The following is a 57,671-nucleotide window of genomic DNA, read 5'->3' on the forward strand; positions in this document are numbered from 1 at the left end:
CACCACCCTGAGTGCCACCCAGCGACGGGTCAGCTTCAGCCCCCAGTACGTGGGCACCAACGGTAGCCCCATCTCCTTCGCTGTGGTGGGCCTGATGGCGCCCACCACCACGGCGGGGCCCTACACGCTCAGCATCTACAATGACAATCCGGCCATTACCATCAACACCCAGCAGGGCAGTACCCAGAGCAGCTTCCTCTACAAGTGGCTGGAGGCCTGCAACAGCGGGGCCAGTGGACCAGCGACCACCTATGCCGCATCGGTGACCTATACCGCCCCGGCTTCCTGCTCGACCACCCCAACACCACCGACGCCCCCTGTGCTGGTCCTGAGTGTCACGCCGGGTAGTTGTGCCTCGGCCACCAACCAGTACAGCCTGGCGGGCACCATCAGCCTGACCAACGCCGTGGCCAGCTCACTCACCATCACCGATGGCAGTGCCAAGACCACCCTCAACGTGACGGCGGGACAAACATCGGCCAGCTTTAGCCTGACGGGTCTAACTTCGGGCACGGGCAGCCACACGGTCAGCGTTAGCGGAGCGGGGTATACGACCGTGTCGGTGACTTACACCGCCCCGACTTCCTGTTCGGTAAAAGCCCCTACCCTGGCCCTAAGCGTAGCATCGGGTAATTGCAATCCCAGTACTAACCAGTACAACCTGACGGGTACAATTACCCTTACCAATGCAGTATCCAGTTCACTACTCATTACGGATGGCGCGCTGAACAAAATAATACCGGTAACTGCGGGGCAAACCTCTGCCAGCTTTAGCCTGACGGGTCTATCCTCGGGGACTGGTTCTCACACGGTGATTGTCAGTGATATGGCTTATAGACCCGAATCGCCTACAAGTCCTGCCCATATTGCCATCGTCGGTGTAACAACAGTAAACTGTCTGACCCTGGCAGCAGGCCTTCGGCAGGTACTGTTTACTCCTCAATACGCGGGATTAACTAATGAGCCTGTCAGTTTCTCTGTGATAAACGAGTTACTTCCTACTATGAACCCAGGCCCATACAGTTTGAAACTCTACATTGATAACCCAATGATCACGCTTCACGCACAACAGGGTGGATCGCAGGGTTCCTTCCGATACAACTGGTTACAGGCTTGCGCAACAAACCCCGGATCTACTACGAATAGCATTGGTTACACGCCTGTATCAGCTATTTACCAGGCCCCTGCTTCCTGCAAAGCTCCTTCTTCAGATGTAGCTCCGACTTCAGTTCCTGCGGCACTGGCGCTGACAGTTAGGCCCGAGACGTGTGATCCAGCTAACAACCAGTATAAACTAACGGGGGTACTTAACCTGACGAATGCTGTGGCCGCTTCTCTCCTGGTAACGGATGGCAGTGTGAGTACTGTTCTGACGGTGACAGATGGCCAGACTTCGGCTAATTTTAGCCTGACCGGATTAGCTTCGGGAAGTGGCGACAGACGAGTTACTGTTAGTGAATCCGGTTATACCCCAACCACGTCCAACAGTGCTGGTTCCTTTGCCATTGCCGGTGTAACTACTGTTAGCTGCACAATAGTTAGTGTCAATCAGCGTCAGGTGACACTTACTCCTCAATACACGGGTGTTAATGGAAGCCCGATTAGTTTCTCTATCACCAATGAGTCTTTGCCTACAACCACAGCGGGTCCTTATGTACTGAACCTTTTCATCGATAACCCAACGGTTACCTTGAATGCTCAGCAGGATCAGGAAAAGAGTACGTTCCTTTACAGGTGGCTGGAAGCCTGCGCCAACAGTCGCCCTGCGTCTTTGGTTTATGCTCCGGTTTCCACTACGTACACAGCTCCGGTTGCCTGTTTCGCTACCCCCCGCATATCGCTGGCCGTTACTCCAGATACTTCGGTCACTAAGTCGCCCAACGGACGAGTGCCAGCAGCACCGGGTATCCCCTTAAAGCTGGTTGACAAATCGAAGGCAAAAGTAGGTGACGTATTAACGTACACGCTGGTTATAACCAACTCTGGTACTACTGACCTGGTCAACGCAGTAGTGCGTGATTCAGCCTCAATCGGGTTGACATACGTACCAAATTCAGCCATTGCTCCGGCCGGAACCGTTTTCACTCCTGGAAACGGGTTAAGCACCTGGACTGTAGCAAGGCTGGCTCCGAACGAGAGACTGTCACTCGTCTTCAAGGCTAGGATCGATTCGACGGGTATTCTTTATAATACTGCGACTGTACAGGGCGATACCGCTATCGTATGCACAACAGTACCCGTCAAAGTGTGTCCCGGTTCGGTCTATAGTTTTAGTCTGGTTGCCAAACAGGGCCGGAGTACCTACCGCTGGTTTAGGGATGGCAGGGAGATAAGAGGGGAAATAAACCACATTCTGGTTGTGACAGCCCCTGGTAGTTATAGCCTTGATCCATCGGGCGGAACTGGTCTATGCCCTGACTTTAGTTGCTGTCCTTTCGTTGTTGAGTTCGATACGTTACCTTCTTTCAAGGCCATAACTGTACCGGTTACCTGCACTACTGGTGCTCTTCAGGCCAACGGCAAACTGGTAGTCAGCGAATTTGACCCCTCCTTTACCTATCAGTATTCGCTGGGAACACAGTTTAACCCATCAGCTTCACTATCGGGCGGAGCACAAACCATACCGACTGATGGTGTGCTGGCCAATAGCCTGGCTAATCCGGGTGCCAGTCAGTCGTATACGGTTCGGATCTACAACCATTCGGGCTGTTACCGCGATGTAACAACAACGCTGGTGCCAACTACCTGCGGGTGCCCGGTAGATACGTGCGTACCGTTTGTGATTCAGAAAAATAAACGGGCCAGGTAACGTATCTGAGAAGCAAGCCCGGCTCCTGAATTATGTAGGCTGAGGAGTTAGTGATTAACCGCCAAAACCTTCCGATTGACCGTATTACTACGTCAATCGGAAGGTTTTTGTATATGGCTGGATGGTTTGCCATTACCTGAAGAAACTCATTATGGTCTGATAGCTAAAGTAGGGTGTTCACTACGCTGCGCCAGGAAAATGGGTCAGGCATTGCTCGTCAACCATTTACAGGTTTTTAAGCACTAAAAATAGCCGTTGCACAGATAGCATCAGGGAGAGGATTTGGTCTCATGGCCGAATAAGAAACGGGTAAGTCAACTTTTGAGTGACCGTTTTTGTTACGTACAAAAGCAGATACCGTTCAATCTGTTAACTTTGCGGCTTTATTTGCCCGTCACGCTAAAACGTATTATGTTATCCATCAGTAATTTACATGCCTCCATTGGCAATAAAGAAATATTGAGAGGTCTCAACCTGGAAGTCAATGCCGGTGAGATACACGCTATCATGGGTCCGAATGGCGCGGGCAAAAGTACATTGGCCTCGGTACTGGCAGGTCGTGAAGATTATGAAGTAACGGATGGCAGCGTACAGTATAATGGGAAGGATTTACTGGACATGGCTATCGAAGAGCGCGCAGCCGAAGGTATTTTTCTGGCGTTTCAGTATCCGGTAGAAATTCCGGGTGTCAGTACGACCAATTTCCTGAAGACGGCTCTCAACGAGATTCGCAAACACCGCGGTCAGGAGCCACTCGACGCGGTTCAGTTCCTGAAGTTGATGAAAGAGAAAATGAAACTCGTCAACATCGACCAGTCGTTGCTGAGTCGTTCATTGAACGAAGGATTTTCGGGCGGAGAAAAAAAGCGGAACGAAATATTTCAGATGGCTATGCTCGAACCGAAACTGGCTATTCTGGACGAAACAGATTCTGGACTGGACATTGACGCGCTTCGTATTGTGGCCGACGGTGTCAACCAACTGCGGTCTCCTGACCGGGCCACAATTGTGGTAACTCACTACCAGCGCCTTTTGGATTACATTGTTCCCGACTTTGTACACGTACTGTACAAAGGACGCATCGTAAAGTCGGGACCTAAAGAACTGGCTCTAGAACTCGAAGAAAAAGGTTACGACTGGATTAAAGCCGAAGCGGTTTAACAGTAATGATGAATGATGAATGATGAATTAGCTCATAGCAATCTTCATTGCTCCAGCCTTGTTTGTCATTCATCATTTATAATTTATCATTAAATTTTATGACCCCTTACGCATCCTATAACGATTTTAAAGAGCAGTTGCTGGCCTCCTTCCGGGATAACGAAGAACGGATGAATGGTGAGCGAAAAGCGCCGTTACACCAAATTAGACGGGCAGCCCTCAGGCAGTTTGACCAGTTAGGTTTTCCAACCATTCGGCACGAAGAGTGGAAATATTCGAACGTTAGTGGCCTGATGAAACAGGCTTTTGAGCTCGATGAAACGACAACGCTGACCCCAAACGACCTGGCCCCGCTCGAAATCCCGAATCTCGACGGCAATATTCTGTACTTCGTCAACGGTCGTTACCATCCGGAGCTTTCGCACATTGTCAGCCCGGCGGGCCAGGTGCAGATTACGAGTTTTGCCAGCGCCCTCAAAAGCGAGCCAGACCTGATAAGCGCCCACTTTGCTCAGTACGCCAACTACCAGGAAAATAGTTTCACGGCCCTAAATACGGCGTTAGCCAATGATGGCGTAGTGGTACGGGTTCCGGACAATACAACGGTAGACCAACCCATCATCCTTCGCTTCATCACCGATTCCCGAACGAAGAACATTGCTTCGCAACCGCGTAACCTCATCGTGGTAGGCAAGAATTCGGAACTGATGCTGGCGGAATCATACCGTACTCTGGGCGAAGGAGCCAGTTTCGTGAATGTCGTGACTGAAATTGTCCTGGACCGCGATGCCCGGATGCAGTATTATAAAGTACAGGATGAGACTGAGAAGGCTTATCACATTGGTACCACACAGGTTAACCAGACGGATAGCAGTCACTTTTATTCGGCTACGGTAACACTCAATGGCAGCTTCGTACGCAACAACCTGAATATCCGGCTCGACGGACAGTATGCCGAAGCATTCATGTACGGCCTGTACATGCCAAACGGTCGGCAGCACGTAGACAATCACACACTGGTTGACCACGCCATGCCTAATTCGTACAGCAATGAACTTTACAAGGGCATTCTGGACGACAACAGTACGGGCGTGTTCAACGGCAAGATTTTCGTTCGGCCCGACGCGCAGAAAACGAATGCGTACCAATCGTGCAAAAACGTGGTACTGTCGCCCGGCGCAACGATGAACACGAAGCCCCAACTGGAAATTTACGCCGATGACGTGAAATGTTCGCACGGCACCACTACGGGTCAGCTTAACGACGAAGCCCTGTTTTACATGCGCTCACGGGGAATTCCTAAAGACGAAGCCCGAACGCTGTTGCTGTACGCCTTCTCGCAGGATGTATTGAGCCAGATCAAAATCCAGCCCATCCGCGAGTATCTGGAGCGGGTGGTGCAGGAAAAGCTAGGAAAGTGATTTATTTTAATGGCTAATGAACACCGGGTAATGGCTCTAGTCTGGTCAGCACTTAGTGTTCATTATCATTAAAAGGAGCACCTTTCCGCCTTCCAGATTGTTGTTTCTTTAGATATAAACACGTCCTATTGCCCATGCAATCAGCCATAGACAACGCCCTCGATATTCAGCAAATACGCCGGAATTTCCCCATACTTCATCAGGAAATAAATGGTCGGCCTTTGGTGTACTTCGACAACGCGGCTACCACTCAGAAACCACAGTCGGTCATTGATGCCCTCACCCGGTATTATGAAGGCTACAACGCGAACATTCACCGGGGTATTCACCATCTGGCCGAACAGGCTACGGCCGCTTTTGAAGACTCGCGCCGGGCAGTTCAAACGTTTTTGAACGCTAAGCACTGGCAGGAAATTATCTTCACGTACGGCACTACCGACGGTATCAACTTAGTAGCTAACAGTTACGGTCGGCGGTTTTTGACAGCGGGCGACGAGATAATTATCTCAACTATGGAGCACCACTCCAACATTGTTCCCTGGCAGATGCTCTGCGAGGAACGGGGTTGCGTACTACGAATAATTCCGGTTGATGAAAACGGTGACCTGATTCTGGAAGAATACGAAAAGTTACTGTCCGAAAAGACTAAGCTTGTTTCGGTGGTTCACGTGTCCAATTCGCTCGGCACGATTAACCCGGTTAAAACCATCATCGACAAGGCGCACGAAGTAGGTGCTGTTGTGTTGATTGATGGCGCTCAGGCCAGTTCGCATATTGAGCTGGACGTGCAGGCGCTGGATGCTGATTTCTATGCTTTCTCGGCCCACAAATTATACGGACCAACGGGCATGGGTGTTCTTTACGGAAAGAAAGAGCTTCTGGACGCCATGCCACCCTACCGGGGTGGGGGTGAGATGATAAAAGAGGTGACGTTTGAAAAGACGACCTATAACGACATTCCGTACAAATTTGAAGCGGGCACGCCCAACATTGCCGATGTGGTGGCGGTAAAAACGGCGCTGGAGTACATAACCGATTTAGGTAAAGAGACTATTGCCGCCCATGAAAACGACTTGCTTCAGTACGCTACCGCGCAACTAAGTGAGCTGGACGGATTACGCATTATCGGACAGGCCAAGCATAAAATTGGCGTCATTTCCTTTGTCTTAGAAGGCATTCACCATCAGGATACGGGCGTTATTCTGGACCAGCAGGGCATTGCCGTTCGGACGGGTCACCATTGTACCATGCCCCTGATGCAGCGCTTTGGTATTGCCGGAACTACGCGGGCATCCTTTGCCGTTTATAACACCAGAGACGAAATTGACCGGCTCGTGCTGGGACTGAAGAGGGTTCATAAAATGATGCTGTAACCTGGTTATTTAACGCATGACAATCAACGAGAAGCAGGACGAAATCATTGAGGAATTTGACTTGTTCGACGATCAGCTCGACAAGACACAGTACATCATTGATTTGGGCAAAAAATTACCCCCTATGCCCGAAACTCAGAAAACCGACGAGAATCGGATTATGGGCTGTCAGTCGAAAGTATGGGTGGATGCTGAACTAAAAGATGACCGGCTGTATTTTTACGGAGACAGTGAACCGACCGCGCAGATTTCTAAGGGCCTGGTTGGCTTGCTGGTCAGAGTCCTATCGGGGCAGAAACCGGAAGATGTTGCCAATGCCGACTTGTACTTTATTCCTCAGGTGGGCATGGGTAATCTGATTACATCCTTGCGGGCTGGTGGGCTGGCTTCTATGATTGAACGCATGAAAGCATTCGGAAGGGCTTACTCCGTAACCGAGAACAGGTAGCAATGACACAGATCATGACAGACGAAGAATTAAAAGAACAGGTTGTACTGGCCCTCAAAGGTGTATATGATCCCGAAATTCCGGTAGATGTGTACGAACTGGGCCTGATTTACGACATCAAGATATTCCCGGTGAACAATGTTTATATCCTTATGACACTCACCTCGCCCTCCTGCCCATCGGCAGGCGAAATTCCGGCCGAGATTGAAGAGAAAGTACGGGCTATAGAGGGCGTGAGCGACGTTAGCGTGGAGCTAACATTCGATCCCCCCTACTCCACCGAATTAATGTCGGAAGTAGCCAAACTGGAACTGGGCTTTATGTAAAAAAAGTTGGTCAGTTGAACAGTCTGCCAGTCGATCAACGTTATTCGATTGTGTGACTTACACTAACCGACTACTAACTGTTTAACTGATAATTAATTATGTATCCTCCTCATTTGCTTATCCCGATGCGGGAAGACCTGACCAGCGTTGGGTTCGAAGAATTGACCACTGCCGAAGATGTGGTAAACACCATGGAAAATGCCGAAGGCACCATGCTTGTGGTGGTGAACTCAGTATGTGGCTGTGCCGCTGGTGCAGCCCGTCCGGGTGTAAAGGCGGCTCTGGCAGCCAGCCCGGTAAAACCAGACAAGATGGTATCCGTGTTTGCCGGTGGTGACCTAGAAGCAACCGCCAAAATGCGGTATTACCTGCTACCCTATCCGCCATCGTCGCCAGCCATTGGCATTTTCAAAGATGGCGATCTGGTGCATTTTATCGAGCGGCACCACATTGAAGGTCGCTCGGCGCAGATGATTGCCCAGCACCTTGAGATGGCACTGGAAGAATTCTGTACGCCAGCTAACGCGTAATAATCGCCTTGTAACGTAAAAAAGCCCGGACTCAGAGTCCGGGCTTTTTTACGTTACAGCAAATACCCTGGCGAGCAATCGGGACAGGGGCAACAGGCAGAAAACCAGGAAAGCCAGTGGAAAGGAGCCAAATGCCGCTACCCAGGCCGCGTTCATGACGATGAGGGATAATACACCCGCCTTTACCGCCAGGCCAATATTCCGACCCATTGGGTTTTTCACAGCCCGCCACAGGGGTGGGAAAATATAATAGCCAAACAGGAACAGAAAAGGCAGTGCCGTTCCCAACTGCTGTTGTCGTTGCGCCAAAGCCGCTACGCAACCAATGACCAGCGCGTATAGTAACCCCGCCACCCGGAGCGTAACCGGACTTCCACCGTGTACCTCTCCCCGGCTAATCATTGTGATAGCGGCAATGTAAGCAATGGGCACTACGCCAACCCACATCCAGGGCATCACCTGGTCGGGCAGAATGCTGACGCCCAATAGCAGATTGAGCCCCCGACATAAGCCCATGTTGACTGGCCCCAGCCAGGAATGGTGCTTCCCGAAGCGATCATATACCAGCGAAGCAACCGTAATACCAATGGCCAGAAACCCAGCGGTCGGATTAACCAGAAAGGAAGCGGCTATACCAATAATCAGCAGACAGATACCCAACAGAACAGCCGTCTGTTTCGGCACAACGCCACTGGGAATAGGTCGCTCAGGCCGTTCAATGGCGTCTAGTTCAGCATCAAAAACGTCGTTGAATACAACCCCTCCGCCGTACAGACCAACCGTGGCCAGCGCGAGCCAGCCAACCGGCGCAAACGTACCGGCAGCATCAGGCAGAAAATACCCCGCGATGGCCATACCGGCCAGCACATCGGCAACCGCCGTAACCAGATTAGCCGGTCGGGTAAGAGAAAGGAGAGCTTTTAGCATAAAGAGTGAAACCGGGCCGCCGGTTCGGAGTGAAATAGCGAAAGAGTTATGAAGCCAAAGCCATTAGGCAGTAGTCGCTCTATCACTCTTTCTCTCTTTCAGCATTATTTGATAATCGTGGATTCCTTGTCTACCCTTGGTGCCTGACCGCCACGCAATACGGAACTGCCATTAAAACGCTGGCTCTGGTCGATGCCGATGGGTTGGGTAAGTTCTTCCAGACTAAGCTGTCCACTCTGAGCAAAGGCCGTAACGGCATTCGTGAACGTTACGAGCTTGATGGCTTCGTCCGAAATACCGCGCTGCTTCATCAGGGCAGCCGTTTTGGGCACGGCCAGCGGATCGCTGATGCCCCAGTCGGCAGCGGAGTTGATCATGATACGCTCCGGTCCGTACTGCTTCACAATATCCACCATACGCTCATTACCCATTTTTGTGAACGGATAAATAGTAAAGCCCGCCCAGAAACCCCGGTCGAGCACATCCCGAACCGTCTCTTCATTATTGTGGTCAACAATCACCATACCCGGTTCCAGACCATGTTCCAGCGCAATTTCCATGCTGCGAATGGTACCCTGTTTTTTATCCCGGTGGGGCGTATGAATCTGCACCGGCAAACCCGCTTCTCTGGCCAGATCCAGTTGCGCCCGGTAGTATTTTTCTTCGGCGGCCGTTTGGTCGTCAAACCCGATTTCGCCCACGCCCACCACGCCTTCTTTATAGATGAAAAGCGGCAGAATTTCCATCACCTGCTCGGCTAGTTCTTCCTGATTGGCTTCCTTAGAATTAAGACCGATGGTACAATAATGCCGGATACCGAATTGAGACGCCCGAAATCGCTCCCACCCCACCAGACTGGCAAAATAATCGCGGAAGGAGTCGATACCAGTGCGGGGTTGCCCCAGCCAGAAAGCGGGTTCAATCAGGGCAACTACGCCCGCGTCGGCCATAGCCTGGTAATCGTCCGTGGTTCGGGAGGTCATGTGAACGTGCATATCGAAGAACGACATACCCCGAATGGAATCCATAAAATCCATAATTCGTCTGGGTTAACCGGATTGGCCTGTCCGGTAATGAGCGGGCAAAGTTCTCAAAAATCTGCCTTCTGCCCGCATGATTTTTAGGCAGATTTTAAAGCAATTATATAACCTTCATTATAGTCTATTCGTTTTATAGATAGACAACAAATAAATGTATGAACACAAGCAAACAACTCACAGTAGGGAAAGGTAGTATCTGGATGATCCTACTTTTGCTGACCACAGGTGGGGTACTAACCAGTTGCCGCGATAGTGCCCTTACTGATTTAAGCCCCGCCGACAGCCCGGTATACATTACCAACTACGACAATTCGATCAACTTCAGTCAGTACAAAACGTTTAGCCTGCCGGACTCGGTGGTTGTTCAGTCGAATGACAACTACCAAACCGTTCGGAGTAACATTGCCGATCAATTTGTCTCCAATGTAGCGGCAGCGTTGACCGCAAGAGGGTACCAGCGCGTGGCGAAAGGCCAACCCGCCGATTTGGGCGTTGCCGTTATCCGGGTTGATAATCAGTACACAGGTATTGCGTCAAATCCCAACGCCTATTACTCAAACTACTGGGGTGGTGGATATGGCGGGTTGGGTGGTTACGGCTATTCGCCCTATTATCAAAGCTATTATACCTATCAGGTATCGGAACAGTATTGGGAGATTCAAATAGTCGATCTGAAAAATGCTCCCACAACTACTGGCACTGACAAACCCCAACTGAGTGTCATTTACGACGCAACGGTGCGCGGAACCGATGTTGCCGATACGCAGGCTGTTGATATGGCTACCAACGCAATTTTTAGTCAATCGCCTTATTTGAAGGCTGCTCAATAAAAAATTATGAAACGTATTATTGCCCTCATCGCCCTGCTCAGTCTGACGACTGCAGCCTGGGCACAGTATCAGAACATCTATTCCGGCGAATCGTCTCTGTATGATCGCTATGTTACGTTCAACATTGCCGCCCGGTATGGTGTCTCTATGCCATTGGGTGGTCAGAAAGGATATATTGACAAACTATCGCCGACCAACCTGGCTATTGAAGGAGAATGGCTGTTTCCACAACGGTTTTCGATAGGTATCAAAACGGGTTACCAGTACACGAATCAGCGGCTACCCCGACAGGTGTATCAGTACGACAATCAGTCGGTTTCAGCCGTACAGACCCGCACACTTTCGATCATTCCGGCTATGGCATCCCTATCGTATTATTTTGCCGGGAATGCCGATGCCATACGGCCGTACATACAAATGGCGGGTGGTGGTGCCTATATTGATTACACGAACTACTTTGGCACATTATCCGATCAAAAAAACGGATTCAAAGGAGCGATTGCCCCCGCTATTGGCCTGAAATACTATGGCAGACGGGAGCAGGGACTGGGTGCCGAAATTCAGGCGCAATACCAGAACATCTTTTTCAATTATGACCAGTTAAAAGGCTCAGCACCCTCGTTGATGCTATCCGCTGGCATCTCGTACCGGTTTCACTAAGGTTTACGGTTTTTTGTTTATGGTTTAGGTGGCTGACACGCTATTAGCTCTCGCGTTAGCTACCGTGAACCGTAAACAAAAAACCATATACCAGATACCTACATCAACTCCTCAATATGAGGGGGTAAACTGCGCCCGGCAGCCCGGCGTTCGGCGGCATAATCCGCCAGCGTTTGAGCGAGCCGGGCATTTTTACGTTTGGTCAATCCGGTGATCTCCGTAACATCTTTATCCGTGAAGAAGGCTTTCAGCACCAGTTGATTCCAGGCAGCTTCGTCAAAATAGTCCCGTGGGTACGGATTATGGAGCATGATGGCCGACTGTACATCGGCAATATTATTCCGAATACCTTCGGTGGCCTGAAATCGCCAGGCTTCCGGATAGGCCAATACGGGCAGGGCCGAGTAAAGGGCCACTAGCTCATTGAGTTCGCCCGCCTTAAAAAGCTGACTGATGGTGTTAACATACGTAGACTGATCATCGACCGGTAGTTGCAGCAACCACCAGACCCGCGCCAGCCGGTCCAGCGTCCACCCCGTCACCGTAAATCCTGGCCGAACGCGCTCCAGAGCGAATGCCATATCGGCCGGAACCTGAATCGGTTGCTTACCCACAAAACGCGGTAGAGCCGTGAACACTCGATAAAACGTAGCGATCTTTGGGTCAGCCTGAAACGCATCCGTCTGCTGACGCAGGTAAGTAACCGCTTTTTCGCTGTTGGCCTGCTGTTCAATGAGGTAAAACAGCGTCTGGCTCATTTCAGAAATAGTCATAGAACAAAAATAGGGGCGTAATTCGTACCTGTATGCATCAAAATCACATTAGTAGTTGCCTATACTTGCCTTTCATCAAGCAGGGCATGTTCTGACTGTCTGATTACGCTTCGCGCAGCCCCTACCCTTTACGGCGACTCATGAAAAAAGTAGTATTCATTTTATTCGCATTCTTTTGTTCTGCAAAGCTAATTGTCCTTGCCCAACCGGCAACGGAGTACGTTTGGTGGAACCCGGCTCAGAGCAGCATACCCGTTATTGAAGGGCAGGGCTGGTCGGGAACCGATATCCAAAATCCGTATGACAGATTACCCGCGAAGGCGGAAAAAAGCATTCGGACAGTGGTTTGGAACTTAGCGCACAATGCCGCCGGTTTGCTAATTCGGTTTCGGGCCAGTACGGATCAGGTTGTGGTACGGTACACGGTTTCGGGCAAACAGGCACTCCCTCATATGCCCGCTACGGGGGTTAGTGGGGTCGATTTATACGGTATAAACAGCGATGGCGACGCGCTCTGGTGTGCCGGTAAATACACGTTTGGCGATACCATTCAGTACCGGTTTGCCAATCTGGAACCCAACGATACCTACCACAAAAAAGGGCGCGAATACCGACTTTACCTCCCACTGTATAACTCCGTTCAATGGCTCGAAATAGGAGTGCCAACAGGTGTTACTCTAACTCCACTGCCCGTTCGGAACGATAAGCCCATCGTTATCTACGGCACCTCCATTGCACAGGGAGCCTGTGCTTCGCGACCGGGCATGGCGTGGACCGCCATTCTGGGTAGAAAACTGGACCGGCCCGTTATCAATCTCGGCTTTTCGGGCAACGGCCGACTGGAAAAAGAAGTCGTTGAGTTATTACCGGAACTGGACGCGAAACTGTACGTGATGGATTGTCTGCCGAATCTGGTGGCCACGGTAGGCATCAAACCCGACGAGATAAAAACCCGGATTAGTGAATCGGTGAAAACCCTCCGGCACCGGAAACCCACCACGCCGATTCTGCTGGTCGAACACGCGGGGTATTCGGAGGGCGGACTCAATCCTGGTCGACGGCAGTTGTACACGGAAGTGAACGAGTTAATGCAGCAGGCGTTTGCGCAGTTGAAAAGTGAGGGTATACAGAAACTATATCTTTTACCCAAATCAGCCATTAATCTGGATAGCGATGCGATGGTCGACGGCACCCACCCGACTGATTTGGGCATGCAGCAGTACGCCGATGCCTATGAGCGTAGTATTCGCACTATCCTGAACGAACCCGTTGGCGAAACTGCCACCACAAAACCCCGGACGCAATACCGCGACGCCAATGTGTACGACTGGGAAACCCGGCATAACGACATACTGGCCCGGCTCAAAAGCAAACCACCCCGCATTCTTTTCTTCGGCAACTCCATCACCCATTTCTGGGGTGGGGACCCGAAGGGAGGCCGGGAAACGGGGGCAGATAGCTGGAACGCGGTCATGGAACCACTGCGTGTTCAGAATATGGGCTATGGCTGGGATCGCATTGAAAACGTGCTGTGGCGGGTTTATCACGGTGAACTTGATGGATACGCACCGGCTCAGATTGTGCTGATGATTGGTACGAATAACCTGCAACTCAACACGGATGCCGAAATCAGCGATGGTCTCGCGTTTCTGGTACGGGCTATACAGGCCCGACAACCCAATGCCGATATTTTGTTGATTAGTATCCTGCCGCGCCGACAACTGGAAGGGCGTGTAGCAGCTCTGAACCAGCGTATCGCTCAGGTAGCTGGGGAATTGAATGCGACGTTCATTCAGCCGGGCACCATGTTCTTACAGCCCGACGGGAAAATCAACGAGGCTCTTTTCGGTGATGGTCTGCATCCCAACGCTGAGGGCTACCGGCAATTGGCGACTAAATTAGTCCCTTATCTAAAAGCGGCCGAACCGGTAGCTAAAGGGAAGAAATAAGCGGGCATCTCGCAAGCGTAATGAATTTTCCGGTCAACAGAGAAGCATGAACCTGGATTTGCCGTTCCCGGAGACTACACCATCTCTTGTACCTTCTGATTGGCGCAGTATCAGCAATCTTTCCAATCGCCAGCCAACCCCCGTTACCACCATCTGACACGCACGGTGAGTGAACCGTACACACAGCTTTTATTGTTAAAAGACCAATGGCTCTTTGACCCAGCCATCTATAACCGACAGGTTTTCCGGCTCCTGTCATTTCCGTATCTTTGCCGCTTATTTTTACCCGCACGCCCATTGTCAATTCGTACGCAGGGCGCGTGTTTTTCGCTTATGACCGTCGTGAAGTACCAACAATATGAATCCCTCGATTACGCCCAGCTAGCCGCCGAGGTGCTGACTTACTGGAATAACAATCAGGTGTTTGAGCAGTCTGTCGCTATTCGCGACGGGCAACCCGGCTATACGTTTTACGAAGGCCCACCGTCGGCCAACGGAACGCCCGGCATTCACCATGTGATGGCCCGGACGATAAAAGATATTTTTTGCCGCTACAAAACCTTGCATGGCTTTCAGGTAGAGCGAAAGGGAGGCTGGGATACGCACGGTCTGCCCATCGAATTGCAGGTTGAGAAAGAACTGGGCATCACCAAAGATGATATTGGCAAAACCATCAGCGTAGCCGACTACAACCAGAAATGCCGCGAAACGGTGATGCGGTTCACGGATCAGTGGAACGACCTGACCCAGAAAATGGGCTACTGGGTAGACCTGGACAACCCGTACGTCACCTACAAAAATGAGTATATTGAATCCGTTTGGTGGCTACTCAAGCAATTATATGAAACGAAGGTTGACGGGCAGCGGATGTTGTACAAGGGCTACACCATCCAGCCATATTCGCCGAAGGCCGGAACGGGCCTGAGTTCTCACGAACTGAACATGCCGGGCACGTACAAAGACGTACGCGACACCACCGTTGTGGCCCAGTTTAAGGTGAAACCCACCGGCAAATCGGGCTTCCTCTTTTTCGATTCGGCGGATGCCGATATATTCATCCTCGCCTGGACCACTACACCCTGGACGTTGCCCGCCAACTCAGCCCTGACGGTTGGTGCTAACATCGACTACGTGATGGTGAAGACATTTAACCCCTACACCCACCTGCCGGTACATGTGGTGATGGCCAAAAACCTGGTCAGTCGCTGGCTGAATGAGAAAGGACAGGTGGATTCGCCCAATGATCCGGCTTTCGGGGCGTATTTACCGACCAACAACCGGGATGCCGGACCGTTGACCCCCTGGGCTATTGTTTCTGACTTTAAGGGCAAGTTTCTCGAAGGCATTGAGTACGAGCAGTTGATGCCGTATGTTACGCCGGAGGTGCCCGCTTTTCGCGTTATTCTGGGCGATTTTGTTACGACCGAAGACGGTACCGGTATCGTACATACCTCGCCCACCTTCGGGGCCGACGACTTTCGGGTGGCGCAGGCGGCTGGTATTCCGCCCATCATGGTAAAGGATGAAACGGCCGGGCCGACGTTCGGAAGGATGGTGCCCATTGTGGACAAGCACGGTCAGTTCGTAGCGGAAATCACGGATTACGCGGGTCGGTACGTGAAAGAAGAATATTACTCCGACGAAGAGCGGGCCGACCCCGATTTCAAACCGACGGATGTGCTGATTGCTATCCAACTGAAAGAAGAAAATAAAGCTTTCCGGGTAGAGAAATATGAACACCCCTACCCACACTGCTGGCGTACGGATAAACCGATATTGTATTACCCGCTCGATAGCTGGTTTATCCGGACAACGGCCAAAAAAGACCGCTTGGTTGAATTGAATAAAACCATCAACTGGCAACCTGAAAGCACCGGAACGGGCCGCTTTGGCAACTGGCTCGAAAACCTCGTGGACTGGAACCTGAGCCGCAGCCGCTTCTGGGGAACTCCCTTGCCTATTTGGCGGAGCGAGTCTGGCCAGGAAGAGGTTTGCATCGGTTCGGTCGCCGAATTAGTATCTATGAGTGAATTAGCGAATAAGCAAATGAATGAATGGGTATCGGGAGGCAAAACCGAATACCAGGCTTACATTGATAAGAACAATTCATTCATCCAGGCATTTACCAATTCAACACTGGATTTACACCGACCTTATTCGGACGAAATTTATTTTGTGTCGGAAAGTGGTCAACTTATGCAGCGCGAACCCGACCTGATTGACGTCTGGTTCGATTCGGGAGCGATGCCGTATGCACAGTGGCATTATCCGTTCGAGAACAAGGACGTGTTCGCCAAAGCGTTTCCGGCCGATTTTATTTCGGAAGGCGTTGACCAGACACGGGGCTGGTTCTTTACCCTTCATGCCATTGCGGGTATGCTCTTCGATTCGGTGGCCTTCAAAAACGTGGTGTCGACCGGACTGGTGCTGGACAAGAACGGCAATAAAATGTCGAAGCGGCTGGGTAACGCTGTGGACCCGTTCGAGACACTGGCAAAGTATGGTCCCGATGCCACGCGCTGGTACATGATTACCAACGCCGAGCCGTGGGACAACCTCAAATTCAATGGCGAAGGCATCGGCGAAGTACAGCGAAAACTGTTCGGTACGTTGTCGAACACCTATAATTTCTTCGCGCTCTACGCCAACCTGGATTCGTTCTCGGTTAACGGACGCACCGTGCCGGTAGCCGAACGCCCGGAGCTTGACCGCTGGATTATCTCCAAACTGCAATCATTGGTGCTATCCGTAGAAGAGCAGTTTGAAACCTATAACCCTACTAAGGCAGGCCGGGCGGTTCAGGAGTTTGTGAACGACCAGTTATCAAACTGGTACGTTCGCCTGTCGCGCCGGCGATTCTGGGCGGGGGAAATGACCACCGACAAACGGGCCGCTTATGAAACCCTGCACGAATGCCTCAGCACAGTAGCGCAGCTAATGTCGCCCATCGCGCCATTTTACGCGGACTGGCTCTATCGCAACCTCAACTCAGGAGTAATGTCGGTACACCTGACAGATTTTCCGGTGGCTGAACGAACGTTGGTCGACGCAGAACTGGAGCGTTCGATGGAATTAGGCCAGCAAGTCTCTTCACTGGTGCATTCACTCCGGAAGGGGCACAAATTAAAGGTCAGGCAACCACTAAGCCGGGTGTTGATTCCCGTATTGAATGCCGACACGCGTCGGCAAATCGAGCACGTATCACCCATCGTTATGTCGGAGGTGAATGTGAAAGCTGTTGAGTTTGTCGACGATGCCAGTGGTATTCTGAAAAAGCGGGTAAAACCCAATTTTAAAGCACTCGGACCAAAGTTTGGTAAACAGATGAAAGACGTGGCAACCGTTATTACCGCTATGACGGATACTCAGTTGAAAGAACTGGAAACGGCAGGTAGCTGGCAGTCTCCCATTGGCACCTTGTCCCTGGCCGATGTTGACATTGTGACGGAAGATATTCCGGGCTGGCTCGTGGCCAGTGATGGGGGATTAACCGTTGCGCTGGATGTGAACCTAACGGACGAACTACGCGGAGAGGGCATTGCCCGTGATTTTGTGAACCGCATTCAGAACCTGCGGAAAGACAGTAATTTTCAGGTAACCGACAAAATCAGGATTCAGCTGGAACGGAATGATGAAACCCTGGCCAATGCTATCGAAGCCAACAAAGTGTACATCTGTCAGGAAGTGCAGGCCCTGTCGCTTGATTTGGTCAACAACCTGAATGGCACAACGGACGCGACCGCCGTAGTAGAAATCGAAATGGATGAGTTCCAGCTACGCGTTGCGGTAGAGCGGGCCTAACAATAATTGTTTTTTTAATGAAAGCCATATTCAAAAGAATGTGGCTTTTTTGTTTACATATTATTACTTTTGTAAACCTGATGATTCTTAAGTGTTACTGTAGAGCTACATCGGCACGGATTTTGTATCTATCAGACCATTAGTGAATAGTCGTTTCATTGCTTGTTTGCGGGCAGATGAAACGGTCAACCTATACCCAAATTATCCTGACCCATTTCATAAATATGCCCGCATTGCTTTGGTACGCTCACTAAACTTTTACAACATTGGTAGAACATTTACGTACAACATTACACACGTTCGTTAATAATTATCAGGCCGTTATGTGGCGGTTACGCGAGTGCTCGCTCAACGATGAGCAGCTGGGCAATGCGGTAGGCCTAAGTGGTAATGCCATCCGAAACCGGCGTTCAAAACCTGGTCTTTGGAAATTATCCGATGTGGAACGGTTAGCCACTCATTTTTCCCTTCCTGTTACCGCCTGCAAACAGCTGGAGCAGGCACTCAAAGAGTTACCTAAAACCATGAGGACGCTTCCGTCCGATGAACGCCGGCGTACTGAACGGCAACTGGTTACGAAAATTGCTCAACTGGAATTGTACAACCAGAGCGACTGGCCGGTTAAGTGCTTACTGAAAATCCATCAGTCCTTGTACAAAGGGTTTTAGCGAACAGATTGCCCCGGACAGTTTTCTCTTTCGGAAGTAAATATCGGTCAGGCGGTGTAAATTTACGGTGACTTCATTCTTCATCGTATGCGAACCGGTCTTTACCTGGCTATACCGTTTTTACTTTTTTTTAGCGGAACCACCTTTTCCCAATCCCCGGCTATAACGCGGGGACCGTATTTACAGGTTGTTACACCCACATCGGTTATTGTCCGGTGGCGTACCGACCAGCCAACTACGGGCCGTGTATGGTATGGCCCGTCGGCCGACCAGTTGCCCCAGAGCCAGACCGAAACGCAACCTACGCAGGATCACATCATCACGCTTAGGGGCCTGCAACCCAATACCCGCTATAATTACGCGGTTGGTTACGCTGAAACGAAGCTGGCGTCCGGGCAGGATTATTACGTAAAAACGGCCCTGCCAGCGGGTGATGCGCGACCGTTCCGGATGTGGGTACTGGGTGATTTCGGCAGCGGCAACGACAATCAGAAAAATGTTTACCAGGCGTTTAGAAATGCCACCGCCAGCCGCCCCGCCGATTTATGGCTCTGGTTGGGCGACAATGCCTATTCCTACGGGTATGAGGATGAATATCAGCAACGGGTGTTTAATGTCTACGCCCCTACTTTTCGTAATACACCCGTTTTTATTAGTCCTGGCAATCACGATTACGCCGATAGCGAAACGAATTTTGACATTCCCTACTATCGAATGTTTTCATTCCCTCAACAAGGCGAGGCCGGGGGCATACCGTCGGGGTCAAAATCATACTATTCAGCCGACTACGGACAAGTTCATCTGATTTCGCTCGATTCCCAAGGTAGAGAGAATGGGCAGTATCGACTCTTCGACACTACCGGTACACAGGTACAGTGGCTCAAACGCGACCTGGCCGCTAACCGGCTACCCTGGACAATCGTTATTTTCCACCACCCGCCCTTCAGCAAAGGAAGCCACGACTCCGATACAGAGCTGTCCATGAAGATGCTGCGCGAAAACCTCACACCCATCTTTGAACGCTATGGAGTCGATTTAGTGCTCAATGGTCATAGTCATAGTTATGAGCGCACGTATCGCATCAAGGACCTGCGCGGATTGGCCGCTACGTTCGACAGAAATGTAAATGTAACGGCTAACACAACCGGCCGCTATGACAGTTCGCCCAATTCCTGCCCCATCCTTACCAAACAGGGTACTGTTTACATAGTCAATGGATCAGGCGGGCAACTAGGTGGCCAGTCGCCCGGCTTTCCGCACCCGGCCACGGTATACAACAACGTCACGGTTGGCGGTTCTATGCTACTGGATGTGAATGATAACCGGCTGGATGCTCAGTTCCTGCAATCGGACGGTACGGTGCAGGATAAGTTCACCCTTATGAAAAACGCGAACCGAACCACACCCCTCACCGCCGAATATGCCGATACGCTTCAGTTAATGGCTTCCTGGCCGGGCGACTACCAATGGCCGGATGGGCAAACCAGCCGCAACATCCGGTATGTAGCCGACAAGGCGGGCACCTACCCAATTGTGGTTACGGATAAACAACAATGCCTCACCGACCAGTTTACGCTAACCGTCCAGCAACCGCCCAAACTAACCACCAAACTCGCTGCCGCTACCGCCGTTTGTGCGGGTGGCACCGTACCCGTAACGGCTACGCCCGAAAACACGACCAAAGCGGCTGGCTGGCAGTACGATGTGCTCCTGTCCGACGCATCGGGCAACTTCAGCACCGAACGGGTCGTTGGGTCGGGTTCGTTGACCACGCTCAAAGCGACCATTCCGGTCAGCGTACCACCCGGTACGGGCTATCGGATTCGGGTCAGACCACGCGGTATTCCGTACGCACAACTTACTGCAAGCGATGTTTTTTCGGTGAAGCCATCACCAACCGCCACGCTGTCCGGCTCGACGACCGTGTTGCAGGGACAGCCCCTTTCGCTAACCCTGGCCTTTACGGGCGATGGCCCCTGGACGGGGACGTTGTCGGATGGTACCACGTTTTCCAGTAGTGTATCGCCAATCATTCTAACGGTTCAGCCAACAAAGTCTGTTAGCTATTCCATTACCAGCGTGGAGAATAGCTGTGGGAAAGGCACCTACTCGGGTCAGGCTACCGTAACGGTACTGCTCCCAACGGCTGAAGAAACATTTGCCGACGGCCAGCTACGCATTTATCCCAATCCCGTTCAGGATGTATTACAGGTTAACCTGGTTGTTAATAGAAAGCAGGATGTCAGCCTGACGCTGATTGACCAGCAGGGTCGAACAGTTGTGCAGAAGCCTTTCGGTGTGGTACAGTCGCTTGCTGAAACCATACCCATGCCGCAGGTTACGGGAACCTATTTGCTGAAAATCCAGGTGGGTCAAACTACGCTGACGAGGAAGGTAGTACGGCAGTGACGCCTTTCAGAGAACCTGTCCAATCCCGAACAGGAGGACGAAAAGCAGCGTTGTGAGAGCCAGTTGGCCCAGCCGGGCGTTAAGTTCTACCGGGCGTTTGTGGGTGGCGATAGCCCGCCCGTTCAGGATGAATAGCGGGAACGCCAGTATATAGACGTAACTAAACCAGTTGGCTCCCGTCAGGAATGAGTACGCTACGGCACAAAACATACCGGCGATGAGCAGTCCCCAGTGGTAGTGGATGGCCTTATGCAAGCCCAGACGCGCCGGGATAGACTTTTTCCCGGTCAGCGTATCGGTTTCGATATCACGGATATTATTGACATTCAGCACACCCGTGGCAAACAGGCCAACGCTTGTAGCGGGCAGAAGCAGTAGGGCACTGAACGAGAGTGTGTGCAGAAAGTACGTTCCCAGAACGCCTAGCCATCCAAAAAAGAGAAGTACGGCAATGTCACCGAATCCCGCGTACCCGTAAGGTCGTTTGCCATTGGTATAGCCAATAGCAGCCGCAATACTCAATATTCCCAGTACCAGAAAGAACCAGAAGATAGACACATCGGCATCCCGAAAGGCCAGTATGAGCAGGCTTATTCCACAAACCAGCGACAGCACCGACATTAGAATAATGCCGCGCATCATGGCTTCTTTAGTAATGTCACCCGTGGCAACTGCCCGGCGGGGCCCAACGCGCAGCTCGGTATCTTTACCCGAAACAGCATCGCCATAGTCATTAGCGAAGTTGGAGAGAATTTGCAGGAAAATGGTCGTGAGCGCAGCCAACAGGGCAATGGGCCAGCTAAACTTGTGCGCAGCCGATGCCAGAAAACTGCCGAGAATGATACTGGCCAGCGAGAGCGGCAACGTGCGCGGCCGGGCAGCCGCAATCCAGGACTTCATATGAATGATGAATTATGAATGATGAATGATGAATGATTGATATGGAGTAACCTACTATCAATCGTTCATCATTCATCATTCATCATTTATAATTACATCCCAATCGCCTTCTTGAATTCGGGGCTATCGGGCTTTACGTTGGATGCGAAGAAGTTCGTCAGTTCACCTTTTTCGTTGATGACGTACTTACAAAAATTCCAGGTTGGTACCTTGTCATTCCAGCCATTGAGCGACTTTGTCGTCAGCCATTTGTAGAGCGGAGCCTGATTGGCACCCAGTACGTCTACTTTCTCAAACATCGGGAACGTAACGCCGTAGTTCTTTTGGCAGAACGCACCGATTTCTTCGCTCGTGCCTGGCTCCTGGCTACCAAAATTATTGGCCGGGAATCCCAACACAACGATTTTATCGCCGTGTTCTTTGTAAAATTTCTCCCAGTCGGCATACTGTGGCGTGAAGCCGCACTTGGACGCTACGTTCAGGATGACCACTTTTTTGCCTTTGAACCCACTCAGTGCAACAGGCTTACCATCCAGCGATTTTACGGTAAAATCGTACAAACTTTTAGTGGGGGCAGCCGCGTTTTTCGGCGCACTGGCCATTTCGCCTTTATCGGCGAATAGCCCTTTGACAAGTGTTGATAATGACATAAAACTGGTGAGGGTCACGACCAGCGCAACACCGATTAACGTGAAAACAAGATTCTTTTTCATTGGTAGTTTAACAAGTTTAGACTTACATTTTCTCCGGTACGCCTATACCCAACAAACCCATTGTTTGCCGAATAGTTTCACCCACTAACTTCGTGAGTAACAGTCGCGTTGCCAGTTTGCCGCTATCGGTTTCTTTGAGTATAGACAGCTTATCGTAAAACTGGTTGAACGTTTTGGCCAGTTCGTAGGCATACTGCGCTATGTACGAGGGCGCGTAGTCTGTACCTGCTTCGGCCAGTCGCTGTGGATACTGACTCAGCAAAAACAGCAGTTGCTGCTCTACCTCATCCAGTTCTCCGGCTTCGACCGTGTTACTCAGCACGATATCCATCTCGGCCGCCTTCCGCCCTATGGACCGAATCCGGGCGTGAACGTACTGGATATAAGGCCCCGTATTTCCGTGTAAGTCCACCGATTCTGCCGGGTTGAACTGCATCCGTTTTTGCGGGTCTACTTTCAACAGGTAGTATTTCAGCGCACCCAGTCCGAGCATCTGGAACAGAGCTGATTTTTCCGACTCACTAAACTGATCCAGTTTCCCTTTGGCGGCTTCGTCGGCCGCGGTGGATGCAGCTTCGGTTGTTTCTTCAATCAAATCATCGGCATCCACCACGGTGCCTTCGCGGGATTTCATTTTTCCCGTCGGCAAATCGACCATCCCGTACGACAGGTGGTACAAGCCATTGGCATACTCCCGCCCTAACCGGCGCAGAATGGCAAACAGCACATTAAAATGATAATCCTGCTCATTTCCAACCACCCAAATCTGCCGGTCGGTGTGGAAGTCCTGGTCTTTCAAATCGGTTGTACCCAGGTCCTGCGTCATATAAACCGAGGTGCCATCCGAACGGAGGACTAACTTATGGTCCAGTCCTTCAGCGGTCAGGTCAATCCAGACGGAATTGTCTTCTTTTTTATAAAATACGCCTTTCTGTAATCCCTCTTCCACTACTTCCTTACCCAGCAGGTAGGTATTCGATTCGTAGTACGTTTTATCGAAACTGGTGCCAATACTTTTATAGGTGGCATCAAATCCGGCATACACCCAGGTATTCAGCTTACGCCAGAGGGCCACCGTTTCGGGGTCGCCCTGTTCCCACAAACGCAGCATCTGCTGCACTTCCAGCATGAGGGGCGCCTGCTTTTCGGCTTCTTCCTTTGTCGTTCCGGCAGCCACCATTTCTTCTACCTGCGCCTTGTACGCTTTGTCGAATAGCACATAGTACTTTCCAATCAGGTGGTCGCCTTTCATCCTCGAAGATTCCGGCGTTTCGTCGTTACCAAAACGCTGGTAAGCCAGCATGGATTTGCAGATATGAACACCCCGGTCATTGACAATACAGGTTTTCACGACATCGTAACCATTCGCTTTTAAAATACGGCTGACGGAATCGCCCAGAAAAATATTGCGCAAATGGCCCAGGTGAAGGGGTTTGTTCGTGTTGGGCGAGGCAAACTCAACCATAATGGTTTGCTCCTTTTTGGGCAGCGTACCAAAATCAGGATTGCCGGCCATGTTGTTTAGCAAAGACACCCAGGCTGCATCGGCAACGCTGATATTCAAAAAGCCCTGCACTACATTGAAGGCACTGACGATCTCACTATTTGCCAGCAGCCAGGCACCAATCGTTTGCCCGATTTGGGCCGGTGCCTGACGTAATGCTTTTGTTAGTGGAAAGGTGACGAAAGTGTATTGCCCGTCAAACTCTTTTTTTGTCGGTGACAGTTGCACCACTGCCGACTGGCCCGGATAGCACCCGGCTATCGCCCGTAAAATATCGGCTTCTACTTTTTCCTGAATATTCATTAGACCGCAAAAGTACGAAATGAATGGGGTAATATGGATTTTCGCCGGTGCAGGCACGCCATGCGAATCGTATCCGTTGGCAAACGTGGCTTCTTCCTATCCAGACTGGCAAAAAAAGGGGAGATTACCTGGCTGGTAATCTCCCCTTTCAAAATTAATCAGAATCGGTTAATCCACATCCCAGAAAATCTTCGTGGTGAATGGATCAATGGTACCCTGTGCGGTAACGTTGGCTACGTTCGATCCTCCCTCCGTGTTGGGGTAGAACAGCCGCAATGGCCGCTTGGTCGCTTCCGGTACCTGAATGCTCTGCGGAATAACCGGCAGGTTGGTACGGCGGTACTCGGACCACGATTCCAGCCCGCTGAAGTTGGTCAGGGCAATCCATTTCTGGATGGCGATGGCCGCCAGTTTATCCGTTGAGGCAACCCAGTCATAGTTCTGGATACCACTCCCTTTGTAAGCAGCCGCCCCGGCTACGTTAGCCCCCAGCACCCGGAATGACTGTGTGATACCATTCTCAAAGTACATCTGAGCCGTGTTAGGCAACGTTACATCCGGGTACCGCTGCTTGGCTTCGGCTAGCAGGAACTGAACTTCAGCCGCCGTCATCAGGATAAATTTCCGGTTATACTCTCCCTTCACCAACAGGCTTGGCCCCACCGACGAAGTATTGGCCGGCAAATAGCCCGAGCTGGCCCCGAAAGGGGTGCCCGAGTAGTTGGCAGAAACTTCGGCTTTCGTACTGACACCGGGGGTATTCGCGTTTTCGCCACCCGTGGCATACGCAATTCGCTTCATGCGCAGCGTATCGCCCGACGCTTTCAGCGTGTTGATCAAAAACTGCGTAGGCCGTGGGTAGTTGTTCAACGCCCGCTTGGCTCCCGTTTCACTGTAGCCCCACCGGTCGTAAATGGGATTCAGCTGACCAGCCGCAGGCTGGAAGAAAGACGCACCACCCACACCGACTTCTTCGCCTGTGATGAAGCCTGACCCCTGCGCTACAATCTTGTTTATTTCGGTCTTGATGTACGTATCCCGACCGGAAACCTTAGACTGACGAATCAAAATCCGCATCTTGAGCGAGTTGGCAAACTGAGCCCACTTCGTTACGTTTCCCCCGAAGACAATGTCGGAGGTGCCAAAGCTACCTGAGAAAGGGTTGGCTTTCAAATCGACAATGGCCGCATCCAGCAAGGTGATCAACGACTCGTAGATGGCTTTCTGATCATCGAACTTTGGGGCCAGCACAGCAGCACCCTGCAAGGCGTCTGTGTAGGGAACGTTCCCGTACATGTCAACCAGTTGCTGAAACAGCATGGCTTTCATCACCTTGGCCGGTCCTTTCAGAAATGCCTGTCCGTTGGCGTCCGCATTGTTAATCACGAACTGATAATCCTGCAGGTTGTCGTAATATCCGTCCCAGTAGTTGAAATCGCCATTCGTAAACTGGTAGGCAAACTGCTGCGTACTGATGATGTACCCGTTGCCCTGCGACCATTGACCCGACCAATACGTACCCAATTCGTTGGTTCCGAGTACATTGACTGCCGTAACGTTCAACGCATTGGTAAACAGGTAGTTCGGCGATGCGGTCGGTAATTGGTTAGGGTTGGTATTGATATTCAGGAAATCTTTGGTTTTACAACCATTACCAACCAGTGCCACCATAGTGGCTATAATAAGTGCTTTGACTTTCATAGTAAGTTACCAGTGCTATTTACTAAAATGTGAGGTTGAGGTTTACACCATACTGACGCACGGGTGGCGTTTGCCCCGTAGTATTGATACCGATACCAATCGACGAGTTGGTTGTGGGTACCGACGACGACTGACTGCCTGGTCCGGGGTTACCCTGGTAACTGAATTCGGGGTCGGTGTAGTAGTTCAGTTTGTCGACAATAGTAATCAGATTACGACCGTAGATGGCAATGCTGGCTCCGGAGAAAATCTTCGTTTTGCTCATCAGGCTCTGTGGCAGCCGGTACGACAGGTTAATGTCACGCAGTTTGATGAACCAGGCGGGTGTAACGAAATTCTCCGAAATGAGCCGGTAGTTATCAACCCAGAGAGAGTACTCCGCTTCGCGCACCTGCGTCGTATTGGCCGTTACAGTACCATCGGTGTTAAGAATGGCCGAGTTCGGGAATACCTGTGGCGTACGGTTCTCGGTCCACTTACCCGTTCCGGTAAAGGTCATCTGACGACCCAGGTCACTGAACATCACGTTACCACCCCGGTATTCGAAGTTAAACGTAAAGCCGAAGTCACCATATTCCATTTTCGAACCCAAACCGGCGATATGCCTAGGCAGTACACCACCCCGTGGCAACAGCGACGTATTGCGCAGTGGGTAGCCGGTAGTAGCGTTAACCAATACGCGGCCCGAACCATCCGGTGCATACTGGTAGCCATCTGTTTTCAGGATGGGGAAGCGCTCGCCTTTGATAACGTTCGTGTTGGCATACGAGAAACCACCAATCTGGAACTCGTTGATACCGGGATACAAGTCAAGTACTTTGTTATCGTTGTACGAGTAGCGAAGGCTGGCATCCCAGGTGAATTTACCACCCCGGGCAATCAGGTATTTCAGTTCAGCTTCGTAGCCCCAGTTCTTGGTTTCGCCCACGTTGATCAGCAGGTTGCTGAAACCCGTTGAGTTTGGCACGCGAACCGTAATTACCTGCCCTTTCGAGTTCTGTGTATAAGCCGACACATCCAGGTTTACCCGGTTGTTGAACAACTGAAACTCACCACCTACCTCGGCCGAATAAACCTGTTCGGGCCGCAGATTCGGGTCGGGCAGTACGTTACCAACCGTCAGACCCACTATGTTTCCGTAGGGGAAATTACCACCGTTCGGGTAGTTCAAATCCAGACCGTACAGCGGGATGTTGTCGTTGGCGTTTTTGTTGTAGTTCGCCCGGAACTTGGCGTAGTTCAGAACGTTGCTGCGGATGGCCGGAAATGCATCGGTAGCAATGAACGACACAGCTGCCCCATAGTAGGGATACGACCAGTAATTGGATGGGCGGTCGGGCTTGTAGAATTTGGACGTCTGGTCGAAGCGGAACGAACCGTTCAGAATCAGCCAGTTTTTGTAGTTGGCGGTATAGTCAGCGTAATACCCCAACCGGCGCTCCTGCGTCAGAATCTGACCACCCGTCAGATTGCCCTGCCGGTTCGATACGTTGTATACGTCGGGCACCACAATGGAGCTGGACCCAACGCCAATGTTGTTAGTTGTGCGCTGATACAGGCTGTTACCCAGGATTAAACGGTTGGCCACCGGCCCGAAATCCTTTGCCAGTTGAATCTGGAACTCGTTGTTGAGTACGTTCTCCGTACCGGAGTAATCAAAAACAGAGCCTTGAACGTCGCCAATGGCCCGGTAAATACCCGTTCCATCCCCATCCCGGTAGAAGGGAGCCGGAATGTACGATTTGCTTTTCGCCCAGTCCGAGTACGTAAACTTACCGGTCGTGTTTTTACCCGTCCGCGAGTTGTTCAGGATGCCCAGACGCTCGGTGAAGGTCAGCCAGGTTGTTGCTTTAAAATTGAGGTTCAGGTTACCGTTTATGTTGGCATCCTTGTAATTTAACCGGTTGTTATCGGCCTCAAAGTAAGGGTTGTTGTAATAATCGTTGTAGAAACCGTTCGGGTTAGCGAGTGAATTATTCCGCCAGTCGCGCAGGTCGCTCAGGGGCAGGTTCGCAGGCTGATTCAGCACGTTATTGTAGAAATCCGACGACGTACGGTTGTAGATTGCCTGCACATAAGCCGCATTAAAGCTGGCCGTCAGTTTGCCGTATTCCTTCGTTGCCGACAAACGCGTACCCGTCCGGTTGCTTTTGTCGCCCGGCACGATACCGTTCACCGACTGGTTTTCGATGGACATGTAGAACGAACTCGTCTCGTCGCCCCCCTGGAAGTTAATCTGATTGTTCACCGAAACGCCCGTGTTGAACGCCTTCCGGCGGGCATCGGCAACGGGCGAATAAGGAATAAGCAATCGACTGCTGTCCTGCGCGGTCCGTCCCTGAATCCGAATGGAGCCATCGAAAGCATCGCCGTACTGCTGGTTCTCATAAGCGCGCCAGTTGTCTTTCATGCGCTCCAGATAATCGGCCTTGTAGCCGGCCGTACCGAAGGCGGTAGCGTAGTGCGAGCCAGAGCCGTATTTGTCCTGAATCTGCGGCAAAAAGCTAATCTGCTCAAAGTTCGTACTGTTGGAGTACGAAACCTTCAGCTTGCCCTTTACGCCTTTCTTCGTCGTAATGATTATGGCCCCGTTAATACCCGCCGAGCCGTACAGCGTTGCCGCCTGACCCCCTTTCAAAATCGACACACTCTCGATGTCGTTCGGGTTGATGGTCGACAATACCGTCGAGGTCGTCTGCATTCCATCGAGTACAACGAGGGCTTCATTGTTTCCCGTCAGCGAGCGGTATCCGCGCAGTACGATTTTCACCGCCGGATCAACGCTGTTGTTTACGTTGTAAACCGCCAGCCCCGTTACCTTACCAGACAGGGCCTGCGCCAGCTGAGGGGAACGGCCAACGGTAACGTCTTCGTTTTTGATAGTCGAGACGGCGTAGCCGATTTCACGCGGGGTTTTCCGAATCCCCTGCGCCGTCACAATAATTTCGTTCAATTGCGAGGCATCAGCGGCCATCAGGGCGTTGATTACGGTTTTGTTCCCGATAGCAATTTCCTGGCTTTTGAATCCGATGAACGAAAAAACCAGTGTACTAACGTCTGATGGCACCGTGAGGCTGTAGTTGCCCTCGGCATTACTCGTTGTTCCCCGGGAGGTGCCTTTAATGGTCACATTGACTCCCGGTAGTGAAGATCCGTCTTCTGATGAAGTGACCTTTCCGTTGATAACCCGATTCTGAGCCAGCGAGGGAAAAGCAAATAGCATGACCAGCAGCCAGCTACTAAGTAAACTTTTTTTCATTTGGTAGTCTACATTATAAGTTAAGAAATACTAAAAATTGGCACAAAGTTAACACAATGATAACCTCTCAAAAGAGAATATTAATCTGCATCTCTATAATAAGTGACTATTTTCTTTCGATTTTACGGAAACAGGGCTTTTTTCCTGTCGCGCTAGGGCGTCAATACGGTTGTTCCATCGGCCACAGCCTGTATTTTCTCTTTGGAGAAGAAGACTGGAAAGTATCCATTTTCGGCCCAGGTGGGGAACAGGTTGCCATAATATGGGCTTGCGGGATTGCCCGACTGGCCAGGACTATTAATGCCCAGAGTCCTGTCCCAGTCTTCGGTATCGACCAGTATCCTAAAGGTAGCGCCGTGGGTTTGGTTCAGGTTGCTGGACGTAGCATTAACCGTTTCGCCGTAGCCGCCACGCGCTACCGGACTAAAATTGATTTTTTCCCGCATCGCTTTATCAACCATACCCGAAAGGGGATGCGTAATGGTAATGTGCTTATTTTTTCGCTGCCCATAGGACCAGTCGTCCATGTCGGTACCAAGTCGGGCGGTTAGTTCAGCTACGGCTTTGTCCATGCAGATAAGCAGCAAACTGTCTCGGGCGGGGGTGGGAATGAGCAGGGCATCCAGCACACGCTTCGTGGACAGACTCCGTAAATAGGGTTGGGCTGATACCGGTACTTTTTGTGTGTAAACCGCCTGTTTTAACTGGCCCTCCCAGGCCACATAAATGGTGGCCGCTACGGAGTTTGGATCCAGTTTGTAATCCCATCGGCGCAGGTAAGCGGTAGCCTGCTCGGTTCGTTCACTGATAGAAACTAGGTCCTTCATGAGCGGAACCAGTGTCCTGGCAGGTATAGACAGATAGTCGGCCTGCAAGGCCATAAAATCAGTCATTGTTTTTCGTTTCCCATCGTTCAGCACTTCTTCGATGCGGTGCGCCCGGGAGGGGCCTGACCAGGTCCAACCAACCGCATTCCTGTGGGGATAAGTAACCGACGTCAGGTTGTTGTTGGCCGTTACCACGTAACCCTCCGGCGGATTATGCTTGTTGGGTAACTTACTAATGGGCAGGTAGCCACCCCATTCAAACCGGCCATCGCCCGGTACGGGAACCAGGCCCGTAAAGTTTGGCCGGATGGGAGCCAGCCCCACCGCCTGCCAGCCTATTTCGGCGGGTTTACCCACCGTTGGCCTACCGGCCCAGATCATGTTTTCGCCCGGTACGCGGCTGAAATAACAGGCCTGCCGGAACTCCGCCCAGTTGCGAGCCTGGTTCATGCGCAAACTGGCCAGATAAGGCGCACAACCCACGTCCAGACTCCCTGACCGGATAGCGTACGCTTTATGATGGACGGAATCCTCGAACACCACCGGTCCGTGGCGGGTGTATTTAAGCGTGGCTTTCACCGCCTGTTCCCCTTTCACCGGAATCATTTCGATTCGTATTTTCATGGGCACCCAGCTTCCTTTGTAGCGATAAAGGTTCGGGTTGGCGGGGTTGGTCTCGTACACGTACAGGTCTTCGTTATCGGTCTCAAAAATCGTCAATCCCCACGCGCCATAGTCGTTGTGCCCCACCGAAATTCCCGGCAAAGTCGGCTCCCCCGCTCCTACCACATTCCAGCCCGGCGCATTGAGGTGAACCCAGTACCGGAGCGAAGGAGTGGAAACGGACCGATGCGGGTCATTGGCCAGCATGGGATAGCCACTAGCCGATTTGTCGCCTGCAATAACCCAGTTGTTAGATCCGGTGTATTGTTTGTTGGTGTCAAACCAGTTATCAACCCATTGCTGTTTTTCAGCGGGCTTCCTGAATAGTCCGGCTTCATCCTCGTCTGCTTTCGTAGCCACGCCCTGAAATTTTATGGGTAACCGAAAAGCCTCGTATAGTTCCAGAATGGGCTGGAACAGTTCATCGCCATTCACGCGTAGGGTTAGGTCAGGTTTTGTTGGGTCGGCGGTGGGGTGAAACCATTCCAGCTCCCGTAGTTTGTCGGGGCCAATCAATTTCACTAACCGGCCGTAGTTCAGTTCGTCCCGAATGTTACCCAATAGTCCCTGATGGCGGCTGATAACTACTTCGGGTGTCCACAAGCCCGGTTTCGTATTCAGCACCTGAAACTCGAACGGTAGTTTTTCGGGCGTTTTCAGGATTTGGGTTATGTAGGCGTTGATACCGTCCACAAAGGCCCGGACAATCTGCGGGCCATGCGGGTGATAATGGGCTAGTTCCTGCTCCAGGCTGACATGGGCCGTAGCGGATCGGAACCGGAATAGCCGGGCACCAATGTCGCGCTTGATTTCCTGCGGGCCCAGTAGTTCGGCTACCGTACCTGTAGCCTGCCGACGCCAGATTTCCAGCTGAAACAGCCGGTCCTGAGCCGCCGAATAACCCTGGGCAAAAAACAGGTCGTGTTCGTTTTTGGCGTAAATGTGATTGACACCCCATTTGTCGCGGATAATCTCGACGGGTTGTTTCAGGCCGGGTGCCTGTAGAGTTTGGCTTGACTGGGCGTGGCAGTAAGGTGCCAGCAGAAATGCAATGAGAACGGGTAAAAGTTGGCGCATGTTGTCGACGAATTTAAGCGTAAGATAGCCCAAAAACGAAAAAGCTGCATTTTAACAGCCGCTTAACCAACCCGGACAGAGTATGTTGTTACTTTATTAAAACAATCAAACCGCATAAAATGAAACGAACGATTCAAGTTCTGGTGATTGGTTTGGCTTCAATGTTAGCAGGTTGCGTATCTGTCAACATACAGTCGAATATAAAAAAAGAAGCCCAGCCCGAATTCAGCCGGATTTTGGTTGAATCACGACTTTCTCAGGTTGGCCCTACTTACTTATCCTCGTTTCAAACGTCGTTTCCGGCTGGTTATCAGGTGTGTGTCGTGTCCAATAGCGTTATTTCATTTGATAGCCCGGAAGAAGCCGTTGAAAAGCAGCGACAGGCTTGCCAGAGTGAAGTTGTACTGACGATAGACTTTAAGCGAAATTCTGTATCGGCATCTGGCAAATATGCTTATTCGTCAAACGAACTTTACGTCGAAATGAGGAATCTTGCCACTGGTCAGCCTTTTTGGAAAGCTGTTGTCACCACCAGTGGCAGCGTCGAAGTGCCCGCCAGTAAGATCGTCAGTAAATTGATTGATGATGGGATTGTTGAAGCCCGGCTACCTAATAATAACCCGGTGCAGTTAACGAACTAAACCGGCTCGAAACGAGTAGTGCGGGCTGTTGATAACGCCTTCTGTACTGGTTTCTTGTTTACAAATAGGCAACGAAAGTTGTGAGGATTGGAATTTATCGGCTTGGGTTATCGGACAGGGTAGTACCCACCAAACAGATTTACTGATAAATGAACTGCGTACTCGATTCCAGTTGGCAATACTATTCAGACAAAAACGTTTTTTATGCCGTTTTCTTCTTAGGACAGGTTTAGTTGACTCGTTCTACATTATGACCAATCGTATTCTTGGTTAGTGAGTCGCTTTTTACGAAACTGGCTGCTGCGTTAACTGGCCAAAAAAGGGTATCATGCTGAGCAACAATACGTTGTCTGTTGGCAGGAACCAGTATAACACTAGCTGCATTAGCTGATTGGGTTATAGCTGTGCTACTGTTTACCACTTCTACAGGCTGACTTTAAGCATAACATTAACGTCTGCCGTGATCGGCAACGTGAGTCTGCTAAAAAAGTGAGGTACGGAAATGTGTAATACGAAGGTTAGTATCTGTCCACTCAATAAGTAGCATACGAAGCGCCCTGGCTAAAGGCGCTTCGTTGCGTTTCATGGTTGCTGTGACTATTCGCTCAGGATGACCTTGCGGGTTATGCGGTGCTGCCCCTGAATCAGCGATAAAATGTAAAACCCGCGGGTAATGTTTTGTACGGGCAGGCTGATCATGTTTTCTCCCGCCGTGACTGAATGCACTTGCTGAAGCATCTGCTGAGATGTTTCGTTGAGGAGTTGTATCGAAAGATTGCCTGACGTTTGGGCCCAGTAGCGTACCCGCAGCGTTTCGCGGGTGGGTATGGGATAAACCTCTGCCGTGAAGGCATCAACCTCCGACTGTACGGCAGCCATTCGACCAGCAGCGCTCTTGGAGAGCCGGGCTCCGGCCCAGTCGGCGTGGTCACAGGCGTAGCCATCACCCCCGTCAGTAACCACCAGCATCAGAGTCTGCTTACCCGATACGTCCAGGGTCACCGACTTGGTGGCCGTGGCTGCGTTCATGTTGCCGCTACGATAGACCAGCGTGCCATCGACAAAGATCTGAAACTCGACGTTACCGCAACTGGTGCTGGCCATCTCGTCGTCAAGTCCCATGTCGGTGGTGAACTGGGTGTACTGACCGCCCAGGTTATAGCTGATGGAGGAGGCTGCGTGCACGCCCAGGCCTTTGGCGTAGGTTTGTCCGTTGAGGGTGATGGCACGGCCGTCGCCCGCCCCCAAATCGCCATTGCTCTTGTCTTTCTCGACCGGGCCGTAGCCATTATTCGCCGATGTCCAGTTCAAGTCAGAGAGGTAAACGCCAGATCCGGTTGGTGCCGTCGTGGGAACGCGGTAGAACGCACTGGCTGGAATAGCCTGCTTGCTACTGCCGGGTCCTTCGTAACTGACGTTGAGTGTCTGATCACCATTCCCCTGAAAGAAGGCAACAGTAATGGCATGTTTGCCGGCCTTCAGACCAATGCTGCCCGATTTTTCCTTGGCTGCGTGCTGCCCATCATTGCTGACGACCTCAGTCGTGCCGATGTAAAGTTTGCTACCGTCGTCGGACGTGGTATAAAAGGTGTACATACCATCAATGGGCGCGTTGAAATAGCCCTTGACCTGCAAACCGAAGTAACTGTCCCGCCCCCGCACGGAAAGATCGGGCTGACTGGAGGTACCAGTTTTAGCCGCTGTGAGGCTACTGAAGTCGGGCAGCACGTTCCAGGAGCCTTCGTAGTATTTATAGTCGAGGCCATTCGTAGTGGAGGTAGGATTTTCTGGATCGCGCAGACTGACCGGTGTTGGAGTAGTTGCCGTAAGCTGTTTCAACAGTACCGCCGACGAATAGGGGGCGAGCGTAATCTGACCCGTATACGCGTTATTTTTGACGTCGCGGTAGGTAGCGTCCAGCCCCACGTTGGTTGTCTGCCCCGTCGCATTATACACGATTTTGACGTAGTCACTGGGGTTAAGCGTCGTTAGCGTGGCTTCGCGCATAATCAGGTTATCGACCCAGGCGGTTTGCCCGTCTTCGTCCGCCTGCACCACCAGAATTGCATTCGACTCGTCGGCGTTGGCTGTAAATGTAGCTTCGTTATTCTGACGACTCGTTCCCAGCACAAAAGTGGTACGTTCGGCCAGATCGCGGTAATTGCCACCTTGCTGACGGGGGTAAACCGTTAACCGCTTATTGGGCCCCGACGCTACTCCATCCAGTAACAACTGGTAGGTTTGCCCCTTACGTACGCTACCAAGATTAACCGTTGTCAGCAGGTATGAATTGCTCCGGCCCGACGCCGACGCGAACGACAGTCGCATGGAGCCACCGTCGAGTTTACCGGAATTATCCCAGTCGAGCCGGCCGTTCCCGTAGGGCGACCAAGCATTCCAGCCGTCGGCTCCGCTCGAATAGGAGTAATTGAGCAGGGTAGTGCCCGTTTGCGTCGCCATCTGCGATTTATACGTAATGGGGCTATTAAACGAGTTTTTGTCTAGACCGAACCGGTTTTGCCACTCCGCCAGCGACAAAACCCCACCTGTGCCGCCCGTGCCGGGGTTATACACAGCCTGAATTTTGAACTGATCCGAAAATGGCCGTACGTAGTAATTATGATCAAAGGAACCGAAACTGCTCAGGTCGTTGGCATTGCTTTCGTAAGCCGCTACAAGGGCTGTTGCCAGCTTGCTGACCAGAATATTGTTCTGGTTGATAATGTTACGCGGGGCGCAGGTACCATTGGCGACGATCTTGAGCTGCTCCTCACCGTTATCGAAGCTGGTGTTGTTTTTGATCGTGCAGTTATAAGCACCCCGCAGGAAAATACCCATGCCAGCAACCTGAAAGATGGTGTTGCCCGAAACCTCCGCGTTTATGGTGCAGTCATCAAGGAAAATACCATGCGCCCCCGACGTCGACTGAATCTGCGTACCTTCAGGAGCGCCTATGCCGTTATATACGATGTTCGACTGAAACTTAACGTCAGTCAGGTTAGCCCGCCCACCGTTCGATATGTACAAGCCGCCCCCGTCACTCTTCGTCAGGCAGTAGTTCGACACACGGTTGTAGCGAACCGTTGAACTACTGCCGATGGTGACACCCGTATAGCCGATTTTATCGAACACATTGTTTTCAATGAGCGTGTTGGAGTTACTGGCCGACTGTAGTCCCGAATACGTACCATCGCCATTGCCGCCCCGGCCCGCCAACAGGCCAATTCGCTGAACGGTGTTCCCCCGAAAGGTGAAATTCTGGTAAACATTGATCAGAAATCCCGTATTATTGGCATCTTCAATCAGGTTGTTTTCGACCAGAATTGAATTGCCTGACCCACTGAAACTGACCCCGTTCTCGCCCGAAAGCGTAATGTCGTTACCCGATAGTGTGATTCCGTTGCCGTTGTTCGATAAAAGCCCAGACGAAAGCGTTTGGGTGATCCTGATATTACGCACAGTCACATACGACGAATTACTCAGATTAACGCCTTCGCTAGCCGTTGTTGCCGTAATTAGCTGATTATTGGGATTGTTCTGATTATCGTAAATGCGAATCGTTTTATCAGACGGGTTATAATACCACTCACCTGTCTGATCAAGTGTGGCGGGATGATTCTGGATGAAGTACCCCCAGTTGTCGAGTGGCTGATAGGTTGTATTATAGCTAAGTGATAGCGTGTTGCCGCTCTGGCTGGTAATCTGAGCGCGGTCAATAACCCAGGCAGCGGAGCGCAGTACAGCTTCCCCCCCCGTAAAATTGGTGGGTAAACCCTGCTGACTTGTAATCTGACCTGTACCGTTATGCGACTGAATAGTCAGATACCCTTTATTTGAGTCGCTGAGGTTAGGATACCGGCCGAGGGGCAGAGCCGCATTTTTGTTGTAAACGCCCGTTACCCGGCTGCCGCAACTGGAGCAGCTAGCCTGCCAGGTGTTATTGCCGATATTATTCCAGCCCGTAACCTGAGACGACCCGGCAATAATGGGTTTATCACCCAAGCCGTAAGCATCGACAATGATCGGATTACCCGATGAACCCGACTGCCTGATATAAAGGGTACCCCGGAAGGTATCGCCCCGCCGGAGCAGCACCTGATCACCGGGTTGCAGCGAGAGACTGTTGATTTTGGCGAGTGACTGATACGGACTATCGGCCGATCGGCCGGAGTTGCTGTCATTCCCGCTGACAGCAACGTAAAAGATGTTCTGCGCAAATACCTGGGAGGTAGCCAACAACAGCAGAAAAATGGCTAAGGCACGGCCAACATGTCTGGCTGAGCTTGGTTTGAGAGATACAAGTACGGTAGACACTAATAAAACTGGATAATAGAGAGTTATAATTTACTTTATGCTAGAATGCCAATCATTTTGAAATAAATGTAGCAGTTTACTACCGTTTAATCAATTTTTGGCTGTGTGAAAATTTGATAAATTGACTCAAAAAGGAGAGTGTTTAATGACGTGTGTCAAGTTGGGAGAAGCAAGATTGATAACCAAAGAGAATATACAAAAGAGAATTATCTCTACTCTTTCACGATCTCTCACAAAATGGAGGACTTTTTTCGCGCTTCGGCTACCTAAAAAGTGGTCAGTCCTCACCTGAACAAATAGCTGAAATATTTGAAGACTGAGGGGACCTTACTCACGACATAAACTCCAGTCAAAACTGGCTCACCAGAAGGGGTAAGAATACGCTCACCTAAGCAACGTAAGATTGTGTTATCCCGGCAATCACTCTAACACGCTTTCTGATAACTGAATCATCTCCTGACCGAGCACTATAAGACCGAATTGATTGTCATGAGCTGATGACTTTATAAGTTCGCCTAGTCGGAATGCAGTAGTCATTTGTTTGGCTTTAGGTGACTTTGACGACAGTACCAACTGTCTTCCTCACAAGCGATTGTTTGGTTAGTAAAGTCATCAAAAAACTGTTCGAGCTTTTTGGGACCGGTTGGACCGGTTAATCAAGACAGACCAGACATCGCTATTAATTTCTTTACTGGAAAAGAACTGGATTATTACATACTCTATAAAAATATTCCTATAGATATGCTACCAATTTTTTAAAAAGGTAAATAAAAATTTATTATACAGGAAATTTCATCACAATACAATAAATACGTTTTTAACTATTAGTACTTATTGAAAAGAGCTCATACCATTCTTAGAAGATATTAATACACTACTTTTAGAGTAAATACTACCTGGTCGCCGACCAATACTGTTTACTCCGAACCAAAGAAAATCCCAGCAGTCTTCCATCGATTGAAACAACTGAGATAGTATTTATAGTCCAGTTCCTGCATGCTAACGAAAAGAAGAATAACCAAAATATGCGATCATTTTTTAGTCCACTTAATTGCTGGTATTGTTTGGATGGCTTCCTTAGACAGTTGTACATCAACTAAAAAGCTCACCTACTTCCAAGCAGTAACAAACACAGGTATTGAAGATACTATTTCAATAGTCGAATCATTTATTCCTACTATCAAAAAGGGTGACATACTGTCAGTTCAGGTTAGCAGCTTAAACGCAGAAGCCTCTAATTATTTCAACCCACCATCAATGGCTGATGTAAGTTCCGATATTAAAACATCAAACCCACTCGCTCGGACATCCGGTTACTTAGTCAATACAGATGGTACTATAAAATTGCCGCTCATAGGTCAGGTAACGGTAACCGATCTTACCAATAGTAAAGCGAGCGAATTGATACGAATCAAACTTGAACCTTACCTCAAAGAACCAACGGTTAACGTCAGAAATTTGAATTTTAAAATCTCAGTGCTGGGCGAAGTAACTCGCCCAGCATTATTTTCCATACCAAATGAACAGATAAGCCTGCCCGAAGCACTAGGACTAGCAGGTGATTTAACGATTTACGCCCGCCGGGACAACATCCTCATTATCCGGGAGGAAAATAACAAACGTGTTTTTTCCCGACTGGATTTAACCCGGCGTGATGTATTCAAATCACCTTTCTATTCGCTCCATCCCAACGACGTGATTTACGTGGAGCCTGGCAAAGCTCGTGCAACCAGCGTGGACAGAGCCTACCAACTGGCTCCCATATTCATTGCCGCGTTGTCATTGATTGCCATCATTGCCACTCGGCCCTGACTAATTGCCCCTGATTACTGAATGCATCGGCACAACTAATATGAACCAAAAATATAACTCCACTTATACAGACTATCAATTAGTTGACTCTGGTAGTCCAACGCTCAGGAGTTACCTGACGCCCTACCTTAGACAATGGCCCTGGTTTGTTTTATCGCTAATGATTGCATTAGGTGGTGCGTATGCGTACATGCTTTACAAACAGCCTATTTACCGAATCGAGGCTAATTTACTGCTTCAGGATGAAAAGCTGGGGAATCAGCAGGCAAACCCTCTGAAAGAACTGGGAGGTTATTCGCCCAAAAAATTAGTTGAAAACGAGCTGGAGGTGCTTACCTCAAAAACGCTGATGAACCGGGTAGTAACAGGGCTTCATCTGGATACCCGGTACTTCAGGAAATCGTCGTTTGGGAAGAGGGAAATCTATACCGACTCGCCGGTGCTGGTGCTAGTTGAATCAGCCAAACCGGTACTGTATGCGAAAATGTTACAGCTACGTTTTCTGTCTGACAAAACCGTACAAATTAATGACCAGTCGTACCCGGTTAACCAGTCTGTTCAGACGCCTTACGGACAGCTGCGAATACTGACCCGCCAACCGATAAGTAGCAAAACCGAGCCGATTACCGTGCAGGTCATGTCGCCCTCCTCGGCAGTAGGGTTGTATTTGGGTAGTCTGAAAGCGGTTCCAACGAGCAAGACATCATCGGTTATTCACCTAACACTCGAAGATGCCGTTCCGCAGAAGGGCGAAGCGATTCTAAATACGCTCATTATGGAATACAATCAGGCGGCCATTACGGACAATACCAAAATGGCGAAAAACACTCTTCAGTTTGTTGAAAACCGGCTCCGTATCGTATCAAGAGAATTGGCTTCGGTTGAAAAAAGCGTGGCGCAATACAAATCCGACTTGGGTATTACTGACTTAAGTACGCAGGCTCAGTCGTTTATAGAAACAACCCGGCAGAACGATGCCCAGCTTAACCAGATAGGTGTACAACTGGCCACGCTTGGCGACTTACAGACATTTATCAATACGCAGGTCGACCAGCGTGGAAGCACGCCCGCTACTATAGGGATCAGTGACCCTGTTCTACTGGGGCAGATCGAAAATTTATCGTCGCTCGAACTAGAGCGGGATAAGTTGATGACAACAACATCAGAAAAAAGCCCCCTTCTGCAAGCCATTGATAAACAGATTAAAGCAACGAAAAATAATGTCAGCCAAAACATCAAATCCATGAAGTCCATGCTGCTTAGTTCGCAGCAGCAGTACCTGGCCGACAATCAAAAGATTAGTAGTATTATTCGCACCGTGCCCAAGCAGGAGCGGGGGCTGATGGACGTTACACGTCAGCAGACCATCAAAAATGATTTGTACACGTATTTGTTGCAGAAGCGGGAAGAAATGGCCGTTATGTTTGCGGCTGCCGTTGCCAATAGCCGGGTAATCGATGCAGCCAAAAGCAGTGAGTGGCCTGTTAAGCCGGTGGGGGTAGTTGTCTATGCTCTTTTTGGTCTTGTGGGCTTATTAGTGCCAACAGCTGTGATTGGAGGTCAGAATGCGCTTAACAGCCGGGTATCACGACGGCAGGATGTCGAAACGTCTACACGGGTTCCCATTTTGGGAGAAGTAATGAAAAAGCACCACCGGGACCCTCTAGTGGTAGCTCCCCACAATCGATCTGTTATTGCCGAGCAAATTCGGTCTATCCGGACCACCATCAAGTTTGAGCAGGACGAAACCATAGCGAGCCAAGTGTTCCTTTGTACTTCCAGCATTAGCGGGGAGGGAAAATCATTTATATCGATCAATCTGGGAGCGAGTCTGGCTATGCTGCGGCAACCCTGCGTTATCGTGGAAATGGACATGCGGTTACCTCGTCTTCACCAGGTATTTGCCCTCGACAATTCAGTAGGCCTTAGTATGTATCTGGACGGGAAAGCTACGGTAGATGAGATTCTACAGCCTGTACCGGGGCATCCTAACTATTACATGATACCAAGCGGTCCGCTACCACAGGATCCATCCGAACTCCTAAGTGGCGATACCATGAAGCAGTTGATGCAGACATTGCGAGAGCGCTTCCGGTACATTATTCTCGACGCTCCACCAATTGGTATTGTTACCGATGCCCAGGTAGTTACTCCGTATGTAGATACGACTCTATTTGTGGTTCGGCACGGCGTAACGCCTAAACACAGCCTTAAAACATTGGACCTGCTCTACCGGGAGCAGCGTTTTAAGAACATGCGTATTGTGCTAAATGGAGTCAGTAATGGAGAATCATACCATTCTAACCACCAGTACAAGAACAGTTATTCCTACCGGTAAACTATCGCTTTTGTTTTGTTCGGCTCTACCAGGAAAAGACAATTACCCAACCCCAAAAATTTAGGTGCTATGGAAGCATTTACCAACGAGAAAACGATTTCTTTCGGCCTGAAACGTCTCAATCAGAGACAAACCCATACTCAGGAACGCAATCGTATTTTAAGGTTACCAGTAGCCAATCTTAAAAAGCGGGGATTTGATCTCACCGTGTCTTGTTTGATTACATTGTGTATTCTCATTTGGCTTTTTCCTATAGTTGCTCTATTGATTAAGTTTACTTCTAAAGGCCCGATTTTTTACGTCCAGCTACGAACAGGCCGTCGGGGTACGGTGTTTCCATGCCTGAAATTTCGGACCATGACATATGACAGGAATGCCCCATTCCAGCAGGCTGTTGTAAACGATCAGCGGATAACCCCCATAGGGCGGTTTTTGCGTCGGACTAATCTTGATGAGATGCCGCAGTTTCTGAACGTGCTGGTGGGTCATATGAGCGTGGTTGGGCCGCGTCCGCACCCGTTGCCCCTGGATGCTCAGCATTGGAATACAATACCCGGTTATCAAGAGCGATACTCCGTAAAACCCGGTATTACGGGGCTGGCCCAGGTGCGGGGTGCACGCGGAGAAACGGCGGAAGTTCACCGGATGAAGACCCGGGTCCGTTACGACCACCTGTACATTCGTCGGCAATCGACCCGGCTGGACGTAAAAATTTGCTGGCTGACAGTTATGTCGACACTAAAAGGCCACGAAAACGCCCGGTAACAGTCGCTACTCAATCAACGATATACATGACAAAGGTTCTCAACGTTACGCTGTTTGATGCGGGTCTGGATGAGGCTGTTCGGCAGTGTCTGGCGCAAAGCGAAGTCGCTTACCCCCGCCAGAACCGATGCGTCAGTGCCACGGACGCCCACGGCCTGGTTACAGCTTACCGGCAACCGGCGTTCAGAACGCTGCTCGACTCCTTCTACTGGGTACTGCCCGATGGAATGCCCAGTGTCTGGCTTGGGCGCTGGCGGGGAGCCTCCCAAATGACGCGATGCTATGGCCCCGACTTTTTCAAACGCATACTTACCGAAGGGGCCAACCAGCCGGTTAGCCATTTTTTCTGCGGAGGTAAAGAAGGCGTAGCGGACGACCTGAAAGCCGCCGTTAGCCAGAAGTTCGGCAATAACCGGGTGGTCGGGACGTTCTGCCCACCATTTCGAGAAATGACCGATGACGAGATGAGGGCCTTGGCCGACACCATCAACCAGTCGGGCGCAAATATTGTCTGGATTGGGCTGGGGTCGCCCAAGCAAGAGCGGTTTGCCAATCAACTGGCACAGTTCACGAACGTACATTTTCTAGTGACGGTTGGAGCCGCTTTCGATTTCCATACAGACCGGGTTACGCAGGCACCGGCATGGATGCAGAAGCTGTCGCTGGAGTGGTTTTTCCGGGTACTAGTCGAGCCTAAACGCCTGGCAGGTCGATACGGTCGGGTTGTTCCCTTGTTCATCTGGTTTAATCTAAAGGAAGCTTTTCGGTCGTCCAAACCCGTTCGGGCCTAATCCTGAGCGTTTTGTCTCAACGAAAAATAAATATGAATACAACTACCGTTGCTGATGTGCAGCCAGTCCTGTCGAAATCGGTACTTAAACGATTTACGATAAACGTGGCTTCGCTCTTCAGCGTCCATATGGCAAACTTGCTGCTGCCGCTCCTGACGGTGCCGTATGTGGTGCGCATCATTGGGCCTGAACGGTTGGGACTGTTGAATTTCTCGACGGCCTACGTCGCCTATTTCACGCTGTTCATCAACTACGGATTCGAAATGGCGGCCGTGCGTGCCATTGCCGCCGATCGGAATAATAAGGAACTGGTAAACCGGGTTTTTAGCGAGGTGCTGACGGGTAAAGCCCTGTTGTTTGGGCTGTCGACCCTGGTTTTTGCGGGCCTTTCCTACTACAATCCGGTATTTAGGGCGCACTTATGGCTGCATGTCTGCACGTACCTGAGCTGCGTTGGCGTAGTGCTGTTTCCGATCTGGCTGTTTCAGGCTATGGAAGATCTGGGCCGGGTAGCCATCTTTAACCTGGGGGTGAAATTTCTGCTTACCCTGTCGGTGTTTGTGCTAATTCGGCAACCAGAAGATTATATCTACCAGAACCTTACGATCAGCGTAGCGCAGGTACTGGTAAGCGTTGTGGCGCTGCGGGTGGCCTTACGTCGGTTCAAGGTGACGTTTACGTTGCCCACGCGCGCTGCCTTGCGTAATCGGTTTCGGGAGGACAGCACCCTATTTTTCTCTTCAGTGATGATTACGTTGTACGCTGGTTCGTCCGTGTTTTTGTTGGGGCTGTTTACAACGGCGTATAACGTGGGTATCTTTTCGGCGGGCACCCGTATCGAAGCAATTACCCGGGCCTTTGTTAGCATGGCCCTCAATCAGGCTTTTTTTCCCATTGTGGCCAACGCTTTTGGGAAAGGACGGGCGGAGGGATTACACATTGTCCGGACTACGTTTTTCCCATTGGCCCTATTCATGGTAATCGTGTCGGTAGTGTTGTGGCTTGTTGCACCAGTGTTTATAACCCTACTCTACGGCAGCAAATTTCAGGAGGCTATTCTGGTGTTGCGTATCGTGTCACTGCTTCCTATTATGGTGGGCATCAGTAACCTGCTGGGGTTACATACCATGCTGAATTTACGGATGGACCGCGCCTTTTTCGTCATCACGGCCTGCGGTTCGGTCATTGGCTTAGGGCTGAATATGCTGTGCATACAAAAGTCGGGATACATAGGAGCCGCTTACGCCTGGGTAATGGCTGAGTTCTGGATTACCCTGAGTATGTACGGGTATCTCCGCTACAAAGGCATCCAGGTCATTCAGTTGAGTTACCTCCACGAAGCCATTGACTTTACCAAAAATCAGGTAGCTAAACTGCTGGGGCAGCGCGTACAAAACTGACAATCAGATTAAAGAAAGTGTTATTGAACACCATGAAAATCCTCTTCGATCATCAGGCCTTTTCACTCCACACCTACGGTGGCGTATCCCGCTATTTTTCTGAACTGATTCATGGCATAAACCACACCCCCGATTATTCGGCCGCGTTGCCGTTGCTGTTTTCCAATAATATTCATCTGAAAGAAAAAGGGTTTGACATCAATAATTTTTTACTTAATAAAGAGTTCAGACGAAAAAAGCGACTTATCTACGAGATAAATAAGTTTTATACGCTGTCGGCACTCAAGAAAAAGCAGTACGACATTTTACACCCCACCTATTTTGATTCATACTTTATTCCATACCTGAATCGCAAACCACTGGTCGTAACGTTTCATGATATGATTCACGAAAAGTTCTCTAACCAGTTCAAAGAATTAACCTTCGACCAGGGCATTATTGCCCGGAAAAAACTCCTGGCCAATCAGGCCGACCGTATCATTGCGGTTTCTGAAAGTACAAAACGGGATATCATTGAATTACTTGACGTAAACCCCGAAAAAATTGAGGTTATCTATCATGGGTGCTCATTCCCACCTTCCGTCATCAGCACAACAGAAGAGCCTGATAGGGCGCCAAATCCCTATCTTTTATACGTAGGTAGCCGACACGTTTATAAGAATTTTAATGGTATGCTGTCAGCAATATATCCTGTATTAAAAAAATATAAACTGAAATTATTGTGCGCGGGGGGCGGAGCTTTTACTGAGTCAGAACGCCAGTTGATTCTGTCACTTAAAGTTGATGATTTGGTGGAGCAGCGGGACATAAATGACCAAATTTTGCGGAAGCTATATCAGCAGGCCACAGCCTTTATTTTTCCGTCACTGTACGAAGGATTTGGCATACCCATTCTGGAAGCGTTCGACTGCCAATGCCCGTGTATAATTAATGATAGTAGTTCGCTACCCGAAGTAGCTGGAGACGCAGCACTTTACGTAAATTTTAACGAGCCAGATTCACTCATTAACGCCATTGAGCAGATACTCAGTAACAATGAATTGAAGCAGGAACTGATCAAAAAAGGGCAGGAACGACTGCTGGAATTTTCCTGGGAAAATACCGTTGACAGGACGCTCAAACTTTATAAAGAATTAGAGTGAATCAGAACGTTAATAAAACCATCAATAATGAACACTGTAGCGGCTATCGTAGTAACGTATAATCGCCTGGTCGATTTGAAGGAATGCATCCGCAGTCTGCGTAGGCAATCCTACCCACTGGCGGCTATCGTCGTTTTCAACAACGGCAGTACCGACGGAACGGCCGACTGGCTGGCGCAGCAGACAGATTTATTCTGCCTGACGAGCCGAAACAACCTGGGGGGCGCGGGCGGCTTTCATCACGGGTTGAAGTATGCTTTTGAGAAGCAGTACGACTGGTTTTGGGTAATGGACGACGATTGCAGTCCGGAAGAAGGGTGTCTGGAAAAACTGCTGGCCATACCGCTCAAGGAAACCTATGCCGGGCTGGCCCCTACGGTGTATGAGGAAGATAAAATACCGGCGTTTCACCGAGCTAACCTAACATATAGTCCCAATCTATCATCGTTGCAAGAACCTTTAGAGGAAAAAGGCAACAGTACTTCCATTTCGGCTATCGACTTCGCTTCATTTGTAGGGTTATTATTGCCGTATAGTTCAGTGCAAGCCGTAGGGCTGCCCCGCTCCGAATTTTTTATCCACAATGACGATGTAGAATATAGCCTGCGCCTGAAAAACCAGGTTGGTAAAATTGCATTGCTGCATACGGCCCGTATCGATCACTTCTGTGCATCGAAACCCGCGCTCTCACAATTCAATGGTAGAAGTGCTTACGCTATCGATAAACTGTGGATTCGCTTTTACGGCATTCGGAATAACATATGGCTGAAGCGGGAAGCTTGGCCCAAGCTGAAACCGCTTCACAAAATTCGACTGACCGGCAGCTTTGCCAAAGCCCTATCGACGCAGCTGATTCAGGTGGCTTTGCACGACGACCATAAACTGAAACGGATGAAGTTTTACACGGCAGCTTACCTGGATGGTTGGTTTGGCGTGTTTGACAACGAAAAACCCAGGACTATTCTAGCCATCAACCAACCTCAAAAATGAACGTACTTATTACCACCGTCTTGGTCAACCATTCGCCGTCCGGCGTTGTGATGTACTACAACCGACTGGCCGAGGATTTGCAAAAACAGGGTATGACTGTTCGTATTCTGGATGCGTCCGATACGCCGTTTACCTGGCGGAAGTGTATGGGACTCCTAAAGCGGCTGATGCATCCATTTGGTCCAGCTAGCCGGGCTTTGTTCGAAGAGTTCGCCTACTTCACCAGTATGTACTGGACTGTTCGCGGCCATCGAAATGAAAAATTTGACCTGATTCACGCGCAGGATGCTAAATCTGGGGGGGCCGCTTTCCTGGCTCTTAACAAACGGGTTCCGGCAGTGCTGTCGTGTCATTTCAACGATAGCCCAGTGAGTGAACTGGTTAGCCGATTTCCGATGAATAGTTGGTTTGAACGCCGTTTTTCGACCTGGTACAGGTACTTATTCTCGCACATAAAAAACTACGTGTTTACGTCTGGTTACGGCTACCAAAAATCACAACACCTGCTGCCTGATGATATCAAAAAGATAACCATTTACAATACAGTTAATATTGACAACGCTGCTGACATTGTTAGTCGAAATCAGGATAGTCAGCTTATTATCAGTAACGTAGGTTACATAGATGAACGCAAAAATCAGAAACTTCTGATTCAGATTGGCCATAAGCTGCGTGAGCGGGGGATCAATAACTTCATCATATGGCTCATTGGCGATGGTCCCAAGCGGGTTGAATATGAAGCATTGGTTGAACATCTCGGCCTGGGCGAACAAATCAAGTTTTGTGGCCGACAAACCGATTCGTGGCGATTGGTGGCGCAGTCTGATTTGTACATTCATACAGCCCTGAACGACAACTGCCCCTACGCTATAATTGAAGCCTTAGCCGTTCAAACGCCCGTGCTAGCCCTGCCCGTAGGGGGTGTGCCGGAAATGTTACCGGCGAATTTTGGGTTGCTGAATGGAAACAACCTCAATACACTCACCGACGAAGTAGCCATCTATTTTGACGCCAGTTTTAGACGGGAACTGAAGCGGGCGCAGGCCGACTTCGCCGACCAGCACTTCAACCACCCCAAGTCAGTGACGGAGTTAGTTTCTTTTTATCACCAAATCCAGCAGGCTGCATGATCACCTGGCTACATAGACTTGGGCTGTTCTACCTGCTGTTTGGCATTGGTACGTTAACGCATGGGGGTGATCACCAGGCCTACTCGGATATGCTGGTTAACCTGGCTCCGATTTTGAGCATGGGGCTATTTGTGTATGGATATTTCAGCATCCCCGGTCTGTACAAAACTGTGGGCTGGGTGTTGGGGTTGGGGATCATCCTGCTCGTGCTGGAATCCAAGTATGAATACGGTCAATACATTTATTCTTACTTTGTTATTAAACGCTTCGCCTATTGCAGCGTGGCCATTGGGGCCTATTGTTTAGCAATTCGGTCAGAACCCATTGATATAAAGCAGGCGGTTAATATAATCTTCTTTTTCTTCTTCTTCGACCAAATTGTACTGGGTCGTATTTTCGGTTACGCGTTTAATTCCGATACTCGGACTACGCTCTCACCGGATGCCTATTATTTCCTGATTCCGTTCCTGTATTACCTGGCAAACTACCTGAAGCATCATCGGCCAATTCACCTGATTACGGCCCTTTTCTGCTTTTTGGTCATTATTGTTTTGCTGCATCGAACGGTGATTTCATCGGCGGTGGTAGCCGCTGGCATAGTTGTCGGGTTATCCCTGCTGGGTAAAGTTTCGTCAGGTGGCGGGTTGCCACTGGGTCGCACCCTTATTCTGTTCACGCTTTTAGTAACCATCGCTTTGCCGTTTGTGGGGCTGTTACCCGAAAAAAAGGTAGCCGCTATGATGACCAGCATCGGCGGTATCCTGTCGCCTGAGGAAGATAATACGGCTAGTTGGCGCGTAGAGCAGTCCGAATATTACTTGAGTCAGATACCGGAACGGCCATTATTTGGCTGGCGGTATGAAGGTTACGACCGGGGCGAAATCATGGAGAATCCAGACTTCGAGGAAAAAGGAACCATTATTCACTCGCAGTATATCGACATGCTTTTCAACTACGGGGCTTTTGGTTTGTTGATCCACCTGGTTCTAATCTTGGGCGCATTGGTGGTTCTTTACCGGTCGGGCCAGATTCTGTCTACCGATCAACTTGTCTTGTTTGGGTTTATTGCCAGTGGGTTGATATACGGGGCAGGGTATCAGTTTCCCGTCCAGTACTGGGGGTTAGTGGGGGTAGGTATGTACATGGGGCTTAAGCGAAAGCCGACCTATTCTACCGTTGACGAACCGACCGAAACGGCCGTCGACTACGATTTATCACCAGCGGCAACGCTGTTCAAACCTATATAGCCGTGATTAGCATTGTTATTCCCGTTCATAACCGAATCGATTATACCCGGCAGTGCCTGGCGTGTCTGACAGCGCAGACATACCGCGATTTTCAGATTATTGTAGTGGACGATGGATCTACCGATGGTACTGCTGACATGATTCGCCGGGAGTTTGCGGATGTTATCGTGTTACAGGGCGATGGTAACCTGTGGTGGGCCGAGGCTACCAACTGGGGCATCCGGTACACGCAGCAACACCAAAACAACCGGTATAAAAACTTTGTGCTGACTCTCAATGACGATACCCGTGTAATTCCTGACTACCTACAGAGTATGCTGAATGCCTACCAAAAGCACCAGCCGTGCCTGGTGGGATCGGTAAGCGTAGACAGCGACAATCCCGATAAGTTGGAGTACGCTGGTTCTAAATTTGAACTTTACACCGCTGGGGGGCATCACCTGGCCGCCGATTATGGATACAGCTACCGGGAACTTACCCGCCGGGCGGCCTTCGTGGAGTCACAGTCGCTGCCGGGGCGGGGTACGCTGATTCCAATGTCGGTTTTTGACAAAATCGGCTTATTTGACTCCCAAAACTTTCCGCACTACATGGCTGATGTCGAGTTCTCGATTCGGGCGCGTAAAGCCGGGTATCGGCTGATTGTAAGTGCCAGCAGCGTTGTTTATGAGTTTGTCAGGGCAACTGGTATCCAGGTGGAAAAGGGAGTCAGCCTGAAGCAGTTCATCGACGGCTTTACGTCGATTAAATCGCCGACGAATCTACGGGTGCGCTATAACTTTGCCATTGCCCACTCTAAAAGCGGGTTGCTTTTTTTCGTTTTCGATGTTGGCCGTATCTGCACGGGTTTTCTGCTTCGGAAAATTCGGATGATGCGCCCTACGTAGTGCTTCCCCGTTTATTATCAGCCTCAATTCTTCCATATACCATGAAAAAAGTCCTTATATCTGCTTATGCCTGCATTCCGAACGTCGGTTCTGAAGAAGAAACAGGCTGGATATATGCGCGTTTGCTGAGTCAAAATAACACAGAAGTTCATTGCCTGACTCAGCAAAAGGGGAAAGCCGCCATCGACCCCATCCTACAGGCTGGCCTGTATCCGAACTTCACCGTTCACTATGTAGTTGTGCCAGACTGGGTAGAAAAAGCGTATCATAAAGGCTTACCTGGCCTGTATTTTCACTACCTGTACTGGCAATGGGTAGCCAGCCAACTGGCTATACAGCTTAATCAACGGCATCAGTTCGATCTGGTTCACCATATTACTTATGGTAGTCTTCAGTTGGGTAGTTTTATGTACCGACTGGGGAAGCCATTCATTTTTGGCCCGGTGAGTGGCGGGCAGCAGGCCCCCGAATCCATGAAGCAGTATTTCGGTAAATACTGGGGGCGTGAGCGGATGCGGGCGCGGATTGGCCGATTGATGGAGTACGTCAACCCCGGCTTTTATAAAACGCTCCACAAGGCAGACCGGGTTATCGTTACTAACGCCGACACCTACTGGCTGGCCCGGCGTTTCCGACCCGAACAACCCATTGAACGGATACTTGATGCGGGTATAAGTGTATCATTTTTGCCACAGCCCCCCGTTGAGCATGTACCGGGTAAAGTGCTCAAACTACTGTGGGTGGGCCGAATGCTGCCCCGCAAAGCGCTGGAACTAACCATTCAGGCACTCGGTCAGGTCGATGCTGCGCTACCTGTAGAGTTAACCATTGTTGGAGGACGGGGCGACCTAGCCGACCAGGTGCCGCACTACATTCGGCAGTACGGCGTAAGCAACCGCGTCAACTGGGTTGGTCATGTGACGCACGACGAGGTAAAAGGCTTTTTTCGGGAGTCAGACGTATTTTTCTTCACCAGCCTGCGCGATTCGGGACCGCATCAGTTGATGGAAGCTATGGCTTACTCGCTACCCATCGTTACGCTCGATTTGCACGGGCAGGCCGAAATAGTGAGCGTATCAACGGGCATTAAAGTGCCGGTTACTACGCCAGACCGGGTAGCCGCCGACCTGGCAAGGGCTATTGAATGGATGGCTGCTCATCCCACCGAACGCCTGATGATGGGTCGTCAGGCGTTCGAATTTGCCCTTACTCAACTTTGGGAAACCAAAATTCGCCGATTCATCGATGTTTTATACCCGGCCGTGTTAAATCCGTCACGGGTCAATGAGTCCATTGACTTGGAAGAAGATGCTATGGTTTCTGGGATGAAAGCCAATTCAACGGGAAATAGAGTGATCAAGGCGCATTAATTGGCTCCCTGCCAGCAACAGAAAGAGAAAATAACAGGTAGGTCATTCATTTTTCAAGACAATACTATGAAACAGACATTGAGGTCAATCAAGCATGCTGTAATGGGTACGTATCTTCAGGCTTCGCAGGTATATTATACGGTAGCCGGTAAAACGGTAGAATGTAACATCTGCCAGTACAAATCGAACCATCTCGCCAGCGATGGCTGGCATCAGCACGTTATCTGCCCCTATTGTAAATCGACCGTACGGCACCGGTTGCTAATGGCTGCCTTCAGCCTGCTTAATGAGTTTGGATTTGACAAACTTATCGAGAATAAAAGTGTTCTGCATTTCGCGCCGGAAAAACACCTGGAAAAAGTAATGCGTAGCAAAGCAGGCAGTTATAAAACAGCCGATTTCCTGGCCGAAGGATATGCGTATAGCCGCATTGATTATAACATTGACATTTCGGCCATGAAAGCCATTGGCGATGAGTCATTCGATTGTGTTATTGCCTGCGACGTGCTGGAACACGTTCCAGACCATATGGGTGCCATCAGGGAGGTGTACCGGGTGCTGAAACCGGGTGGCTACTGTGTGTTTACCGTTCCTCAGAAAGACAATCTGAAACAGACTATCGAGGATTTGTCCATTACCAGCCCCCAGGAACGCGAACGCATATTTGGTCAGCGTGATCATCTGCGCATTTACGGAGATGATTTTGTTGATATGCTCACCGCCTGTGGATTTGCGGTTACAGGTATCGACGAGCATTTTTTCAGCAAAGAAATAATCGATCAATACGTACTATTTCCGCCAATTCTGTCGAAACACCCATTGGCTACGAACTACCGTAAGGTATTTTTTGGCAAAAAATAAGGCACCCAACTCGTATAAACAGATTTAATATTTATCAAATCACTAAGGAGATGAACAACATTGAAGCAAATCAGCAGCAAACGTGGAGTGAACACAGTAAATTCACCTTGGACCGGTATCGGCAGTTTGCCCGGCATCTGCCCGGAAACAGTCTGCGGGTTCTGGACTGTGGCTGTAATACAGGTCGGGGCGGCAACGTATTGAAACAACTATTTCCGGGTATCGATTTGTATGGTATTGATCTGTTGCCCGAACGTATTGAGCAGATTCCAGCCGGTGTTTATCACCGGGCGGTAGCAGGCAGTGCTGCCGAATTGCCCTTTGAAGCCGATTTCTTTGATGGTATTGTAGCGGGTGAATTTGTGGAACACCTGGCTGACCCAGATCTGCTGTCCACCTTCAGAGAATTTAAACGGGTACTGAAACCAGGCGGAAAAATTCTGTTAACCACGCCCAATCCGGAATCTTACCTGGTAACAAAGATGGGACGAACGCACATTTTTGACGATCCATCGCATGTTAACATCATGGCTACCGGCATTCTTAAAGATAAATTGGCCACCTGTGGACTTACATTGGTTAGCATAGCAGGAAGCGGTAAAGCGTCGAGATACGTGGGTGAGCGGTTCCCGCTCTTCAACGTCTACGGCAGCTATTTAGCTACTGTCACCTATTAGCGTTACCAACGCTAATGCATCGGTGCAAAAGGAATCTGGCTTTTGTATGTCTATAGATTCTATAAAGCAAGAATACTAAAGCTCCCTATATAAAATGGCAAATGACCCGCTTTATGAAAAAGATTTTGATTTCTGCCTACGCCTGCATTCCAAACCGGGGGTCTGAGGAAGGAAATGGCTGGCATTATTCCTCGTTAATAAGTCAGCAGGGGTATCGCGTCTGGTGCCTGACCAGAGATATTGGACAGAATAGCATAGAGCAAAAAATGGCCGAATCCCAGTATCCCAACCTAACATTTGTTTACGTCAAGATGCCTCGCTGGTTAGATAAAGCCTATTATAAAGGATTGTTGGGTCTGTACTTCCATTACCTATACTGGCAGTGGAGGGCCTATAAAGTAGCCCAGCGGCTGGATCAACGGCATCAGTTCGATCTGGTGCATCACGTGAGTTATACCAGTCTTCAGTTAGGCAGCTTTCTCTACAAATTAAAGCGTCCGTTCATATATGGGCCGGTGGGTGGTGGGCAGGAAGCTCCTAAGGTGATGCGTCGCTACTTTAGAGACTATTGGGTTAAAGAAAGAATGCGTTCGGTGGTTAGTAAACTCATGTTGATGTTCAATCCCGGCTGCTATCAGTCGGTGCGCCGGGCTAATTTTGTGCTGGTGTGGAATGAAGATACGCGCCGACTGGTTCATTCACTTGGCCGACAAAAAGCCGTTAAAAAAGAATTTGGCGGGGTCAGCAAAAGTTTTGTGCCTTCAGAACCCATACTTCGTTCCCCCCAGGATAGCCTGAAGCTGATTTGGGTAGGCCGCCTGATGCCCCGCAAAGCCCTTGAATTGACGCTTCATGGATTGAGCAAAGTGGATCCCAAACTGCCTGTTCACCTGACTGTGTTGGGCGATGGCGAAATGGGCAAATACATGCCTGAGTACATTGCCCGGTATAACCTGGCGAATCGGGTTACCTGGGTGGGCCGGGTCGACTACGAGCAGGTTAAAGCGTTTTATCGCAAAGCTGACGTATTCATTTTTACCAGCCTTCGGGATACCGGCCCCGCTCAGTTGATGGAAGCCATGAGCTATACGCTCCCGGTTGTTACCCTCAACTTGCACGGCCAGGCCGAAATAATCAACGATTCGACTGGTATCCGCGTTCCGGTTACCACCCCGGAGGTGGTGACCGACCAATTGGCAAAAGCCATTGAGTGGATGTATCACCATGAAGCCGAACGGCTCGAAATGGGTTTAAATGCGTACTACTTTGCTCAGCAGCAAGTATGGGAGGTAAAAATTAAGCACATTATCCAGACCTACTACATAGCTGCCGTAAGGCAGAAAACCAGTGCATCGGTTGATTACGAGCCAATACGGTGAATGGACGAGCCGGGCGGCTATTGCCCGGAATTGCCAGCATGAATACTGGCCTTAAAAAACAGATTGTTGCCTGCCTGATTAGGATTCAGGTTTGCATCAATTCAGTTAAAACAACCTGTCCTGAAGCATTATGGTACTAAACAAAAAAGAAACAGGGCGGCTAAGTGTGGGCGTATTTCTGTTACTGGCAATCAGTATTGCTTTTGGGTTGCAATTTAGAGAGCCGTGGCTATGGATGGACGAGGTGCTGAGTTACGTACTTCTTTCCGATCCATCGCTGGCTCACGTCAACGACGCCATCATGAGTGGAATGGACGCTAACCCGCCCTTGTTTTGCAACGTGTACTGGTTCTTTGGTCACTATATCAGTCTGAATCCGTTGTTTTTACGGGTACTCGGAGTGGTGCTGTTTGCGGGTACGATAGCCGGTTTTTTCTGGTACACTACCCGGCTTATTGGTAATGGCGTCATTAATTTTTTGCTGATTACGGTCATGGTTTATATGACCCATCAGAACTTTGTACACGCAACTGGCATCCGGTCATACGCTATTTTCTTGCCTATTAGCTGTGCGTACTTTATTATTCTGCACCAGCTTATCAATAATCCTGGCAGTGTACGGCTGTTGATAGCCCATGTTATAGTAGGATTATTGATGGCTTTCTGTCATAACTACGGTGCGCTTTATCTGGCCGTTTCCGGGGCGGCATTCCTGATTTTGCTGCTTTGGTCCGGGCAACGGAATTATTGGTTTGTGCTGGCTACTTTCGGAGTAATAGCGATGGTTTGGCTGGTAGCCTGGTATCCAAGCTTTGTTATTCAATCCGATGCGGGCAAACCCCATTCCTGGATACCATTGCCCACAGTAAACTCGTTCTTTTCAAATTTTGGCGATCTGATTCCTGGCGTTCCCATAAAACTAAAATGGTTTCTTCCGTCGCTATGGTTTGATGTGCTGCGGGTAATGCTGGTGGTAGGTTTATACCTGTACGTAGCCATACGCGGGCTTAAGGGCGGTTTTCAGGCGGTTCGCCAGGACGAAGCGTTCAAGTTTTTTCTGCTGTCGGGCTTTATCTACCTGACCGTTTTACTCATCGCGTTGACGGTATCACTAACGTACACCTCCATTTTTATCAGCAGGTACATGTGGCCCAGCCAGTTGCTGATCATGTTTCAGCTCGTTTACGCCTACTACTTTTTTACGGGGCAACCGCAGTCTGTGTTCCGTTTGGCCCGTTTGCTGCCCGTTTACGCACTTTTGCTGGGGGGCGTTATTTTTTATAAAGTCTGGAAAATGGAGTCTTCTTTCCGTAGTAGTATCCTAACGTATCTACCCCGGCAAAACGCTGACTATCCGGTGTTCGTTGAGCGGGCAGATTACTTTCTGCCGATATGGTTCCACAAACAACGGCCCAACGTGTCGTTTCTGTTAGACTGGAAAAACGCCACTCAACCCAACAACATCAGAAGCGCAACCACCGATTATAAAATTTTGGCTTCCTTAAGAGAGAAATACAATATCAAAGGCCTCGTGCTCGCTGATACGTTCAACGCTGCCAATTTCCCTCATTTCTACGTCGTTGATGAACAGGCCATTTATCAGATCGAGGATTACATCAAGAGGGGGCGGGTAGAGGTGATAAGAGAGCTGCCTATTGCCATACCGGGACACCGGCTTCTGGAGTGTACTTTTCAGAAACGCAAAAAAAACTACTAAATCCTAGTCAACGGTGTTGCCTGACATGGTGGCATTTATCTCTCAACTATTGACAAAATCAATTTACAGTCTTCTGTCTCAAAAAATAAAACTAGTATGGTGATCGGTAATGGCATGATTGCCAAATATTTCAGTAGTTTTTCGAACTGTAATGAGGTTACGATATTTGCTTCGGGTGTGTCTAACTCAAAAGAGACTTGCCCCGAACCCTATATCCGGGAGCAGAAGCTGGTTGAGCAAACGCTTCAGCAAATGCCTGATTGTTTGTTTGTTTATTTTAGTACTGCCAGCATTACCGACCCGGCTGAGCAGCATTCAATGTATGTGCAGCATAAGCTGCGTATTGAACAGCTGATTGCACGGCGAGCTTCCAAATACATTGTTATTCGGGCCTCCAACGTGGTAGGTGGCCCTGGAAATCCCAATACCATCCTTAATTTTTTTGTAAACCGTATCCGCCAGGGCGATTCGTTCCGTTTGTGGCAAAACGCCATCCGAAATCTGCTTGACATTGACGATTTGTACAAAACAGTTGTCGCTTACATCAATACCCCGGATGCCTGGAATCAAATTTATCTGGTCGTTCATCCACACTCATTAAGTCCATTAGCTATGGTAAAAGCTATTGAAGCTTATACGGGTCAGCGGGCTATCTATGAAATACTTTCCCAAAACGCGCCTGATAACGGAGTGCAATCTGGAACGGAAGCAAACGAACAACAGGCTATTCTATACACCATTCAATTACTTCATAAGTATTATTAACTAATTCACCAATAGCATATTAAGGTAGTATATTTCACCTCCAACCAATAGAGTAAGTCAATTAAACTGATTAACAGTAACTATTTGCAAATTAATGAACTAACAGTAAATCTTTATAACTATGAAACAATTTATCAAATTACACTACCTGCTGCTCTTGGTGTGCAGCCTGTCAGCGGCTATTACAGGCTGTAAAAAGACACCCGACGAGCCTGAGCCAAAACCAATAGTTGGTATAAGCAGTATTGACCCAGCTACGGCTCCCGTTGGCAGCACTATTGCCGTAAACGGCAATAACTTCGATCCGGCCAGCACAACTATTAGCATTGGGGGAGTAGTGGCTACAATCGTGTCAGTTTCGCCCACGCAAATCATCGTTACCGTTCCCGAAGGCGTTACCAGTGGGCCAATATCGGTTACCTCCGGTGGCCAGACCGTTCAAAGCCCCACTTCCTTTACTAAATACGTGGCTCCGCCCAAACCAATTGCCGAAAAATTCGGCACTATTTACACTAACCCAACCTGGACGAGCGATTCTATTTATGTACTGCGGGGTATGGTATATATTCCCGAAGACCATACCCTTACTATTCAACCCGGCACTATTATTAAAGGAGCCGGGCCGGAACGAGACCCGAACCCGAGCCCCAGTGAGCCTAAACGGGCAGGTGCGCTCGTCATCGAACGAAGGGGTCAGTTGTTTGCCAGAGGAACGGCGGCCAAACCAATTGTTTTTACGTCCATTAAACCTGCTGGTCAGCGTAAACCCGGCGACTGGGGGGGCGTGGCACTGGTGGGCCGATCTCCTGTAAACCGACCAGCGAGCCTGTATTATCCAAACGGTATTCGGGGTACAGTAGCAGCCTATGGCGAACCGTTCGATAACTCCGGTGTACTTCAATATGTGCGCATCGAGTACGCCGGTGCTGTTCAGCCCGGTGCGCTTCAACCCACTGTACAGAACCCTAAACTCAGTGGCCTGACCATGATTGGCGTGGGAGCCAAAACAATCATCGACCATGTGCAGGTGTCGTACTGCGGAAGCGATGCTTTTTCCTGGTTTGGCGGTTCCGTGAATGCAAAAAACTTATTTGCCTACCGTACGCTAGACGATGATTGGACGGTAGACTGGGGCTATGTGGGTAACGTGCAATTTGGTGTATCCCTGCGCGACCCGGCCGTAGCGGATCAATCCGGCTCGAACGGATTTGACGTGGAGAACTACGACCCGAATGAGAAGACGGACGCTCCCCCCGTTGTGCTGTTCAATCAGTTACCGCAAACCGCACCCGTGTTTGCTAACATCAGTAATTTCGCTTTCAGTGACGCGCCCACAGCTACTAACACAGCCAACGGAACAGGGCCTTACCAGT

General features: G+C 50.0%; 41 protein-coding genes (1 of these 41 running past the window's edge). 31 read left to right on the forward strand and 10 right to left on the reverse strand.

The window, feature by feature from the left end; genetic code table 11:
- From B156_RS30205 to B156_RS0104570, 7 genes are all read left to right on the forward strand, one after another.
- Positions 1-2,809: DUF11 domain-containing protein (locus B156_RS30205; RefSeq protein WP_018618457.1), on the forward strand; the 2,809-nt coding region annotated here is incomplete at its 5' end.
- Between the two features lie 411 nt (positions 2,810-3,220).
- Positions 3,221-3,970: a Fe-S cluster assembly ATPase SufC gene (gene sufC, locus B156_RS0104545; protein ID WP_018618458.1), complete on the forward strand. Its 750-nt coding sequence runs from the start codon at positions 3,221-3,223 to the stop codon at positions 3,968-3,970.
- Positions 3,971-4,068: 98 nt separating this feature from the next.
- Positions 4,069-5,391, forward strand: a complete 1,323-nt coding sequence (gene sufD, locus B156_RS0104550; protein ID WP_018618459.1) for a Fe-S cluster assembly protein SufD — start codon at positions 4,069-4,071, stop codon at positions 5,389-5,391.
- 134 nt (positions 5,392-5,525) lie between these two features.
- On the forward strand, positions 5,526-6,764 hold the full coding sequence (locus B156_RS0104555; RefSeq protein WP_018618460.1) for a cysteine desulfurase: 1,239 nt from the start codon (positions 5,526-5,528) through the stop codon (positions 6,762-6,764).
- 16 nt (positions 6,765-6,780) lie between these two features.
- Positions 6,781-7,212: a SufE family protein gene (locus B156_RS0104560; RefSeq protein WP_018618461.1), complete on the forward strand. Its 432-nt coding sequence runs from the start codon at positions 6,781-6,783 to the stop codon at positions 7,210-7,212.
- A 14-nt stretch (positions 7,213-7,226) separates the two neighbouring features.
- Positions 7,227-7,538 (forward strand): DUF59 domain-containing protein, encoded by a 312-nt coding sequence (locus tag B156_RS0104565; RefSeq protein WP_020605256.1) that lies wholly within the window; start codon positions 7,227-7,229, stop codon positions 7,536-7,538.
- Between the two features lie 98 nt (positions 7,539-7,636).
- On the forward strand, positions 7,637-8,068 hold the full coding sequence (locus tag B156_RS0104570) for a BrxA/BrxB family bacilliredoxin (RefSeq protein ID WP_026260600.1): 432 nt from the start codon (positions 7,637-7,639) through the stop codon (positions 8,066-8,068).
- A 48-nt stretch (positions 8,069-8,116) separates the two neighbouring features.
- Here B156_RS0104570 and eboC read toward each other — a convergent pair whose 3' ends face one another.
- Together eboC and B156_RS0104580 are read right to left on the reverse strand one after the other, a co-directional pair.
- Positions 8,117-8,995, reverse strand: a complete 879-nt coding sequence (gene eboC, locus B156_RS0104575) for a UbiA-like protein EboC (RefSeq protein WP_018618464.1) — start codon at positions 8,993-8,995, stop codon at positions 8,117-8,119.
- A 104-nt stretch (positions 8,996-9,099) separates the two neighbouring features.
- Complete coding sequence (locus B156_RS0104580) at positions 9,100-10,032, reverse strand: TatD family hydrolase (RefSeq protein WP_018618465.1); 933 nt, start codon at positions 10,030-10,032, stop codon at positions 9,100-9,102.
- A gap of 158 nt (positions 10,033-10,190) precedes the next feature.
- Between B156_RS0104580 and B156_RS0104585 the strand changes: the two genes are divergently transcribed.
- Positions 10,191-10,865 (forward strand): DUF4136 domain-containing protein, encoded by a 675-nt coding sequence (locus B156_RS0104585; protein ID WP_026260601.1) that lies wholly within the window; start codon positions 10,191-10,193, stop codon positions 10,863-10,865.
- Between the two features lie 6 nt (positions 10,866-10,871).
- A complete protein-coding gene (locus B156_RS0104590) occupies positions 10,872-11,525 on the forward strand; it encodes a hypothetical protein (protein ID WP_018618467.1) in 654 nt (217 codons plus the stop codon).
- Between the two features lie 98 nt (positions 11,526-11,623).
- Here B156_RS0104590 and B156_RS0104595 read toward each other — a convergent pair whose 3' ends face one another.
- Positions 11,624-12,298: an EboA domain-containing protein gene (locus B156_RS0104595; protein ID WP_018618468.1), complete on the reverse strand. Its 675-nt coding sequence runs from the start codon at positions 12,296-12,298 to the stop codon at positions 11,624-11,626.
- Positions 12,299-12,438: 140 nt separating this feature from the next.
- Here B156_RS0104595 and B156_RS0104600 point away from each other — a divergent pair, with 140 nt between their 5' ends.
- The 4 genes from B156_RS0104600 (at position 12,439) to B156_RS28820 (ending at position 21,125) form a co-directional block, all read left to right on the forward strand.
- Positions 12,439-14,247 (forward strand): SGNH/GDSL hydrolase family protein, encoded by a 1,809-nt coding sequence (locus B156_RS0104600; protein WP_018618469.1) that lies wholly within the window; start codon positions 12,439-12,441, stop codon positions 14,245-14,247.
- A 333-nt stretch (positions 14,248-14,580) separates the two neighbouring features.
- The gene (gene ileS / locus B156_RS0104605; protein WP_018618471.1) at positions 14,581-18,048 is read left to right on the forward strand and encodes an isoleucine--tRNA ligase; all 3,468 of its coding nucleotides are present in this window, start codon (positions 14,581-14,583) and stop codon (positions 18,046-18,048) included.
- 266 nt (positions 18,049-18,314) lie between these two features.
- The gene (locus B156_RS0104610) at positions 18,315-18,716 is read left to right on the forward strand and encodes a hypothetical protein (protein ID WP_245563689.1); all 402 of its coding nucleotides are present in this window, start codon (positions 18,315-18,317) and stop codon (positions 18,714-18,716) included.
- Positions 18,717-18,803: 87 nt separating this feature from the next.
- On the forward strand, positions 18,804-21,125 hold the full coding sequence (locus tag B156_RS28820; RefSeq protein ID WP_018618474.1) for a metallophosphoesterase: 2,322 nt from the start codon (positions 18,804-18,806) through the stop codon (positions 21,123-21,125).
- Positions 21,126-21,131: 6 nt separating this feature from the next.
- Here the strand turns inward: B156_RS28820 and B156_RS0104620 are convergent, their stop codons facing one another.
- From B156_RS0104620 to B156_RS0104645, 6 genes are all read right to left on the reverse strand, one after another.
- Positions 21,132-22,025: a 1,4-dihydroxy-2-naphthoate polyprenyltransferase gene (locus tag B156_RS0104620; RefSeq protein ID WP_018618475.1), complete on the reverse strand. Its 894-nt coding sequence runs from the start codon at positions 22,023-22,025 to the stop codon at positions 21,132-21,134.
- Positions 22,026-22,117: 92 nt separating this feature from the next.
- A complete protein-coding gene (locus B156_RS0104625; RefSeq protein ID WP_018618476.1) occupies positions 22,118-22,738 on the reverse strand; it encodes a glutathione peroxidase in 621 nt (206 codons plus the stop codon).
- A 22-nt stretch (positions 22,739-22,760) separates the two neighbouring features.
- Positions 22,761-24,545, reverse strand: a complete 1,785-nt coding sequence (gene argS / locus B156_RS0104630; RefSeq protein ID WP_018618477.1) for an arginine--tRNA ligase — start codon at positions 24,543-24,545, stop codon at positions 22,761-22,763.
- 168 nt (positions 24,546-24,713) lie between these two features.
- Positions 24,714-26,246, reverse strand: a complete 1,533-nt coding sequence (locus B156_RS0104635) for a SusD/RagB family nutrient-binding outer membrane lipoprotein (protein WP_018618478.1) — start codon at positions 26,244-26,246, stop codon at positions 24,714-24,716.
- A 22-nt stretch (positions 26,247-26,268) separates the two neighbouring features.
- Positions 26,269-29,505: a SusC/RagA family TonB-linked outer membrane protein gene (locus tag B156_RS0104640; protein ID WP_018618479.1), complete on the reverse strand. Its 3,237-nt coding sequence runs from the start codon at positions 29,503-29,505 to the stop codon at positions 26,269-26,271.
- Between the two features lie 152 nt (positions 29,506-29,657).
- On the reverse strand, positions 29,658-32,072 hold the full coding sequence (locus B156_RS0104645) for a penicillin acylase family protein (RefSeq protein WP_018618480.1): 2,415 nt from the start codon (positions 32,070-32,072) through the stop codon (positions 29,658-29,660).
- Between the two features lie 119 nt (positions 32,073-32,191).
- Here B156_RS0104645 and B156_RS0104650 point away from each other — a divergent pair, with 119 nt between their 5' ends.
- Complete coding sequence (locus tag B156_RS0104650; RefSeq protein ID WP_018618481.1) at positions 32,192-32,713, forward strand: hypothetical protein; 522 nt, start codon at positions 32,192-32,194, stop codon at positions 32,711-32,713.
- Between the two features lie 597 nt (positions 32,714-33,310).
- Here B156_RS0104650 and B156_RS0104660 read toward each other — a convergent pair.
- Positions 33,311-37,027 carry an NPCBM/NEW2 domain-containing protein gene (locus tag B156_RS0104660; RefSeq protein ID WP_018618483.1) on the reverse strand — a complete coding sequence of 1,239 codons (3,717 nt, stop codon included), beginning with the start codon at positions 37,025-37,027 and terminating at the stop codon, positions 33,311-33,313.
- A gap of 996 nt (positions 37,028-38,023) precedes the next feature.
- Here B156_RS0104660 and B156_RS0104665 point away from each other — a divergent pair.
- The 17 genes from B156_RS0104665 to B156_RS0104745 all read left to right on the forward strand — a co-directional run.
- Positions 38,024-38,839 carry a polysaccharide biosynthesis/export family protein gene (locus B156_RS0104665; RefSeq protein ID WP_040585115.1) on the forward strand — a complete coding sequence of 272 codons (816 nt, stop codon included), beginning with the start codon at positions 38,024-38,026 and terminating at the stop codon, positions 38,837-38,839.
- Between the two features lie 160 nt (positions 38,840-38,999).
- Positions 39,000-41,177, forward strand: a complete 2,178-nt coding sequence (locus tag B156_RS0104670; RefSeq protein ID WP_018618485.1) for a GumC family protein — start codon at positions 39,000-39,002, stop codon at positions 41,175-41,177.
- 69 nt (positions 41,178-41,246) lie between these two features.
- Positions 41,247-41,942 (forward strand): sugar transferase, encoded by a 696-nt coding sequence (locus B156_RS0104675; protein ID WP_018618486.1) that lies wholly within the window; start codon positions 41,247-41,249, stop codon positions 41,940-41,942.
- 26 nt (positions 41,943-41,968) lie between these two features.
- The gene (locus B156_RS0104680; protein ID WP_018618487.1) at positions 41,969-42,733 is read left to right on the forward strand and encodes a WecB/TagA/CpsF family glycosyltransferase; all 765 of its coding nucleotides are present in this window, start codon (positions 41,969-41,971) and stop codon (positions 42,731-42,733) included.
- Positions 42,734-42,765: 32 nt separating this feature from the next.
- Positions 42,766-44,133 carry a flippase gene (locus tag B156_RS0104685; protein ID WP_018618488.1) on the forward strand — a complete coding sequence of 456 codons (1,368 nt, stop codon included), beginning with the start codon at positions 42,766-42,768 and terminating at the stop codon, positions 44,131-44,133.
- 32 nt (positions 44,134-44,165) lie between these two features.
- Positions 44,166-45,275, forward strand: coding sequence for a glycosyltransferase family 4 protein (locus B156_RS0104690; RefSeq protein WP_018618489.1), 1,110 nt, complete (start codon positions 44,166-44,168; stop codon positions 45,273-45,275).
- A 27-nt stretch (positions 45,276-45,302) separates the two neighbouring features.
- On the forward strand, positions 45,303-46,265 hold the full coding sequence (locus tag B156_RS0104695; RefSeq protein ID WP_018618490.1) for a glycosyltransferase family 2 protein: 963 nt from the start codon (positions 45,303-45,305) through the stop codon (positions 46,263-46,265).
- Positions 46,262-47,395: a glycosyltransferase family 4 protein gene (locus B156_RS0104700; RefSeq protein WP_018618491.1), complete on the forward strand. Its 1,134-nt coding sequence runs from the start codon at positions 46,262-46,264 to the stop codon at positions 47,393-47,395. Before B156_RS0104695 ends, B156_RS0104700 begins: the two co-directional genes overlap by 4 nt.
- A complete protein-coding gene (locus B156_RS0104705) occupies positions 47,392-48,642 on the forward strand; it encodes an O-antigen ligase family protein (RefSeq protein WP_018618492.1) in 1,251 nt (416 codons plus the stop codon). The genes B156_RS0104700 and B156_RS0104705 overlap by 4 nt, the downstream gene beginning before the upstream one ends.
- Before the next feature lie 2 nt (positions 48,643-48,644).
- The gene (locus B156_RS0104710) at positions 48,645-49,529 is read left to right on the forward strand and encodes a glycosyltransferase family 2 protein (RefSeq protein ID WP_018618493.1); all 885 of its coding nucleotides are present in this window, start codon (positions 48,645-48,647) and stop codon (positions 49,527-49,529) included.
- A gap of 41 nt (positions 49,530-49,570) precedes the next feature.
- Positions 49,571-50,899: a glycosyltransferase family 4 protein gene (locus tag B156_RS0104715; RefSeq protein ID WP_018618494.1), complete on the forward strand. Its 1,329-nt coding sequence runs from the start codon at positions 49,571-49,573 to the stop codon at positions 50,897-50,899.
- A 66-nt stretch (positions 50,900-50,965) separates the two neighbouring features.
- Positions 50,966-51,760 (forward strand): class I SAM-dependent methyltransferase, encoded by a 795-nt coding sequence (locus B156_RS0104720; RefSeq protein ID WP_040585118.1) that lies wholly within the window; start codon positions 50,966-50,968, stop codon positions 51,758-51,760.
- A gap of 50 nt (positions 51,761-51,810) precedes the next feature.
- On the forward strand, positions 51,811-52,437 hold the full coding sequence (locus B156_RS0104725) for a class I SAM-dependent methyltransferase (RefSeq protein ID WP_018618496.1): 627 nt from the start codon (positions 51,811-51,813) through the stop codon (positions 52,435-52,437).
- Positions 52,438-52,550: 113 nt separating this feature from the next.
- Positions 52,551-53,816, forward strand: coding sequence for a glycosyltransferase family 4 protein (locus B156_RS0104730; RefSeq protein WP_040585187.1), 1,266 nt, complete (start codon positions 52,551-52,553; stop codon positions 53,814-53,816).
- Positions 53,817-53,946: 130 nt separating this feature from the next.
- Positions 53,947-55,533 carry a hypothetical protein gene (locus B156_RS0104735; protein ID WP_018618498.1) on the forward strand — a complete coding sequence of 529 codons (1,587 nt, stop codon included), beginning with the start codon at positions 53,947-53,949 and terminating at the stop codon, positions 55,531-55,533.
- 96 nt (positions 55,534-55,629) lie between these two features.
- Complete coding sequence (locus B156_RS0104740; protein WP_018618499.1) at positions 55,630-56,298, forward strand: NAD-dependent epimerase/dehydratase family protein; 669 nt, start codon at positions 55,630-55,632, stop codon at positions 56,296-56,298.
- Between the two features lie 121 nt (positions 56,299-56,419).
- Positions 56,420-57,671: the 5' portion of an IPT/TIG domain-containing protein gene (locus tag B156_RS0104745; RefSeq protein ID WP_018618500.1), read on the forward strand. 467 nt of this gene lie beyond the right edge of the window; only the first 1,252 of its 1,719 coding nucleotides appear in the window; its start codon is at positions 56,420-56,422; its stop codon lies off the right edge, out of view.

The organism is Spirosoma luteum DSM 19990 (assembly GCF_000374065.1).
Taxonomy (GTDB): Bacteria; Bacteroidota; Bacteroidia; order Cytophagales; family Spirosomataceae; genus Spirosoma; species Spirosoma luteum.

What these genes read in the sequence shown, in the direction of transcription:
- B156_RS0104650 (WP_018618481.1), top strand. Translation starts at nt 32,192, where the DNA reads ATGAAACGAACGATTCAAGTTCTGGTGATTGGTTTGGCTTCAATGTTA.
- B156_RS0104645 (WP_018618480.1), bottom strand. Translation starts at nt 32,072, where the DNA reads ATGCGCCAACTTTTACCCGTTCTCATTGCATTTCTGCTGGCACCTTAC.
- B156_RS0104695 (WP_018618490.1), top strand. Translation starts at nt 45,303, where the DNA reads ATGAACACTGTAGCGGCTATCGTAGTAACGTATAATCGCCTGGTCGAT.
- B156_RS0104690 (WP_018618489.1), top strand. Translation starts at nt 44,166, where the DNA reads ATGAAAATCCTCTTCGATCATCAGGCCTTTTCACTCCACACCTACGGT.
- sufD (WP_018618459.1), top strand. Translation starts at nt 4,069, where the DNA reads ATGACCCCTTACGCATCCTATAACGATTTTAAAGAGCAGTTGCTGGCC.
- argS (WP_018618477.1), bottom strand. Translation starts at nt 24,545, where the DNA reads ATGAATATTCAGGAAAAAGTAGAAGCCGATATTTTACGGGCGATAGCC.
- B156_RS0104700 (WP_018618491.1), top strand. Translation starts at nt 46,262, where the DNA reads ATGAACGTACTTATTACCACCGTCTTGGTCAACCATTCGCCGTCCGGC.
- B156_RS0104560 (WP_018618461.1), top strand. Translation starts at nt 6,781, where the DNA reads ATGACAATCAACGAGAAGCAGGACGAAATCATTGAGGAATTTGACTTG.
- B156_RS0104740 (WP_018618499.1), top strand. Translation starts at nt 55,630, where the DNA reads ATGGTGATCGGTAATGGCATGATTGCCAAATATTTCAGTAGTTTTTCG.
- eboC (WP_018618464.1), bottom strand. Translation starts at nt 8,995, where the DNA reads ATGCTAAAAGCTCTCCTTTCTCTTACCCGACCGGCTAATCTGGTTACG.
- B156_RS0104625 (WP_018618476.1), bottom strand. Translation starts at nt 22,738, where the DNA reads ATGAAAAAGAATCTTGTTTTCACGTTAATCGGTGTTGCGCTGGTCGTG.
- B156_RS0104715 (WP_018618494.1), top strand. Translation starts at nt 49,571, where the DNA reads ATGAAAAAAGTCCTTATATCTGCTTATGCCTGCATTCCGAACGTCGGT.
- B156_RS0104725 (WP_018618496.1), top strand. Translation starts at nt 51,811, where the DNA reads ATGAACAACATTGAAGCAAATCAGCAGCAAACGTGGAGTGAACACAGT.
- B156_RS0104600 (WP_018618469.1), top strand. Translation starts at nt 12,439, where the DNA reads ATGAAAAAAGTAGTATTCATTTTATTCGCATTCTTTTGTTCTGCAAAG.
- B156_RS0104680 (WP_018618487.1), top strand. Translation starts at nt 41,969, where the DNA reads ATGACAAAGGTTCTCAACGTTACGCTGTTTGATGCGGGTCTGGATGAG.
- B156_RS0104590 (WP_018618467.1), top strand. Translation starts at nt 10,872, where the DNA reads ATGAAACGTATTATTGCCCTCATCGCCCTGCTCAGTCTGACGACTGCA.
- B156_RS0104555 (WP_018618460.1), top strand. Translation starts at nt 5,526, where the DNA reads ATGCAATCAGCCATAGACAACGCCCTCGATATTCAGCAAATACGCCGG.
- B156_RS0104585 (WP_026260601.1), top strand. Translation starts at nt 10,191, where the DNA reads ATGAACACAAGCAAACAACTCACAGTAGGGAAAGGTAGTATCTGGATG.
- ileS (WP_018618471.1), top strand. Translation starts at nt 14,581, where the DNA reads ATGACCGTCGTGAAGTACCAACAATATGAATCCCTCGATTACGCCCAG.
- B156_RS28820 (WP_018618474.1), top strand. Translation starts at nt 18,804, where the DNA reads ATGCGAACCGGTCTTTACCTGGCTATACCGTTTTTACTTTTTTTTAGC.
- B156_RS0104595 (WP_018618468.1), bottom strand. Translation starts at nt 12,298, where the DNA reads ATGACTATTTCTGAAATGAGCCAGACGCTGTTTTACCTCATTGAACAG.
- B156_RS0104620 (WP_018618475.1), bottom strand. Translation starts at nt 22,025, where the DNA reads ATGAAGTCCTGGATTGCGGCTGCCCGGCCGCGCACGTTGCCGCTCTCG.
- B156_RS0104730 (WP_040585187.1), top strand. Translation starts at nt 52,551, where the DNA reads ATGAAAAAGATTTTGATTTCTGCCTACGCCTGCATTCCAAACCGGGGG.
- B156_RS0104580 (WP_018618465.1), bottom strand. Translation starts at nt 10,032, where the DNA reads ATGGATTTTATGGATTCCATTCGGGGTATGTCGTTCTTCGATATGCAC.
- B156_RS0104635 (WP_018618478.1), bottom strand. Translation starts at nt 26,246, where the DNA reads ATGAAAGTCAAAGCACTTATTATAGCCACTATGGTGGCACTGGTTGGT.
- B156_RS0104665 (WP_040585115.1), top strand. Translation starts at nt 38,024, where the DNA reads ATGCTAACGAAAAGAAGAATAACCAAAATATGCGATCATTTTTTAGTC.
- B156_RS0104570 (WP_026260600.1), top strand. Translation starts at nt 7,637, where the DNA reads ATGTATCCTCCTCATTTGCTTATCCCGATGCGGGAAGACCTGACCAGC.
- B156_RS0104685 (WP_018618488.1), top strand. Translation starts at nt 42,766, where the DNA reads ATGAATACAACTACCGTTGCTGATGTGCAGCCAGTCCTGTCGAAATCG.
- B156_RS0104640 (WP_018618479.1), bottom strand. Translation starts at nt 29,505, where the DNA reads ATGAAAAAAAGTTTACTTAGTAGCTGGCTGCTGGTCATGCTATTTGCT.
- B156_RS0104670 (WP_018618485.1), top strand. Translation starts at nt 39,000, where the DNA reads ATGATTGCATTAGGTGGTGCGTATGCGTACATGCTTTACAAACAGCCT.
- B156_RS0104675 (WP_018618486.1), top strand. Translation starts at nt 41,247, where the DNA reads ATGGAAGCATTTACCAACGAGAAAACGATTTCTTTCGGCCTGAAACGT.
- B156_RS0104735 (WP_018618498.1), top strand. Translation starts at nt 53,947, where the DNA reads ATGGTACTAAACAAAAAAGAAACAGGGCGGCTAAGTGTGGGCGTATTT.
- B156_RS0104705 (WP_018618492.1), top strand. Translation starts at nt 47,392, where the DNA reads ATGATCACCTGGCTACATAGACTTGGGCTGTTCTACCTGCTGTTTGGC.
- B156_RS0104565 (WP_020605256.1), top strand. Translation starts at nt 7,227, where the DNA reads ATGACAGACGAAGAATTAAAAGAACAGGTTGTACTGGCCCTCAAAGGT.
- B156_RS0104720 (WP_040585118.1), top strand. Translation starts at nt 50,966, where the DNA reads ATGAAACAGACATTGAGGTCAATCAAGCATGCTGTAATGGGTACGTAT.
- sufC (WP_018618458.1), top strand. Translation starts at nt 3,221, where the DNA reads ATGTTATCCATCAGTAATTTACATGCCTCCATTGGCAATAAAGAAATA.